We start from the raw sequence: 47,334 nt of genomic DNA on the forward strand, positions 1-47,334 counted from the left end.
GCCCGATGCCGTCATCGGCGACCTGTGGGCCGAGCAGAAGGCGGAGGCCCTGCGCGAGCACGACGCGGGCGTCTACGTCGGCGACCACGTCGGGGACGTCCGCGGCGCCCGGGCCGCCGGGGCCCTCTCGGTCGCGGTGGCCACCGGCCCCTGCCCGCCGGAGGAACTGCGCGCGGCGGGCGCGGACGTCGTCCTCACCGATCTGACCGAATTCCCGCGGTGGCTTTCGGACTACCGTCCCGCACGCGCCTGACGCCGGCCCGCTGCCACGGAACGCAGCACTCCCGCACCGGCCATCAGGAATCCGACGGCCATGAGCATGCTCAATCCGAACATGTACGTCGGAAAGGGAGTCGTCCCGAGCAACAGCGGGGCGACCGTGACCAGTGTGGCCAGGGCGCCGATGAAGAACACGACGGCTCCGGCCCGGACCAGGCGGTCACCGGGAGCGGCGGAATTCGTTTGGGTTTTGTCACGCACCCGACCAGGGTAGTTCCCAGCGCGAAGGAACAACCGGGTGACGTCTTGTCACCGGCTGCCTGAGCATTAGCCTTGGTACCGGCGGGTCCGTACGACCCGCCCGAGTGCTATCAAGAGCCGTTTCCAGAAGCAGTTTTCCGACGAGTACGAGGACGAGGACAGACGTGCCTACCGGCAAGGTCAAGTGGTTCAACAGTGAGAAGGGCTTCGGCTTTCTCTCCCGTGACGACGGCGGCGACGTCTTCGTCCATTCCTCGGTCCTCCCCGCCGGAGTCGAGACGCTCAAGCCGGGCCAGCGAGTGGAGTTCGGCGTCGTCGCCGGACAGCGCGGCGACCAGGCGCTGTCCCTGGCGATCCTGGACCCGACCCCGTCCGTCGCCGCCGCGACCCGCAAGAAGCCGGACGAGCTGGCCTCCATCGTCCAGGACCTGACGACGCTGCTGGAGAACATCACGCCCATGCTGGAGCGGGGCCGCTACCCCGAGAAGACCGCGGGCAAGAAGATCGCCGGCCTGCTGCGCGCGGTCGCCGACCAACTGGACGTCTGAGACCTCTTGGACATCTGAGACCCTTTGGGCGTCTGAGACCCTTTGGGCGTCTGAGACCTCAGGGAAAGCGCAGCGCGTCCGGACCGAGGGGCGGTACGAGTCCCTCGGCCGCCGCGCGGGTCAGCAGTCCGCGTACGGCCGCGTAGCCGTCCTCGCCGAGGCCCGCGGTGAACTCGTTGACGTACAGCCCGATGTGCTGGTCGGCGACGGCCGGGTCCATCTCCTGGGCGTGCTCCATGACGTAGGGCCGGGACGCCTCGGGATCGTCCCAGGCGGCGCGCACGGACGTCCGGATGGAGTCGGCGAGCAGCCGCAGCTTCTGCTCCCCCAGTGACCGCTTGGCGATGATCGCGCCCAGCGGGATCGGCAGCCCGGTGGTGTTCTCCCAGTGCTCGCCCATGTCGGCGAGCTTGTGCAGTCCGTACTGGCCGTAGGTGAAGCGCGCCTCGTGGATCACGAGCCCCGCGTCGACCTTGCCGTCCCGCACGGCCGGCATGATCTCGTGGAACGGCATGACGACGATCTCACCGACCCCGCCGTCCAGCGTGTCCGCGGCCCACAGCCGGAACAGCAGATAGGCGGTCGACTTCTCACTGGGCACCGCGACGGTCCGCCCGGTCAGGTCGACGTCGGCCTCCCGCGTCAGCACCAGCGGCCCGCAACCCCGCCCCAGCGCGCCCCCGCAGGGCAGCAGGGCGTAGTCGTCGAGGACGTACGGCAGCACGGCGTACGACACCTTCAGCACGTCGAACTCGCCGCGCTCGGCCATGCCGTTGGTGATGTCGATGTCGGCGAAGGTCACGTCGAGGGCCGGGGCGCCCGGGACCCGGTCGTGGGCCAGGGCGTCGAAGACGAACGTGTCGTTCGGGCAGGGCGAGTACGCGATCTGCAGCTGCTCAACCGTCATGCCGGTTCCAACCCTCCAGTACGGGCGGGAGCTTCCCGAACCCTTCCGTCAAGGCTGCCAGGGCGTCGCCGATCCGCCACGCGGCGCGGTCGCGGGGGCCGACGGGATTGGAGATCGCCCGGATCTCCAGTACGGGCACGTTGTGCGCGGCGGCGGCCTCGGCGACGCCGAAGCCCTCCATGGCCTCGGCGAGGGCGGTGGGGTGCCGCTCCCGCAGCGTGGCGGCCCGGGCGGCCGTCCCGGTCACGGTCGACACGGTGAGGACGGCCCCGGTGCGGGCCCCGGTGGCCTCGGTGACCCGCCGTACGAGATCGGCGGGCGGCTCATGCCTGACGTTCCCGAACCCGAGCTCGGTGACCGGCACGAACCCGTCCTCGGTCTCGGCCCCCAGATCGGCCGCGACGATCCCGTCGGCGACGACCAGCGACCCCACGGCCGCCTCGGGCTGGAACCCGCCGCCGATCCCGGCGGACACGACGAGGTCGTACGGCTCGCCCTTCAGGGCGGCGGCGGTGAGAGCGGATGCAGTGGAGGCAGCGGCAAGCGCGGGCCCGACACCGACGACGATCACATCGACCTGGCCAGGGCTGCCGGCAGCCGAACTGCTCCCGCCATGGGCAGCCGAACCGCTACCGCCGTGGGCAGTCGTTCCGCCAGAGCGATGGGGGTCCCCCCTGCTCGAGCGAAGCCGAGAGCTTGGGGGAGGGTGGGCACTGCCTGCAGTGCCGAGCACCGCTTCATCGGGCCCCGGGGAAAACGTCCCAAGACCCGCCGCCACCGCGTCCCTCTCCACGGAGACGGCAGTGGCCACGAGTACCCGGCTCAGCCCGGCGGCAGCGATCAGGCGTCCTTCTTGAGCTTGAAGTTCCAGAGCCCGGACGGGTCCTTGTCGCCTTCCTTGATGGACACCAGCGTCGAGTTGCCCTGCGCGCCGTACTGGGCGTTGAAGAACACGCTGCCCGGAATCGTGCGGTAGGTCTTCGTGCTGGAGTCGGTCAGCGGCTGACCGTTCATCAGGATCGTCCAGCCCTCGTCGGCGATCTCGGGGTCGACCCCGAAGCGCACCGTCTCGTCGGGGTCGACGGAGATGCTCTTGATGCCCTTGTCCTTCAGGCACCCGGCGAGATCGGACGGCTTCAGGGCGTCGCCCTCGCCGCCGCAGGTGGCCTCGGAGTTCACCGAGTCGCTGCCCACGGTGACCGTGGCCATCGGCGTCGGCTTGTCACAGGCCGACAGGACGAGCAGTCCGGCGGATACGACGCCGGCGACGGCGACGGCGCGGCGGCGTCGCACAACGGATTGCAACGTGTTCATGGGCGAAGGCTATCGGGCCCGCACAGCGGACCGCCCACGCGGGGTACGGCTCCCTGGCAGATCCATCAGAAGGGCCCTACGCGGCCCCGCGCCGCCCTACGCCACCCGAGCCCGCCCCGTGCTCCCGCGCCGGGCCGAGTCGATCAGCCCCCGCACGGTCGTCAGCCACCCGATGCCGACGATCGCGGCACCCACCGCCAGCCCGGCCGTGCCGTTGAGCGGCATCACGATTCCGACCGCCCCGCCCAGCACCCAGGACATCTGCAGCAGCGTCTCGGAGCGGGCGAAGGCCGACGTACGGACGCTCTCGGGTACGTCCCGCTGGATCAGCGCGTCCAGGGACAGCTTGGCCAGGGCCTGCGCGAACCCGGCGATCGCCGCCAGCGCGGCCACCAGGACCGCGCCGAAGAACACCGCCGCCGTGATCGCCGCGCCCGCCACGCACGCCACGACCGTCACGATGATGATCTCCGGCGCCCGAGACCGCAGCCACGCCCCGACGGCCGTACCGAGCGCGTTGCCCACGCCCGCCGACACGCCCACGATCCCCAGCGACACGGCGGCGCTCTGGCCGGAGACCGGGTGCTCGCGCAGCAGGAACGCCAGGAAGAAGATCAGGAACCCGGTCAGGCAGCGGATGGCGGCGTTCGCGGCGAGCGCGTGGGTGACGGCCGGGCCGACCGTGCGCAGCCCGGGCCGCTTGACCGGCTGCCGGTGCGGCCCGTGCAGGTGCTGCTCGTCGGCCGCCAGCAAGGCGCGGTCCTCGCCCTTGGCGGAGTCGACCTTCGGCGGCAGCGTGAACGACAGGATCGTGCCCGCCACGAAGAGCACGAAGGCGCCGAAGAGCGGCCAGCGCGGCCCGATCTGCTGGAGTCCGGCACCGACGGGCGCGGCGACGCCGGTGGCGAGGAGGCCGCCGAGGGTGACCCGCGAGTTGGCCTTCACGAGGGAGAACCGCGGCGGCAGCAGCCGGGGCACGACGGCACTTCTGACCACGCCGTACGCCTTCGACGAGACGAGGACGCCGAGCGCGGCCGGGTACAGCTCCAGGCCGCCGCTGACGACCGCTCCGGACAGCACGATCGCGAGCAGCGCCCGGGCCAGCATCGCGCCGGCCATGGCGGCGCGGCGGCCGTGCGGGAGACGGTCGAGGAGGGGGCCGATGACGGGGGCGAGGAGGGTGAAGGGCGCCATGGTGATGGCGAGGTAGAGCGCGACGCGCCCGCGCGCCTCGTCGGTGGGCACGGAGAAGAAGACGGTGGAGGCGAGGGCGACCGTGATCATGACGTCGCCGGCGCCGTTCACCCCGTGCAGTTCGATCAACTTGCCGAGGCCGGACTCTCCGGCGCCGTGCGCGTGGGTGGCCTTGCGGATGCCGCGGGCCGTGCCGGTCACCGGGAAGTGCAGGGCACGGCCGACCGAGCGGAAGAAGCCGCCCATACGGCCCGGTCCGCCCGGTCGGATACTTCCCTTGACCCCTTTCGACCCACCGGTCCCGGTGGCGCCCGGGGGTGTCTTCGCGGCTGCCACGACGTCATAGTGCCCCGATAAGGCCGTGGGTAGTGCCATTACCGCTTGTATAGGGCCTGTGGGGTGACTGTCCGGGGCGGCGGCCCGGGGTCCGGTGGGTGGCACAACAGGACCGTCGGTGTACGCGGCGTGGGGCGGAAGGGTAGCGTGCGTATCTCAGCCATCCCGCAAAATGGATGAAGGATGTCGACGCGGTCCCCCGGTCCGCTCCGTCCGCCCCCGCGCCGGGAGTGGCGCACTCGTGAGACGGCGTATGGAGAGAAGCGATACCTGTGAGCGCAGCGACAACGCGAAGCCGCACCCCTGACCGTCTGTGCGCCGAGGCCGTCGACCTCGCACGCGCCGCAGCCGAAGAGGCAGCCGCGCCAGGAATCGTCGGCGAGCATGTGGGACTGGTCTCCGAAGGGGACCGCGTTGTCACGCACTTCTTCGAGTGCCGGGAGCTCGGTTACCGGGGCTGGCGCTGGGCCGTGACGGTGGCCCGGGCCTCCCGGGCGAAGATCGTCACGGTGGACGAGGCGGCGCTGCTGCCCGGACCGGACGCGGTGCTGGCGCCGGAGTGGGTGCCGTGGAGCGAGCGGCTGCGTCCCGGCGACATGGGGCCGGGCGATCTGCTGCCCACCGACGCCGAGGACCTGCGCCTGGAGCCGGGCTACTCGGGCGAGGACGAGCCGGCGCCGAACGTCCCCGTCTCCCACGAGATGGCCGACCTGGTCGAGGCGGAGGACGCGGACCTCACCACGGCCTCGGCGTCCGGCTTCACGCTGGCCCCATCCCGCGGTTCGATCCCGGCGGTCGCCGAGGAACTGGGCATGCGCCGGGCCCGCGTCCTGTCCCGCTACGGCCTGCACAGCGCGGCCGACCGCTGGGAGGAGGCGTTCGGCCCCAAGACCCCCATGGCCCAGTCGGCCCCCGCGGCCTGCGTCAGCTGCGGCTTCCTCGTCCCCATCGGAGGCACCCTCGGCCAGGCCTTCGGCGCCTGCGCCAACGAGTTCTCCCCGGCCGACGGCCGCCTGGTCTCCCTCGCCTACGGCTGCGGTGGCCACTCCGAGGCCGCGGTCATGCCCCGCCCGCCCCAGCCGCCCGCCCCGGTCATCGACGAGACCCGGGTCGACCCGTTCCCGCTGCGCCCGGCCCCGGACTCGGGCTCGGTGACACCGACGGCGGACGCGGACACGGAGGAACTCGGGCACTCATAGCGGCCGGCCGTACACACGTCCTTCACGCCACCGCCCGCACGCCCGGCCGCCCACGTCGGGCAGGCGCACGCCGTCCGCTCCCCAAGCGGTACCTTCTCCTCACGTCCACGAGGAGAAGGAACGGAACGTGAGCAGCAAGTTCGTGCGGCCCGCCGCCGAGGGGGCCGATCCGTTCGGTACCGCCCGTCTGCGGCGCGGTGTCCTCGACGCCTGGGCCACCAGCCCCGCCCGGTTCCGCGAGGACGCCAATGCCGAGGAGGACCTGGTCCTCGGCGGCTACCGGGACCGGCTCGTCGTGGAACTCGCCCAGAACGCGGCCGACGCCGCCGCCCGGGCCGGAGTACCGGGGCGGCTGCGGCTCACCCTGCGTGACGACGTGCTCGTCGCCGCCAACACCGGCGCCCCGCTGGACGCGGCCGGGGTCGAGTCGCTGTCCACATTGCGGGCGTCGGCCAAGCGGGACACCGGGGACACCTCCTCCGTGGGGCGGTTCGGAGTCGGGTTCGCCGCCGTGCTGTCCGTCACCGACGAGCCCGCCGTCGTCGGCCGGCACGGCGGTGTGCGGTGGTCGCTCGCCGAGGCCAGGGCACTGGCCGCCGAGACCGCCCGGCACAGCCCCGGCCTCGGGGACGAGGTCCGGCGGCGGGACGGCCACGTACCCCTGCTGCGGCTGCCGTACGCCGCCGAGGGCACCGCCCCCGCCCCCTACGACACCGCCGTCATCCTGCCGCTGCGGGACGACCCGGCCGCCGATCTCGCCGAGCGTCTGCTGCGCGCCGTCGACGACGCCCTGCTGCTCGCCCTCCCCGGACTCCAAGAGCTGGTCGTCGAGATCAACGGGGAGAGCCCGCGCACCCTCACCCGCCGCACCGACGGTCCCTTCACCGTCGTCGACGACTCCGCCCACGGCGTCACCCACTGGCGCACCGCCGTCGCCCACGGCCCCCTCACCCCCGACCTCCTCGCCGACCGGCCCGTCGAGGAGCGGCTGCGGCCGCACTGGTCCGTCACCTGGGCCGTGCCGGTGGACAGCGACGGCAGCCCGGCCCGGCCCCGCACCAACGCGGTCGTGCACGCCCCCACCCCGAGCGACGAGCCGCTCGGCGTCCCGGCCCTGCTCATCGCCTCGTTCCCGCTGGACTCCACCCGCCGGCACGCCGCCCCCGGCCCGCTGACCGACTTCCTCGTCGAGCGCGCGGCCGACGCCTACGCCGAACTCCTCGGCGACTGGCGGCCGGTGACGTCCGGGATCATCGACCTCGTGCCGGGCCCGCTCGGCAAGGGCGAACTGGACGGCTCCCTGCGCCAGGCGATCCTCCAGCGGCTGCCGCGGACCTCCTTCCTGCCGCCCGCACTCCCGCCCCGCGAGGACGACGAGCTGCCGGAGTCGCTGCGGCCACGGGACGCCGAGGTCGTCGAGAGCGCGGGCGCGGACACCGTGCGGGTGCTCGCCGAGGTGCTCCCCACCCTGCTGCCCGCCGGTCTCGAGCGCCGCGCCGAGCTGCGGACCCTGGGCGTCGCCCGCGTCCCGCTGACCGACGCGATCGACCGGCTGGCCGGCCTGGAGAAGGAGCCCGGCTGGTGGCGGCGGCTCTACGACAGCCTGGCCGGGGTCGACCCGGACCGCCTGTCGGGGCTCCCGGTGCCGCTGGCGGACGGCCGTACGGCCATCGGGCCCCGGCAGATCCTGCTGCCGGGTGCGGAAGCCGCCCGGATCGACCCCGAGGTGCTCGCCCGGCTCGGCCTCAAGGTCGCCCACCCCGACGCCGCCCACCCGATCCTGGAGAAGCTCGGCGCCCTGCCCGCGACACCGCGGGCGATCCTCACCACCCCGCAGGTCCGGGCCGCCGTCGCCGCGTCCCTGGACGACGAGGGCGGCGTGAACTGGGAAGAGGACGTCCTCGACGCCGACGAACTGGCCGACACCGTGCTCGCGCTGGTGCGAGACGCCGGCCTGGAGCCCGGTGACGAGCCCTGGCTCGGCGCGCTCGCCCTGCCCGACGAGGACGGCGAACCCGCCCCGGCCTGCGAACTCGTCTTCCCCGGCGGGCCCTTCGCCCAGGTCATGCGCGAGGGCGAACTCGCCTCCGTGGACGCCGAGCTGGCCGACAAGTGGGGCGAGCAGCCGCTCGCCGCCTGCGGTGTCCTGGTGGACTTCGCGCTCGTCCGCGCCACCGACGTCGTCCTCGACCCGGACGAACTGGAGCCCCGCGAGAGCGACTTCGCCGAGCCGGACGACGCGGGCCTGCTGGACGCCGTCGACGTGTGGTGCGAGGACGTCCTCGACCGCTTCCCGGACAGCCCGGTGCCGCCGGTCGCCACCGAGATCGTCGCCGTACGCGACCTGGACCTCGTGGACGAGGACAAGTGGGCGCAGGCGTTGGCGCTGCTGTCCCGGCCGCCGCTCAGGGACGCGATCGTGCAGCCCGTGCGGATCCTGCTGCCGGACGGGACGCACGAGGTCGTCCGGCCGTACACCGCCTGGTGGCTGCGCGGGAACCCGGTGCTCGACGGCCGCCGCCCGGCCGGCCTCAGGGCCGCCGGGGGCGATCCGCTGCTGCGCGGGCTGTACGACGAGGCCGACGCGACCGGGTTCGAAGACGAGCAGGTGCTGCGGGCGCTGGGGGTGCGGACGTCCGTCGCCGCGCTGCTGGACGAGCCCGGCGGTGCCGCCGAGCTGCTCGACCGGCTCGCCGACCCCGAGCGGGAGGTGACCGGTGCTCAACTGCACGCCCTGTACGGGGCGCTGGCCGATCTGGACCCCGAGCAGGTGACCCTGCCGGACGATTTGCGGGCCGTCGTCGACGGCCGGGTGGAGGTCGTGGACGCGGCCGACGCCGTGGTGTGCGACTCGCCCGACCTGCTGCCGTTCACCGACGGCGTGCCGCTGCTTCCCGTACGCCCGTCACGCGCGGCCGAGCTGGCCGAACTGTTCCAGGTGCGGCGGCTGAGCGAGTCGGTCACCGGGGAGGTCACCTCCGAGGGCACCGAGCACGACGTACCGGAGCCGGTGCGGGTGCTGCTCGGCCGGCAGACCCCGTCCTCCTACGTCGAGCACGAGGAACTCGTCGTCGACGGCGTGGAGATCGACTGGCGGCTCACCGACGACGGTGTCCTGCACGCCGCGACCCTGGAGGGCGTCGCCGCGGGGCTCGCGTGGGCGGCGGGGCAGTGGCCGCGGCGGTTCGAGGTGGCGGCGTTGCTGGAGGACCCGTCCCGCACGGACGAACTGGCGCGGGACCGGTGGTTCGACTGAGCCGGTGCTGAGGTACGGCTGGGGTGGGTACGGCAGTTGGTGAAAACTCCCGCACATTTTTTTCACCTGTCGTACAACCATGCGCATTGCTGAGCTATCTGATCACCTGAGTCAACAGACTCCACGATCACTTGGGCCCCGAGAGCCGACGACGAGCGCCGGGGCCCCTCTCCACCTGGGGAACGCATGCGTATCCGAGCCACCGTGGCCGCCGTCACCGGCGCCCTGGCCCTCTCCGCCCTTGCCATGCCGGCCGCGCAGGCGGACAACCAGACGCCGAACCTGGCGTCGCTGGTCCCGTCCACCTCGAAGGCCACGCCGTTCACCGCCGCCGCTCCGGCGGACGAGTCGCTGGGCGACACCAAGATCACCGGTGTGACCGTCAACGGCGGCAAGAACATCGTGGTCGGCACGACCGTCAAGAAGTCCTTCACCGTCTCCGTGACGGCCACCGACCCGGAAGGCGTCCAGGACGCCTTCGCGATGCTGTGGCACGGCCCGGACACCGAGAGCGCCGACGGCGCGATCGTGCCGGAGAGCCTGGACGACGAGCAGGTCGGCACCTGCACCCACTCCAGCGCGACCACCGCCACCTGCAAGGTCACGCTGATCGCCGACCCGAACGAGAACGTCTACAGCAACATCCTGGCCGGCACCTGGAAGGTGTGGGCCGCTGCCACCGGTAACGACGGCGACTACGTGATCCGCGAGGCCTACAAGACGGCCAAGGTCCAGCGGGCCTCCAAGCTGACGGTCAACGCCTCGCCGGAGCCGGTGAAGAAGGGCAAGACCATCACGGTCACCGGCAAGCTGTCCCGTGCCAACTGGGAGGACAACAAGTACCACGGTTACACCGGCCAGTCGGTGAAGCTGCAGTTCCGCAAGAAGGGCAGCGACACCTACACCACCGTCAAGACCATCAAGTCCAACAGCACGGGCGAGCTGAAGAGCACCGTCACCGCCTCGGCGGACGGCTACTTCCGCTACTCCTTCGCGGGCACCACGACCACCCCGGCGATCAACGCCGCGGGTGACTTCGTCGACGTGCAGTAACACCGCCCCAGCCACGACACCGCCGGTCCCGGAGCCATGCCGGGGCCGGCGGCGCCGTTTCCACGCCGTGCATATGCCACGAGCGCGTCAAACGTTGCGGATGACACGGCAAAACCCGGTCCGCGCCTACAACCCCGCCCGGGGTTCGTGAATCTGATCATCCGAGTCAGTCAGACTCCTAGCTCACTTCTCCTCTTGGGGAACACATGCACATGCGAGCCACCGTGGCCGCCGTCTCCGGCGCCCTGGCCCTTTCCGCCCTCGTCGTTCCGGCCGCGCAGGCCGCCGACGCCCCGTCCGGCAAGCAGGCTTTCAGCTCTGCGTCGGCCGACGCGGGCACGGGCACCACCGCTTCGACCCTCGACGTCACCTTCTCCGACGTGAAGGTCAACAGCGGCAAGAACATCGTCGTCGGCACCACCAACGTGGTGAGCGTGCCGGTCACCTACACCGTGACCCACGCCGCCGACCTCGACACCGGCTCCGACAACTTCGCCACCGGTCCGCTGATCTACCACGGCTCCTCGCTCGACGCCGCGGACAACCTCTTCATCAGCGACGACCCGGCCACCTGCACCGCCGCCTCCTCGACGGTCCTCAACTGCAAGGGCGTCATCAGCCTCCGCCCGGCCGACGGCGACCTGTACAACTCCGACGCCGGCACCTGGGGCGCCGGTGCCCTCGCCGTCACCAGCGACGACGAGGAGAAGATGCAGGGCGGCCTCGGCACCACCAAGGTGCAGCGCTACTCCAAGCTGACCGTCAACGCCGGCCCCGAGCCCGTCACCAAGGGCAAGACCATCACGTCCACCGGCAAGCTGTCCCGCGCCAACTGGGAGGACAACGCCTACCACGGCTACACGGGCCAGCCGGTCAAGCTCCAGTTCCGCAAGGCGGGCAGCAGCACGTACACCACCGTCAAGACGGTGACCTCCGACCAGTACGGCAACGTGAAGGCCACCGCCACCGCCGCCTACGACGGCTACTGGCGCTTCAGCTTCGCCGGCACGACGACCACCCCGGCCGTCAACGCCACGGGCGACTACGTCGACGTGAAGTAGCAGCGCCCCGTCAGGGGCGCGGGGAACTGCGCGACCAGCCGAGACGGCGCCGCAGCGCACCTCGAACCCCGCCCCCTCGGTGCTGTGCGGGAATGCGGCGGTCCACCCACCTCCACAGGAGTTCCAGGGCGGCCGCCGCCACTGCCGCGATGCCGACCGCGATCCACGGCATCGTCATCCCGACCAGCTTCAGCGCGAAGAAGTGCTGCAGCCACGGCACGACCAGCACCAGCAGGAACGCCCCGGCCATGGACGCGACGAGGGCGACACGCCACCAGGTGTAGGGCCGGGCGATGATCGCCAGCACCCACATCGAGATGAGGAACAGCGTGAGCGTCGCCGCGCTGGTCTCCGCGTCCAGCGCCCCCGGCCCCGTGTAGTGCTCCCGGGCGAGCAGATACGTCGCGAAGGTCGCCACCGCCGCCACGACCCCGCCCGGGATCGCGTACCGCATGACCCGCCGCACGAAGTTCGGCTTCGCCCGCTCCTTGTTGGGCGCGAGCGCCAGGAAGAACGCCGGGATGCCGATGGTCAGCGTCGACAGCAGGGTCAGGTGGCGCGGCAGGAACGGGTACTCCACCTGGGAGCACACCACCAGCACGGCCAGCAGCACCGAGTACACCGTCTTGACGAGGAACAGCGTCGCCACCCGCGTGATGTTGCCGATGACCCGGCGCCCCTCGGCCACCACCGACGGCAGCGTCGCGAAGCTGTTGTTCAGCAGCACGATCTGCGCGACCGCCCGGGTCGCCTCCGAGCCGGAGCCCATCGCCACGCCGATGTCGGCGTCCTTCAGGGCGAGCACGTCGTTCACCCCGTCGCCCGTCATCGCGACCGTGTGCCCGCGGGACTGCAACGCGCCCACCATGGTCCGCTTCTGCTGCGGGGTGACCCGCCCGAACACCGTCCCGCCGTCGAGGGCGTCGGCCATCCCCTCCTGCTCGGCGGGCAGCCTCCGCGCGTCCAGGGTGCTGCCCGACAACCCGAGTTTGGCGGCGACCGCGCCGACCGACACCGCGTTGTCGCCGGAGATGACCTTGGCCCTGACGTTCTGCTCGGAGAAGTAGCGCAGGGTGTCGGCGGCGTCCGGCCGCAGCCGCTGCTCCAGCACGACCAGGGCGACGGGCTTCGCGCCCTTCGCCACCTCGGGATCCTCCAGGTCGCGTGCGACCCGGGCGAACAGCAGCACCCTGAGGCCCTGCTCGTTCAGCCGCCCGGTCTCGGCCAGGGCCGGATCGTCCTCCGCCAGCAGCACGTCGGGCGCGCCCAGCAGCCACCGGCCGGACCGCCCGTCGCCCTCGTCGAACGCGGCGCCGCTGTACTGGCGGGCGGAGGAGAACGGCAGGGCCTCGGTGCAGCGCCAGCCCTCCACGGCCGGGTAGGCGTCGATGATCGCCTTCAGGGAGGCGTTCGGCCGCGGGTCCGACGCGCCGAGCGCGCCGAGCACCTTCCGTACGTACGTCTCGTCGGCGCCCTGGAGCGGACGCAGCTCGGTGACGTCCATGCCGCCCTCGGTGAGGGTGCCGGTCTTGTCGAGGCAGACCGTGTCGACCCGGGCCAGCCCCTCGATCGCGGGCAGCTCCTGCACCAGGCACTGCTTGCGGCCGAGCCGGACCACGCCGATGGCGAAGGCGACCGAGGTGAGCAGCACGAGGCCCTCGGGGACCATCGGGACGATGCCGCCGACCGTGCGGGCGACGGAGTCGTCGAAGGCGTTCTCCTTCACGACCAGCTGGCTGACGACCAGGCCGATCGCGGTCGGGACCATCATCCACGTGACGTACTTGAGGATCGTGGAGATGCCCGAGCGCAGCTCGGACTGGACGAGGGTGAAGCGGGAGGCCTCCTCGGCGAGCTGGGCGGCGTAGGCCTCACGGCCGACCTTCGTCGCCTGGAAGGCACCGCCGCCCGCCACCACGAAGCTGCCCGACATGACGTGGTCGCCGGGCTGTTTCACGACCGGGTCGGCCTCGCCCGTGAGCAGCGACTCGTCGATCTCCAGGCCGTCCGCCTCGGCACAGACCCCGTCGACGACGACCTTGTCCCCGGGGCCGATCTCGATCAGGTCGTCCAGCACGATCTCGGACGTGCCGACCTGCCCGGCCGTCCCGTCGCGGCGCACGGTGGGCCTGACCTCGCCGATCAGCGCGAGCGAGTCCAGCGTCTTCTTCGCCCGCCACTCCTGGACGATCCCGATGCCGGTGTTCGCGAGGATCACGAACCCGAACAGGCTGTCCTGGATCGGCGCGACCACCAGCATGATCAGCCACAGCACGCCGATGATCGCGTTGAAGCGGGTGAAGACGTTGGCCCGGACGATGTCGGCGGTGGACCGGCCGCTGCGCACCGGCACGTCGTTGACCTGTCCGCGCTGCACCCGTTCGGCGACCTGAGCACCGGTCAGGCCGGTCTCGCGGGAGGTGACCGTCGCCGGCCGCGCGGAGTCGGGCCGGGCACCCGCGTCGAGATGCGTCATGCATTCGACGGTACGTGCGGTTTTGCCGCTTCACCCGCTGAATGTGGTGAAGATCCGACCTGGGAAGGACGGACTCCGTGCCGTGGTCGTACGGCAGTTGTACACCGCCGGACCACGGTGCCACGCCCCGGTGTCAGCCCGCCCGGCGGGCGGTGAACAGCAGGTACTCCCACTCCAGGACCGTCCCGCCGGGGCCGGGGCCGGGGCCGGGGCCGGGGCCGGGGCCGGGGCCCGTGCCCAGGTCGGCGTCGCGGGCGAGGTCGACGAGTGCGGCGTCCAGGGCGGCGGTGCGCTCGGGGTCGTCGGCGATGAGCTTGTAGACGGTGATCGTCGGTCCGTAGCGCTCCTTGAAGTAGTCGCGGAACGCCTCGGGCGTCTCGAAGCGGTCGACGCGGACCGTGCGGCGCTCGGCGCGGACATCCGTGACCCGGTCGCCGAGGAGGGCGCGGACGTGGTCCTCGTCCCCCCACAGCGGGGGCGGCTGGGCCCCGGGCGGTGGCGGGGGCGCGTACGGCTTCATCACGGCGAACATCCGGCCGATGAAGCCCTGGGGCGTCCAGCTCAGCAGCCCGATGGTGCCGCCGGGACGGCAGACCCGGACGAGTTCGCCGGCGGCCTGCCGGTGGTGCGGGGCGAACATGACGCCGACGCAGGACAGCACGGTGTCGAACTCCGCGTCGCCGAACGGCAGCGCCTCGGCGTCGGCCTCCTGCCAGGTGAGCCGCGCCCCCTGCTTCTCGGCCGCCCGCCGGCCGGCGTCGAACAGCTCCGGCGTCAGGTCGGAGGCCACCACGTCCGCACCGGCCAGGGCCGCCGGGATCGCGGCGTTGCCGGAGCCGGCGCCCACGTCCAGCACCCGCAGACCGGGGCGCACCCCGCACGCCTCGATCAGGACCGCTCCCAACTCGGGGATGACCTCGGCGGCCAGGGACGGGTAGTCGCCCTGGGCCCACATCGCCCGGTGCCTGGACTTCAGGGCACGGTCGGCCTCGGCCACGCTGTTCCGCGTCGTCATCACTGCGCTCCTCACCGGTCGGGCGGCGGTGCGCGCCGACGGTTTTCGAGCGTTTCGCCGCCTGATACGAGCGTAGGGAGGGGGCGGGGGCGTGTCTCGGCGGAGAGCGGACAGACCGGGGACAGACCGGGACCTAGTCGGCCGAGGGTGTCGCCGTGCGGTCCTCGGCCGCCGCGCGCTTGATCGCGGCGTCGCGCTTGCGGACGTACCAGACCCCGATCAGTCCCAGCCCGCCACCGGCCAGGCAGGTCCACACCCACCAGGTGTGACCGTGATCGTCGAACCAGCCGTAGAAGGGGAGCTGGACGAGGAAGAGGACGAACCACAGGATGGTGCCGCCGGTGATGGTGGCGACCACGGGGCCCTCCAGGGGCTCCGGCGCCTCGTGTCTGGGGGTCCACTTCGCCATGGGGACAGCTTACGAGGCGATCAGGTCTACGCGCGGAGATGGCCGATCAGGGTTTTATATGTTCATACTGAAACGGTTTATGTCTGACCACTTCTCTTCGTAGGAAACACCAAACACATGTCCTCCTCGGCTCCTGCCAAGGTCCCCGCCCCTGAACAGCCGGGAGCCGGGCGCACGTACGGCGCACTCGACCGCTTCTTTCGGATCTCCGAGCGGGGCAGCACCGTGCCCCGCGAGGTCCGGGGCGGTCTCGCCACCTTCTTCGCGATGGCCTACATCATCGTGCTGAACCCGATCATCCTCGGCAGCGCCAAGGACATGTACGGTCACCAGCTCGACAACGGGCAGCTGGTCACCGCGACGGCCCTCACCGCCGCGCTCACCACCCTCCTCATGGGCGTCATCGGCAATGTCCCGATCGCGCTGGCCGCCGGTCTCGGCGTGAACTCCGTCGTCGCCCTCCAGCTCGCCCCGCGCATGTCCTGGCCGGACGCGATGGGCATGGTGGTCCTCGCCGGGTTCGTGGTCATGCTGCTGGTGGCCACGGGGCTGCGCGAGCGCGTCATGAACGCCGTGCCGTACGGGCTGCGCAAGGCCATCTCCATCGGTATCGGCCTGTTCATCATGCTGATCGGGCTCGTCGACGCGGGCTTCGTCTCGCGGATCCCGGACGCCGCCCAGACCACCGTCCCGCTCCAGCTGGGCGGCGACGGTCACCTGAACGGCTGGCCGGTCCTCGTCTTCGTGCTCGGCGTCCTGCTGACCCTCGCGCTGATCGTGCGCAAGGTCTCCGGCGCGATCCTGATCTCCATCGTCGCCATGACGGTCCTGGCGGTCGTCATCAACGCGGTGGCCAAGGTGCCGAGCTGGGGCCTGACCACGCCCAAGTGGCCCGGCAACCCGGTCGCGAGCCCCGACTTCGGGCTGATCGGGCAGGTCAGCCTGTTCGGCGGCTTCGGCAAGGTCGGCATGCTGACCGGCGTGCTCTTCGTCTTCACCGTGCTGCTGTCGTGCTTCTTCGACGCGATGGGCACGATCATGGGCGTCTCCGACGAGGCGAAGCTGACCGACGGCGAGGGGCAGATGCCCGGCATCAACCGGGTGCTGTTCGTCGACGGCCTCGCGGTCGCCGCCGGCGGCGCCAGCTCCTCCTCCGCGACGACCGCGTTCGTCGAGTCCACGGCGGGTGTCGGCGAGGGGGCCCGGACCGGGCTCGCGAACGTCGTCACCGGCGGTCTCTTCGCCGTCGCCCTCTTCCTGACGCCGGTCGCCACGATGGTCCCGTCCCAGGCGGCCACGCCCGCCCTGGTCGCGGTCGGCTTCCTGATCCTGGCCGGATCGGTGAAGGAGATCGACTGGGCGGACTACACCATCGCCGTCCCGGCCTTCGTGACGATGCTGATGATGCCGTTCACCTACTCGATCACCAACGGCATCGGCATGGGCTTCATCACCTTCGCGGTGCTGCGCCTGGCCGCCGGGCGGGGCCGGGAGGTGCCCCCGGCGATGTACGCGGTGGCGGCGGTGTTCGCGTTCTACTACCTGATGCCGGCGCTGGGTCTGACCTGATCCTCGTCGCCGGAGTCGGGGGCGCCGGGGGAGTCGGGGGCGCCGTAGAACCGCTCCGTCTCCTCGACGGCGGCCTGGAAGCGCTGGTCGAAGTCATCTCGAATGAGCGTCCGGACGACATAGTCCTGGACGCTCATTCCCCTTTTCGCTGCGTGGTGCCTGAGCCGTTCGAGCAGGTCGTGGTCTATTCGCAGGCTGAGCACACTGGTCCCCATGAGCATGAGGGTCGCGGCACCGTTCGGTCCGGCGGGGCACGTTCCGCCGCCTTGTCACCCATATGAGTGATGTCACGGTTCAGTGGCGGGCGTCACGGACGACTGGCGCGTTCCGGTTGGTCTTTAGCGAGAGTAATGAGTTACGCTAAAGAACATGCCGGACCTCAACCATGGCGACGACGTAGCCGCCGTGAACTCCCTCCGATCCGCAGTGATGCGGCTGTCCCGTCGGCTCAAGCACCAGCGGGTCGACGAATCGCTCAGCCCCACCGAGATGTCGGTGCTCGGCACCCTCTCGCTGTGCGGCAGGGCCACACCGGGTGAGCTCGCCCGCAAGGAGCACGTCCAGCCGCCGTCGATGACCCGCATCGTGGCACTGCTGGAGGCCAAGGGGCTGGTCCGGCTGGAGCCGCACCCCGAGGACCGGCGCCAGAAGGTCGTCACACGCACCGAGCAGGCCGAGGCCATGCTCGCGGAGAGCCGCGCCAAGCGGAACGCGTTCCTGGCGACGCTGGTGGAGAACCTCGACGAGGACGAGTGGGCGAAACTCCGCGCCGCCGCCCCCGTACTGGAGAAGCTCGCGCATCTGTAAGAAGGCCGTTGCAAGGAGGCGACACATTTGAGTTCGGGACCCGGAGCAGCTTCCGCCCCCGCACCTGACCCCCACGATTCCCCGCCCGCCTCCGATCCGCTGCCGCGCAAGTCCTCGATGTTCTCCTCCCTGAAGGTCAGGAACTACCGCCTGTTCTTCATGGGCCAGGTCGTCTCCAACATCGGCACCTGGATGCAGCGCATCGCCCAGGACTGGCTGGTGCTCAGCCTCACCGGCTCCTCCGCCGCCGTCGGCATCACCACCGCGCTGCAGTTCCTGCCGATGCTGCTCTTCGGCCTCTACGGCGGTGTCCTCGTCGACCGGCTGCGCAAGCGGCCCGCGCTGCTCGTGACGCAGTCCTCGATGGCGCTCACGGCGATCGCCCTGGCCGTCCTCACCCTCACCGGGCACGTCCAGGTGTGGCACGTGTACGTCGCCGCGTTCGCGGTCGGTCTGGCCACCGTCGTGGACAACCCGGCCCGGCAGTCCTTCGTCTCCGAGCTGGTCGGCCCGGGACAGCTGCAGAACGCGGTCAGCCTGAATTCGGCGAACTTCCAGTCGGCCCGCCTGGTCGGCCCCGCCGTCGCGGGCCTGCTCATCACCGGCGTCGGCACCGGCTACGCGTTCCTCTTCAACGGCCTGTCCTTCATCGCGCCGCTCACCGGCCTGCTGCTGATGCGCGCCCGCGAGCTGCACGTCGTGGAGCGGGCCCCGCGCGGCAAGGGGCAGCTGCGGGAGGGCGTGCGCTACGTCACCGGCCGGCCGGAGCTGATCTGGCCGATCGTCCTGGTCGGCTTCGTCGGGACGTTCGCCTTCAACTTCCCCGTCTACCTCTCGGCCTTCGCGGACGACGTGTTCCACGCGGGGGCGGGCGCGTACAGCATGTTCAACACGCTGATGGCGGTCGGCTCGGTCGTGGGCGCACTGCTCGCGGCGCGGCGGGGGACGGCCCGGCTGCGGCTGCTGATCGTGGCAGCCATGGCCTTCGGCGCGCTGGAGATCCTGGCCGCGACGACCCCCACGCTGTGGATGTTCGCCCTGCTCATGATCCCGCTGGGCCTGTTCGGCATGACGGTCAACGTCACGACCAACACCAGCATCCAGATGTCCACGGACCCGGCCATGCGCGGCCGTGTCATGGCCCTCTACATGATGATCTTCCTCGGTGGCTCGCCGGTCGGCGCCCCGATCGTCGGCTGGATCACCGACACGTACGGCGCCCGGATCGGCCTCGCGGCCGGCGGCGCGGTGGCGGCCCTCGCCGCGGCGGTGATCGGCCTGATCCTGGCCCGCGTCGGCAACCTCCGCCTGTCGGTCGGCTGGCACGGCGGCCACCCACGGGTGCGGTTCGTCCCCCGCGAACAGGAGGCGCTGGCCCCGGCGGCGTAGTACGGCGTCAGTCCCTCGGGAACTCGCCGGTTTCGAGGACGAGTCCGACCACGGTCCCCGTCAGGTCGATCTCGTCCCCGAAGTCCAGGCTCAGCTCGCCCCGGTACTCGCCGTCCTTGGGCTTGGTGTGCAGATGCCAGCGGCCGGTGTACGGATCCACGATCAGGTACACCGGCACACCGGCGGCGGCGTACGCGTCCTTCTTGGGGCCGTAGTCGTTCGCCCCGGTCTTCCGGGAGATCACTTCGGCGACGAACTCGACGTCCTGGTAGCGCCACAGTCCCTTGGCGTTCTTGGCCGCTCCCTCCGCCATCACGGTGATGTCGGAGGCGAAGCCGTTGAGGTGGCCCGGATAGTCGACACGGACGTCGGACTTCACGCGCTTGCGCGGGTACTTGCTGCGCAACTGGTCGTAGATGTCCGCGATGATGTCCCAGTGGGTGTCCCGCTGAGGCGCCATGAAGATGTTCCCCCCGACGATCTCGACCTTGTAGCCCTCGGGGACCGGCATCGACTCCACCCACTCGAACATCATGTCGAGGGTGAGTTCACCGCTGCTGTCGGCCATCTCGATCCTGTCTGCAAGGACGGTCATCGTGGCGCTCCTCCCCGGCCGCACTCGCGGATGGAGCCGGCCGCGCAGTACAACGATACGTACGGTGACCGGGACACGCCCGGCCCCGGAGACCGCCTACACCCTCCGGGCCAGCAACTGCCCCGGCCAGTCGTTCTCGCCGACCGTGAAGGCCTCGGTGCGGGTGAAGCCGTTGGCCTCGTAGTAGCGGACGAGCTTGCCGTCGTCCCCGGCGTAGCAGTCGACGCGGAGCAGGGAGATCCCGGCGCGGCGGGTCTCCTCGGCCGCGTGGGCCAGCAGGGCGCTGCCCACGCCGTGGCCCTTGAAGCGGCGGTCGGAGGCGAGCCAGTGGATGTAGCGCTCGGGTTCGCCGGGCTGGGGGAGGTGGGACAGGTAGGCGCCCGCCGAGTCGGTGAGGGTGAGGGTGCCGGCGGGGACGCCGTCGGCGTCGGCCATGAACACGCTGCCCTCCGCCATGTACCGGCGGACCGACTCCACCGTCTTGGGGCTCTGCGACAGGGGCCGCGTCCCCCACTGCCCCGTGCGCCCCTGGGAGACCAGCCACTCCACACAGCTGTCGAGCATGCCGAGTATCGCGGGAATGTCGTCGGGCCCGCCGTCCCGGATGGTGATCCGCATGGCGTCATGGTGCCACCCTGGGTCCATGAGACTCTTCGCGGCCGTGCTGCCCCCGGACGAGGTGTGTCGTGAACTCGCTGCCGTGGTGGACGAGTTGCGCGGGCTGCCGGGCGCCGACGGCATGCGCTGGACCGGCCGTCCCGGCTGGCACTTCACTCTCGCGTTCTACGGAGAGGTCGACGACGACCTCGTCCCAGGGCTGTCGGAGCGGCTGGAGCGGGCCGCGCGCCGTACCGAGCCGTTTTCGCTGGCCGTGCGGGGTGGGGGTCAGTTCGGGCACGGGAGAGCGTTGTGGGCCGGGGCCGAGGGGGAACTGGCCGACCTCCGGCTGCTGGCCGAGCGCGCCGAGGCGGCGGCGCGGAAAGCAGGGGTGCCGATGGGGGAGCACCGGCGGTACAAGGCCCATCTGACCGTGGCGCGGAGCCGGGCGGCGGGCAACGTGCGGCCCTTTCTGAACGCCCTCGCGGGATTCACGGGCCGGACCTGGACCGTGCGGGAGCTCTGCCTGGTGCGCAGCAATCTGCCGACCTCGGGCGTACCGGGGGAGCAGCCCCGGTACGAGGCGGTCGGGCGCTGGGCACTCGGGGGCGCCGGTTAGGCTCGATGCCGTGGACCCGAAAACCCGCAACCGGATCATGGCCGGTGTGCTCGTGCTGATGTTCCTCGTCGTCGCCCTCGCTTCCGTGATCGGGAGGTAGGGCAGGGGCGGCGGGGGAACTGCGGGCGGTCGTTTTCCGGCCGCAGGCCGGTGGGGGCTCGTCGCGCAGTTCCCCGCGCCCCTACAGGGGCGACCTACCAGGCGAAGGCCTCCGGGGACGGCCCCGGGCCCGGGAAGATCTCGTCCAGGCCGGTCAGGAGCTCCTCGGAGAGCTCCAGCTCCGCGGCGCGGACCGCGGAGGCGAGCTGCTCGGCGGTGCGCGGGCCGACGATCGGGCCGGTCACCCCAGGGCGGGTGAGCAGCCAGGCCAGGGCGGCCTCGCCGGGCTCCATGCCGTGCTTGTCGAGCAGGTCCTCGTAGGACTGGATCTGCGCCCGGGTGGCGGGGTCGCCCAGCGCGTCGGCCGCTCGGCCGGAGGCGCGGCGACCGCCCTCGACCTCCTTCTTGAGGACACCGCCCAGCAGACCGCCGTGCAGCGGCGACCACGGGATGACGCCGAGTCCGTACTCCTGGGCGGCCGGGACGACCTCCATCTCGGCACGCCGCTCGGCGAGGTTGTACAGGCACTGCTCGCTGACCAGGCCGATGGTCCCGCCGCGCCGGGAGGCGATCTCGTTGGCCTGGGCGATCTTGTAGCCGGGGAAGTTCGACGACCCGACGTAGAGGATCTTGCCCTGCTGGACCAGGACGTCGATCGCCTGCCAGATCTCCTCGAAGGGGGTGTTCCGGTCGACGTGGTGGAACTGGTAGACGTCGATGTGGTCCGTCTGGAGCCGCTTGAGGCTGGCGTCCACGGCCCGTCGGATGTTGACCGCGGAGAGCTTGTCGTGGTTGGGCCAGGCCGGGCCGTCGGCGCCCATGTTGCCGTACACCTTCGTGGCGAGGACGACCTTGTCGCGCCGTCCCTCGCCCTTGGCGAACCAGTTCCCGATGATGGACTCGGTACGGCCCTTGTTCTCGCCCCAGCCGTAGACGTTGGCGGTGTCGAAGAAGTTGATGCCCGCGTCCAGCGCCGCGTCCATGATCGCGTGGCTGTCGGCCTCGTCGGTCTGCGGGCCGAAGTTCATGGTGCCGAGGACGAGCCGGCTGACCTTGAGTCCCGTGCGTCCGAGCTGCGTGTACTCCATGGGTCCAAGCCAACGTCTTGAAGTGCACTCCAGGCAAGCACGAAATGCGGGCCCGCCCCTCAGACCCGTGGGCAGCCGCGCGGTGCAACGATACGCACGGTGACCACGACACGGGGGCGAGCGCAGATGCCGGAACAGCCGCACACCGACCACCTGGTCCAGCTCCTCCGGACCACCTTCGGCGCCACCCTCCTCGGCGTCTACGCGCACGGCTCCGCCACCCTCGGCGGCCTGCGCCCGCACAGTGACGTGGACGTCCTGGCCGTCGTGCGGGAGCCGACCGGTCATGAGCAACGTCGTGTGCTGGTGGAGGAGTTACTCGGGATCTCCGGGGTCGGAGAGGGGCTGCGGCCGGTCGAGCTGACGGTTGTCGTTCACAGCGAGGTACGACCCTGGCGGTACCCGCCCACCTGCGAGTTCCTGTACGGGGAGTGGCTGCGGGAGGACTTCGGACGCGGGGTGACCCCGGCCCCCGGACCCAACCCCGACCTCGCCCCGGTCCTCACGATGGTGCTGCTCGCCGACGCCCCGCTGCTCGGGCCCCGGCCCGCCGAACTGCTGGATCCCGTGCCGGCTGCCGATCTGCGCCGGGCGATCGTCGCCGGGGTGCCGGAGCTGATGGAGGAGCTGGCTACGGACACACGGAACGTACTGCTCACGCTGGCCCGGGTGTGGACCACGCTCGCGACCGGAAGCATCCGGTCCAAGGACGCCGCCGCCGAGTGGGCCGTCGCCCGGCTGCCCGTCGCGCACCGGCCGGTCCTGGCCCGTGCCCGGGCGGTCTACCTCGGGGACGAGGACGAGCGGTGGGACGACCTCGATGTCCGGCCCTGTGCCGAGCACCTGGTCCGGGTGATCGAGGAGAGCTACACCTCGTAGGGACCGGCCAGGCCCCAGCCCTGGTGCATGGCTTTCGCGAAAGCCGCCGCGATCTTGTGCTCGCCGCTCGCGTTGGGGTGGGTGCCGTCGTAGGTGTCGGTGGCGACGTCGTACGAGGGCGGGGGTGAGGCCAGGAGGACGGGGGAGCCGGGCTCGTCGAGGTCGGCGGCCGTCTTGGCGAGCAGTTCGTTGAAGCGGGTGACCTCGCCGGCGAAGGCCGTGTCCGACTGGGCGCGCACGTTCGGGGTGACCGGCAGCCACACCATGCCCACGCGCCGGTTCGCCGCCCGTGCCTCGGCCGTGAAGGCCCGGACGTTCTCGGCGGTCTGCTCGGCGTTCGTGTAGAAGCCCAGGTCGATCAGGCCCAGGGAGACCAGGAGCACGTCGGCGCGGCACGAGCGCACCGCGTCGCCGATCAGCGGCGCCATGTGCTGCCAGCCCTCGCCCCAGCCGGCCAGGTGAGCACGCGGGAAGTCGGGTTCGGCGTACCCGTACGACACCGGGGCCTCGGCCTGCTTGTCGTAGAGCGTCTCGCGGGGGCCGACGAGGGTGAAGGGGCTGCCGTAGGAACGGCACAGGTGCTGCCACAGCCGGTAGCGCCACGTGTGTTCGCCCGTGCTTCCGATCGTCATGGAGTCACCGACGGGCATGAACCTGAGCATCCGCTCATGATGAACGATCTCGACGACCGACGGGGTGTGACTCGGGCCACGCCCCGCGTACGGCCCTCGGGCTGTGATCCGTTACGCCGGTGAACCGCCGGGCCGGATGGCAGGCTTGGGGCATGCGCAGACCCTTCGCCCTGCTCGCCGCGGCCCTCCTCACGGGCGCCCTCGCCGTGCCCGCCTCCGCCGCCGACGGTGACGAGAAGTTCACGATCAAGGACCCGCGCATCACCGAGTCCAGCGGCCTGGCCGCCTCGCGGCAGCACCCCGGCATCTACTGGACGCACAACGACAGCGACGACGGGGCGTACCTGTACGCCGTGGACAGCGCGACGGGCGAGACGGTCGCCACCATCACCATGTCCGGCGTGGGCAGCCCGCGCGACGTCGAGGCCATCTCCATCGGGCCCGACGACCAGATCTACGTCGGCGACATCGGCGACAACCTCGGCGGCACCTGGCCGTACGTCTGGATCTACCGGCTGCCCGAGCCGAAGAAGCTGCGCGACGAGACGATCAAGGCGACGCAGTACGTCGTGAAGTACTCCGACGGCGCGCGGGACGCCGAGTCCCTCGTGGTGTACCCGAAGACCGGCCGCGTCTACATCGTCGACAAGAACGACAAGGGCGGGCACCTGTACGAGGGCCCGGCGCAGCTCTCCCCGTCCGGGGCGAACGTCTTCCGTCCGATCGCCGCGGTCCCCGACCTGGAGGCCACCGACGCCGCGCTCTCCCCGGACGGCGAACACCTCGTCGTCCGCAGCTACTTCGGCGCGATCGCCTACGACTGGAACGGCGGGAAGATCAAGAAGAAGGAACGGCTCGGCGTGCCGTTCCTGGGGCAGGGGGAGTCCGTCACCTACACCGCCGACGGCACGAAGCTGATGTACGGCGCCGAGGGCGCGGACAGCCCGGTGGAGCCGCAGGACGCGCCCGGGAGCGGCGGGTCCGACTCGTCGTCCGGGAGCGGGAGTTCCACGGCGTCCGAGGGCGGGGGAGACGGGTTGAGCGGCAACCTGAAGACCGGGGCGATCGCCGCGGGTGCGGTTCTGGTGGCGGTGCTGGCCCTGCGGGGGCTGAGGAGGCGCCGGCGCTAGGCCGTGCCCGAAAGCCGAAGGGAGGGCGGGACTTCGCGGGCACGGTCGTTTCCCGGCGCGCGGTCAGCGAGCGTTTCTGCGGCTCTCCACCAGCACCTCCAGCCCGTCCAGGATCCGCTGCAGCCCGAACTCGAAGTGGTCGAAGTCCGGCCCGAAGGCGTCCTCGGAGAGCGATGCCGTCACCGGGTAGTGGCCGGAGGCCATGGCCTTCTCCAGGACCGGCACCTGCGCCTGCCAGAACTCGGCGTCCGTCAGGCCCGTCCGGCGCTCCGCCTCCAGCTGGTAGAGCTGCGTGCGCGCGGCCCCGACGACGTACCCGTCGATCATGATGATCGCGGAGACCAGCTCGGGGTCGCTCAGCCCCATCGGGCGGATCAGGGCCAGCACCTTCTCCATGCCGTCGAGGGCGCTCGGGCCGAGGATCGGGCGGGACTGGTTCACCTGGAGCAGCCAGGGGTGGCGGCGGTAGAGGGCGAGGGTGGCGCGGCCCAGTGCCTCCAGGGCGGCCCGCCAGCCGCCGTCGCCGAGGTCGGCCGGGTTCCCGGAGGGGCGCTGCACCCGGTCCAGCATCAGGTCGAGCAGCTCGCCCTTGCCGGGCACGTACCGGTAGAGCGACATGGTTCCGGTGCCGAGCTCGGCGGCGACGCGGCGCATGGAGAGGCCCTCCAGCCCCTCGGTGTCCGCCACCTGGATCGCCGCTTCCACGATCCGCTCCAGCGTCAGGGTCGGTTTGGGGCCCCGGCTGGGGCGGCGGCCGGTGTCCCACAGCAGTTCGAGCGTGCGGGCGATGTCACCGCTGCCGCTGGTCTCCGTACCGCCCGTGCCACTCGTACCGCTCGTCATGGAGCCCAGCTTAGGTCCCCCCGGAATAACTGGGTACGGCGTACGCGTAATCGGGTACGGTGTACTCAGTTCGGTGCCGACGGGGCACCGGGCGTGCGGGAGGGGGCGGCATGGACGGATACGCGGTGCGGGCCGAGGCGCTGGAGAAGAGGTACGGCGAGAAGCGCGCTCTCGACAGCTTCGACCTGGAGGTGCGCGAGGGCACGGTGCACGGACTGCTCGGACCGAACGGGGCCGGCAAGACCACCGCCGTCCGCATCCTGTCCACGCTGATCCGCCTGGACGGGGGCAGCGCGACGGTCGCGGGTCTGGACGTCGTCCGGCAGGCGCGCGAGGTCCGGGCCCGGATCGGTCTCACCGGCCAGTACGCGGCGGTCGACGAGGTGCTCACCGGCCGGCAGAACCTGGAGATGTTCGGCCGCCTGTTCCACCTGGGCGGCAGGCGGGCCCGGCTCCGGGCGGCCGAGCTGCTGGAGCAGTTCGACCTGACCGACGCCGCCGACAAGGGCGTGGGCAAGTACAGCGGCGGCATGCGGCGCCGCCTCGACCTCGCCGCGTCGATGATCCTCGCCCCGGCCGTCCTCTTCCTCGACGAGCCGACGACCGGTCTCGACCCGCGCAGCCGGGGCGAAGTCTGGCAATCCGTACGGGCGTTGGTCGCGGGCGGCACGACCGTGCTGCTCACCACGCAGTACCTGGAGGAGGCCGACAGACTGGCCTCCCGCATCACCGTCATCGACCAGGGGCGGGCCATCGCCGACGACACCCCGGACGGGCTGAAGAACCTGGTCGGCGGTGACCGCATCGAGGTCGTGGTCGCCGAGCGGTCCGACATCCCGCAGGTGGTGAAGGTCGTCGCCCGGGTCACGGACGGCGAACCCGAGGCGGACGAGACGGAGTTGCGGGTGCACGCCCCGGTCACCGACCGGGTCACCGCGCTCACCGAGGTCGCACGGACCCTCCAGGACGAGGGCGTCCGCGTCGAGGACATCGGGCTGCGCAGGCCGAGCCTCGACGACGTGTTCCTGCGCCTGACCGGACACCGCACCGAGAAGGAGGCCGCGGCGTGAGTGCCACCGACCTGAGCACGCCGAGCAGCCGGAGCGGCACGTACTGGCTGCTCGCCGACTGCTGGAACATCGTCCGCCGCGGCCTGACCCACTACCAGCGCCAGCCGGTCAACATCGCCTGGCAGCTGGGCTTCCCGATCCTGTCCGTGCTGCTCTACGGCTATGTCTTCGGCAGCGCGATGACGGTGCCGGGCGGCGGGGATTACAAGGACTTCCTGATGCCGGGCATGTTCGTGATGACCATGGCGTTCGGCTTCATCAACACGGCGACCGTCGTGGTCCACGACTCCACCAAGGGCGTCATCGACCGCTTCCGCTCCATGCCGATGGCCTCCTCGGCCGTGGTGGCCGGGCGCGGCGTCACCGATCTGATCGTGGCCTGCGCCGAGTTGGCGATCATGATGCTGACGGCCCTCGCCATGGGCTGGCGCCCGGACGGCGGCTTCGGCTTCCTCGCCGCCTTCGGGCTGCTGCTCTGGCTGCGTTTCGCGCTGATCTGGATCGGCGTGTGGCTCGGCCTGCTGGTGCCCAACCCGGAGGCCGCGGGTGGCCTGTTCGCGGTCGCCTTCCCGCTGACGATGATCTCCAGCATCTTCGTCGCGCCGCAGCTGATGCCCGACTGGCTGGGCTGGGTGGCGGCCTGGAACCCGATCTCCTCCACGGCGGCGGCGAGCCGGGAGCTGTTCGGGACGCCGGTCGGGGGCGGTGACTCCTGGGTCGAGCAGCACGCCCTGCTGATGGCCGGGGTGTGGCCGGTGGTCCTGACGGCGATCTTCCTGCCGCTGGCCGTACGGCGGTTCAGGAAGCTGAGCCGATAGCGGCCGGAGCGGTCGCACATCTCCCGGACGGTTCGGCCGCGCACCTCCCGGACGGTTCGGTCGCACATCTCCCGGACGGTTCGGTCGCACATCTCCCGGACGGTTCGGTCGCACATCTCCCGGACGGTTCGGCCGCGCACCTCCCGGACGGTTCGATCGCGCACCTCCCAGAGTCTTGACGTGCTCATGTTCTGTCAGTTCTCTGGGAGGTGCGCGGTGCTATGGGAGCGCTCCCAACCAGTTCCGGGTGCCGTGCCTCCCGCTCCCCCGAGGAACCCGAGAGGAAGCAGCCACATGTTCCGCAGTCTGCGCAGAGCGCTGTGTGTTGCCGCGGCGCTCCTGTTACCGCTGGCCGGCGTGCAGTCGGCACGAGCCGATGTCGCCGCCGAGGCCGCCGGTGCCGGTTACTGGCACACCAGCGGCCGGCAGATCCTGGACGCGGCCGGGCAGCCGGTCCGTATCGCCGGCATCAACTGGTTCGGCTTCGAGACCGCCAACCGCGTCGCCCACGGCCTGTGGACGCGCGACTACAAGAGCATGATCGACCAGATCAGGTCGCTGGGCTACAACACCCTCCGCGTGCCCTACAGCGACGACATCCTCAAGCCCGGCGCCATGCCCGAGGGCATCAACTTCGACGGCAAGAACACGGACCTGCGCGGGCTGACGTCCCTCCAGGTCCTGGACAGGATCGTGGCCTACGCGGGCCAGTCCGGCCTCAAGGTCGTCCTGGACCGCCACCGCCCGGACGCGGCGGGACAGTCGGCGCTCTGGTACACGGCGTCGGTCCCCGAGTCGACATGGATCACCAACCTCAAGGCCCTGGCCGCGCGCTACAAGGGCAACTCCACGGTCATCGGCATCGACCTGCACAACGAGCCCCACGACCCGGCCTGCTGGGGTTGTGGTGACACCACCCGCGACTGGCGCCTGGCCGCGGAGCGCGCGGGCAACGCGGTGCTGTCGGCCAACCCCGAGCTGCTGATCATGGTCGAGGGCGTGCAGTCGTTCAACGGCAACAGCATCTGGTGGGGCGGCAACCTCATGGGCGCGGCCCAGTACCCGGTCCGGCTGGACGTCCCGAACCGGCTGGTGTACTCGGCGCACGACTACGCGACATCGGTGGCCGAGCAGTCCTGGTTCACGGACCCGTCCTTCCCCGCCAACATGCCGGGGATCTGGGACAAGTACTGGGGCTACATCTTCAAGCAGAACATCGCCCCGGTGTGGCTCGGCGAGTTCGGTACGACACTGAGGCCCTCGGTGGACCAGAAGTGGCTGGCCGAGCTGGTGAAGTACCTGCGCTCGACGTCGACGTACGGCACCGACAGCTTCCACTGGACGTTCTGGTCCTGGAACCCCAACTCCGGTGACACGGGAGGCATCCTGAAGGACGACTGGCAGACGGTCGACACGGTGAAGGACGCGTACCTGGGGCCCATCAAGGCCCCGGGCTTCGGAGGTGGCGGCACGGGGCCCGGCCCGGGCGGGCCGGGTGACCCCTCGCCCACCTGCACCGCCGCATACACCGTCAGCAGCGACTGGGGCGGCGGCTTCAACGCCGAGGTGAAGGTGACCAACACGGGCACCGTCGCGCTGAAGTCCTGGCAGGTGACCTGGACATGGAGCGGCTCCCAGAAGGTCACGAGCATGTGGAACGCATCGCACACCCAGAGCGGGGCGACCGTCACGGCGGTCAACGCCGCGCACAACGGGAGCGTGCCGGTGGCGGGTTCTGCGAGCTTCGGCCTGGGCGGTGCGCCCGGGGGCGGGAGCGTGCCGAGCGTTCGGTGCACGGCGGCGTGATCACGGCCTGAGGTGGTACGCCCGGTGCTCGCCGGGCGTACCCGGGGCAGGGCGACCCGCCCGGAATGGTCAGAACTCCCCCTTTTCTGAGGGGTGTCTGAGAACAGGCTATGACTCGATTCGGTCAAGTCTTCGTCGAATGCGCACGTGAGGTGTGCTCTTCCGAAACGATGCGGCACGGCCCGTGTCACTCACGGGCCCGACCCCCCTCACCGTTGCGAGAGACTCCATGAGAAGAAGCGCAGCCCTCCTGTGCGGCGCCACGGTCGTCCTGACCGGGACACTCACCGCCGCCCCCGCCAACGCCGGTCCGTCGCACTCCGCGAACACCGCGGTGACGACCGCCGCGGCGAAGGTCACGTGGAAGAAGTGCGGGACCGACGACTCCCCGACGCTCCAGTGCGGGTCCGTGAAGGTGCCGCTCGACTACGCGAAGCCGCGGGGGAAGCAGATCACGCTGGCGCTGTCCCGCGTGCCGCACACCGCGCCGAAGTCCCAGGGCCCGCTGCTCGTCAACCCCGGCGGCCCCGGTGGCAGCGGTCTGTCGCTGGCCTCGTTCGTCGCGTCCTCCCTGCCCAAGGAGGTCGCCGCCCAGTACGACGTGATCGGCTTCGACCCGCGCGGAGTGGGCGAGAGCCAGCCCGCCCTGGACTGCAAGCCGGGCCACTTCGACCCGGTCCGCCCCGACTCCGTACCCAGCACACCGGCGCTCGAGAAGGCCAACCTCGCGCGCGCCAAGTCCTTCGCCCAGGCCTGCGGCAGGAAGTACAAGGACGTCCTGCCGTACATCGACACGGTCAGCGCCGTGAAGGACATGGACTCGATCCGCAAGGCCCTCGGCGCACCGAAGATCAACTACTTCGGCTACTCGTACGGCACCTACCTGGGCGCGGTCTACGCCAAGCTGTTCCCCGAGCGGGTGCGGCGCCTGGTGCTGGACTCGATCGTCGACCCGACCGGCGTCTGGTACGACGACAACATCCAGCAGGACTACGCCTTCGACAAGCGTCACAAGGCGCTCATGGCGTGGATAGCGAAGTACGACTCCACCTACAAGCTCGGCACCGACCCGAAGAAGATCGAGGCCAAGTGGTACGCCATGCGGGCGGCCCTGGCCAAGAAGCCCGCGGGCGGCAAGGTGGGCGCCTCCGAGCTGGAGGACATCTTCATACCCGGCGGCTACAACAACGCCTACTGGCCCACGCTCGCCCAGACCTTCGCGGCCTACGTCAACAAGCACGACACCGCCGCGCTGGTCAAGGCCTACGACGACATCGCGGCGATCGACGCCTCCGGTGACAACGGCTACAGCGTCTACACCGCGGTGCAGTGCCGTGACGCGTCCTGGCCGCGCGACTGGAAGCAGTGGCGCAAGGACAACTGGGCCGTGTACGAGAAGGCCCCGTTCATGGCGTGGAACAACGCCTGGTACAACGCACCGTGCGCGTTCTGGCCGACGAAGACGCTGAAGCCGGTGAACGTCGCCAACAGCAAGCTTCCGCCGGTGCTGCTGTTCCAGGCGACGGACGACGCGGCCACCCCCTACGAGGGCGGCGTCACCATGCACCGGCTGCTGAAGGGCTCCAGCCTGGTGGTGGAGCAGGGCGGCGGCAACCACGGCATCACGCTGAGCGGCAACGCCTGCCTCGACAAGCACCTCGCCACGTACCTGACCAACGGCAAGCTTCCGCACGGCAACGGTGTGGCGGACGCGGTCTGCAAGAAGACCGCCGACCCGAAGCCGCAGCCGGCGGCGCAGAAGTCGCCGAGCACGTTGCAGCCGGCCGTCGCGGCGGTCGGTGACAGCCTGCGGGGGATCATGGGGTTCGGACGCTGAGTGCCCCGGTGACCCAGGACTGACAGGACGACACGGGGGCGCCCGGCGATACTCGCCGGGCGCCCCTGGGTCGTGTCCGCAAAAGTCCCGTCGTTCGCCCGGAGGGCGGGCCCCGCGGCGTCCGGTGCGGCGAGAGTGCGTGCCGGGCGTCGCGGGGCAGGCGGGACTTTGCTGACACGGCCTTAGGGTGTCCGGTCATGGGGGAGTACATGAACCACGACATGGTGCCCGTCCCGGCGGGCACCGTCACGCTGTCCGACCGGCGGACCGAGCGCAGTTGGACGGTCGAGGTCGCGTCGTTCCGGATCTCGGCGGTTCCGGTCACCCAGGCCTGGTACGCCGAGGTCACCGGCGAGCGCCCGAGCACGGCCCGCGGTGACCGGTTGCCCGTGGAGGGCGTGTCCTGGTGGGACGCGATCCGGTTCTGCAACGCCCTGTCCGTACGCGAGGGCCTGACCCCCGCGTACGAGGTGCGGCCCGGGGACGGGGAGGCCGGCTGGGACACCTCGGCCGACGGCTACCGGCTGCCCACCGAGGCCGAGTGGGAACACGCCTGCCGCGCCGGCAGCACCGGCCCCCGCTACGGCCCGCTCGACGAGATCGCCTGGTACCGCGGCAACGCGGACGACCGCGTCCACCCCGTGGGCGGCAGGCAGCCCAACGCCTGGGGCCTGTACGACATGCTGGGCAACACCTGGGACTGGTGCTGGGACCTCTACGACGCCGAGGTCTACGGCACCTACCGGGTGCTGCGGGGCGGCGGCTGGTCCGACGAGCACTGGAGCTGCCGCGCCTCGGTACGCCGCCGGAGCCATCCGACGTTCCGGATCGACGACGTGGGGTTCCGGGTGGCGCGCTCGATGCCGACAGCCATGGACGCACGGCCGGCCTGAGCCCGGAAGACCTTGAGTACGAGAGAGCCTGAGCGCGAGAAAACCTGAGCGCGAGCGGGCCTGAGCGCGAGAGAGGGCGCCCCGCACGAGCGGGACGCCCTCGACACTCACCTACGCGCGAAGGTCAGAGCTTCTCGATCACGTAGTCGACGCACTTCGTGAGCGCCTCGATGTCCGCCGGGTCGATCGCCGGGAACATCGCGACGCGCAGCTGGTTGCGGCCGAGCTTGCGGTAGGGCTCGGTGTCGACGATGCCGTTGGCGCGCAGCACCTTGGCGACGGCGGCCGCGTCGACCTCGTCCGTGAAGTCGATCGTGCCGATGACCTGCGAGCGCTTGGCCGGGTCGGTGACGAACGGGTTGGCGTACTTGATGTCCTCGGCCCAGCCGTAGAGCGTGCGGGCGGAGGTGGCGGTGCGCCGGACCGACCAGTCCAGGCCGCCCTGGCCGTTGATCCACTCCAGCTGCTGGTTCAGCAGGAAGAGGGTGGCCAGCGCCGGGGTGTTGTACGTCTGGTTCTTGCGGGAGTTGTCGATCGCCGTCGGCAGCGAGAAGAACTCCGGGACGTGGCGGCCGGAGGCGTGGACGCGCTCCGCGCGCTCGATCGCGGCCGGGGAGAAGACGCCGATCCACAGGCCGCCGTCGGAGGCGAAGGACTTCTGCGGGGCGAAGTAGTAGACGTCGGTCTCGCTGACGTCGACGGGCAGGCCGCCGGCGCCGGAGGTGGCGTCCACCAGGACCAGCGAGCCCTCGTCGGCACCGGCCACGCGCTTGATCGGCATGGCGACACCGGTCGAGGTCTCGTTGTGGGTGAACGCGTAGACGTCCACGCCCGCCTCGGCGACCGCCTCGGGGTGGGTGCCCGGGTCGGCGGAGATGACGTCCGGCTCGGCCAGCCAGGGCGCGAGCTTCGCGGCCTTGGCGAACTTGGAGGAGAACTCGCCGAAGGTGAGGTGCTGCGACCTGTTCTCGATCAGGCCGTGCGTCGCGATGTCCCAGAACGCGGTCGAGCCGCCGTTGCCGAGGACCACCTCGTAGCCGTCGGGGAGCTGGAACAGCTCGCTGATGCCCTCGCGCACCTGGCCGACCAGGTTCTTGACGGGGGCCTGGCGGTGGGAGGTGCCGAGCAGGGACGTGCCGGTGGCGGCCAGGGCGTCCAGCGCCTCCACCCGCACCTTGGAGGGGCCCGCGCCGAATCGACCGTCGGCGGGCTTGATGTCAGCAGGAATCTGGATCTCAGCCACGAAGGGGAGCGTAGCCGTTTCCAGAAACCTGGGCGAAACGTCGTCCGTCGGGTGAGACGGCGAGTGGACAGGTCAGTGCGGGGGCGGGCCGGGCCAGACGGCCGAGGCGTCGTCTCGGTGCGGGTCCGGCAGCCGCAGGGGGCGGACGGCGACGGGGCGGACCCCGCCCTCGGTCGTGGCCGTCCAGGGGGCGGGGCGGCCCGAGTAGCACAGGGTGGTGAGGACGAAGACGCCGTCGGCGTAGACCTCGACGTACTCACCGACGGTGAGGATGCGCAGCGAGGCGGCGGGTTCCGGCAGGAGGGTCTCGCCGAGCGGGGTGCCGTCGGGGCCGGTGACCCAGAGGTTCTTGCCGTCGCAGCCGACCGTGAGCGCGGGCCGGTCCGGGCCGGAGGCCTGCGTGCGCAGGGTGATCTCGGTGCGACCGCCGAGGCCGACGTCGCCGACCGCGTGCAGGAGGGCGTCGTACGTCTCCTCGCCGAGCCAGGGGTCCAGGCCCGGCCACCACTCCAGGCGGGGTGCCGAATCGGCGGGTACGGCGAGGGACTTGGGCTGGGCGAGCATGCCGCGGCAGCGCTCGCCGGTGTCGCTGAGGCCGACGCGGCGCGGGGTGGTGTGGAGCACGACGCGCGAGCCGTCGGGGGCGGCGACGACGCGCGGGGCGTACGCGCCGGTAGGGCCGAGCGGGCCGCGGCGGGTCCACGGGCCGCGCAGGCGCGGAGCGGTCCACGCCTCGAAGCCCCGGGTGGCGCCGATGGAGCCGAGGAGCAGCCAGCTGCCGTCGTCGAGGCGTTCGAGGACCGGGCACTCGAACTCGTCGACGTCGCCGGGGGAGACCAGCGGCGGGTGGACGGTCCAGTGCTCCAGGTCGTCGGAGGTCGCCCAGGCGACACACCCGCCGACCTCGACGGGCAGGGAGGCGTCGGCGGCGCAGACCAGCATCACCCAGCCGTCGGACTCGTCGTCGCGTACGACGAAGGGATCGCGCCAGCCCATGTGTTCACCCGTGCGGTACCAGCGCCCGTCCGCCTCGGCGACCGGCCCCGTGCCGTGGCGGCGCCAGCCGGTGCCGTCGGTGCGCTCGGAGCGGGCCAGGCCGATCGACTGCAGGGGCCAGCCGCCCGGGGTGAGACCGGAGACGGCGGTGTAGAGCATCGCCATGCCGGGGCCGTGCGGGAAGGCGTGCATGGTCCACACCGCCTGCTGGTCGAAGCGGCCCGGCAGCCCGTTGCCGAAGGCCGTGCCCTGCGGCTCCCAGCGGACCAGGTCGGCGGAGGTGGCCCTGCCGTACGAGGTCTCCATGCGCAGGTGGTCGAACTCCGCCGTCCAGGGGCCCTGGAGGTGCAGCACGGTGTAGGTGCCGTCCGCGTGGCGCAGCAGGTCGAAGTCGTTCACGCAGAGGCCGGGCGGCGCGTATCGCATGGACAGGTCCTGTCTGCCGACAGCGGCACTCAAACGTGTGCGCTGTGATCTTGCTGGGGGGAGTTCCTCTGAGAGTCAGCCGAAGTAAATCTGAACGCAAACGCTTGCGCAACCAGGTGGGCGGGTTTACGGTCTCGTCACTCCCCCTCCCGCCGACGTGATCCGGACCCCCGCCACGCGGCGTCGTGCCCCCCGATCAAGGAGCGTCCCGTGACGGTCAGCATCACCGATGTCGCCGAGGCCACCGGCGTCTCGGCGTCCACCGTGTCCCGCGCCCTGCGCGGCCGTTCGGGAGTGTCGGAGGAGATGCGGGCCCGGATCGTCGCGGCCGCCGCCGAACTCGGCTACACCGCCTCGCGCTCGGCCTCCAGCCTGGCCAGCGGACGCACCTACACCATCGGCGTCGTCGTCCCCTACGTCGGCCGCTGGTTCTTCGGCACGGTGCTGGACGCGGCCGAGAAGGTCTTCAGCGCCGCCGGGTACGACGTCCTGCTGTACAACCTCGGCTCACCGGAGGCGCGCAAGCGTTTCTTCACCAAACTGCCGATCCGCAAGCGGGTCGACGCCGTGCTGTCCCTGCTGATCCCGGACCCGGAAGAAGCCGCCGCCCTGTGCTCCCTCGGCGTGCCGCTGGCGACCACGGTCGGCGGAGCCCGGCCCGGTTTCACCGTGGTCGGCATCGACGACCGGGGCGGAGCGGAGAGCGCCGTACGGCACCTGGTGAACCTCGGCCACCGGCGGATCGGCATGATCTCCGGCGCCAGCGAGCCGCTGCACTGGACCACGCCCCTCGACCGCCGGCAGGGCTACCTGGACGTGCTGGCCGACGCCGGGATCGAGCTCGACCCCGCCCTGGAGGCGGACGGCGGCTACACGGTCGAGGGCGGCGAGCAGGCCATGACCGAGCTGCTGGCGCTGCGCCATCCGCCGACCGCCGTGTTCGCCCAGTCCGACGAGATGGCGATGGGTGCGCTGCGCGCCCTGCGCCGGCACCGGCTGAGGGTTCCCGAGGACGTGTCCGTGGTCGGCTTCGACGATCACGAGCTGTCCGAGGTGGTCGGGCTGACCACCGTGGCCCAGCCGGTCGCGGCCCAGGGCCGGGAGGCGGCCCGGCTGCTGCTCGCGCAGCTCGACGAGCCGGACGCCGGGGCGCCGCAGCCCGTCGAGATGCCCATCCGCTTCATCCTCCGCGAGACCACCGCTCCGCCGCACAGCGGCCGGCAGCCGTAGCCCCGCTCCCTCGACCGTCCGCCCCCGGAGGGCTGTTCCCGCCCCCCGGCCCACCGTCCGCGCACCGGCCCCTCCGGTCTCGCACCCACCGAGCACCCACCGCACACCCGCCCTCGGAGGCACCACCATGATCACCGGCCACGGAAAGAACCGCCGTACGGGCCTCACGGCCCTCGCCCTGCTGCCCCTGGCCGCGCTGGCCGCCTGCGGCGGCGGGGGCGGCGGCAGCGACACGTCCGCCGAACAGGGCAGCGGCAAGGGCACCATCAGCGTCTGGGCCCACCAGGGCCAGGCGAGCGAGGCGACCGCACTGCAGAACGCGGTGAAGTCCTTCAACTCCTCGCAGAACGCCGTCAAGGCCGAGCTGAAGCTGATCCCCGAGAACGACTACACCAAGACCATCACCGCCACCGACGCCTCCGAACTGCCGGACGTGCTGGAGTTCGACGGCCCGACGATGGCGAACTTCGTCTACAACAGAAAGCTCGCCCCGGTCGACGGCCACGTCTCCGCCAAGACCCTCGGCAACGCCACGGACGCGATCAAGGCACAGGGCGAGATCGACGGCAAGCACTACGGCCTCGGCATGTTCGACGCCGGGCTCGGCATGTACGCCGACAAGAAGCTGCTGGACGCGGCCGGTGTGAAGTACCCGACGAGCCTGGACGACGCCTGGACGGCCGAGGAGTTCGGCAAGGCCCTCAAGGCGCTGAAGGGCAAGGACGCCGACGGCAAGGTCCTCGACATATCGGAGCAGTACGGCCTGGCCTCCGAGTGGGGCACCTTCGGCTTCTCCCCGATCGTCTTCTCGGCCGGCGGCGGTCTGCTGAAGGACGGCAAGGCGGAGGGCGCCCTCGACAGCCCGAAGGTCGTCTCGGCGATGAAGACCTTCCAGTCCTGGAAGACCTACGTCGACCCCAACACCGACGGCAACGCCTTCGCCAAGGGCAAGGTGGCGCTGAGCTGGGTCGGCCACTGGAACTACCCCGCCTACAGCAAGGCCCTCGGTGACGACCTCGTCGTCCTGCCGCTGCCGGACTTCGGCAACGGCCCCAAGACCGGGCAGGGCTCCTGGGCCTGGGGCATCGGCGCCGACAGCAAGAACGGCAAGGCCGCCGGCACCTTCCTGGACTACCTGCTGAACGACACCAACGTCGGCGCGATGACGAAGGCCAACGGCGCCGTGCCCGCCACCAAGACGGCGCTGGCCAAGAGTGACCTCTACAAGAAGGGCGGCCCGCTCCAGCTCTTCGCCGACCAGCTGAACAAGCCGTGCGGCGACAGCGACATCACCTCCTCCTGCGTCGCCGTCACCCGCCCGGTGACCGCCGGATACCCCACCGTCACCGCCAAGTTCGGCACGGCCCTCAACTCGATCTACGGCGGCGCCGACCCCGAGGAAGCCCTGCGGAAGGCCGCCCGCGCCATCGACCGGGACTTCACCGACAACGCCGGCTACGAGATCCCGTAACCCGCAGGACGCATCGGCCCGGGCGGGCCGTCGGTGACATGGCTGCGCGAAGACGCGGCGACGTACCGACCGCGCCCGCCCCCGCCGGGAAGAGGACACCTCCCGTGAAAACCGTGGAACCCGCGCACGCCGCGGCACCAGGCCGGGCGCAGGCAGTCTCGTCCGCACCCCCCGCGAAGCCCCCGCGTCCCGCACGCGGCAACCGTGACCGGCTGCACGGGCTGCTGATGGCCGCCCCGGCCGTCGGCGGGCTGATCGCCTTCGTCGGCATCCCGTTCGGCTACGCCGTGGTGCTCTCCTTCTACAACGTCCGCCTCGGCTCGCCGCTGGAGCCCACCTTCTTCGGCGTGGAGCACTACCGGCGGCTGTTCACCGACCCCGACCTGTCCGGCCCGTTCCTGCGGGCGCTGCTGAACAACCTGACCTTCGCCGCGGTCGTCGTACCGCTCCAGACGGGGCTGGCGCTGACGCTGGCGATCCTGCTCAACCGCAAGCTGAAGGCCATCGGCCTGTTCCGGTCCCTCTTCTTCATGCCGGTGGTCTTCCCGATGGCGCTGGTCGCCGTGATCTGGCGGCTGATCCTCGCCCGCAGCGAGCAGGGCATGCTCAACTCCCTGCTGGACGTGATCACCTTCGGCAACTGGGGTGCCTTCGACTGGCTCGGTGACGGCCTCACCGCGATGGGCTCGGTCATCGTGCTGTCGGTGTGGCAGGGCGTCGGCTTCCAGATGGTCATCCTGCTGGCCGGTCTCCAGCAGATCCCGGGCGAGCTCTACGAGGCCTCCGAGCTGGACCGGGCCTCGCGCTGGCAGCAGTTCCGGCACGTCACCCTGCCCGGCATCCGCGGCACCCTCGTGTTCGTCGCGATGCTCACCTCGGTGCTGTCCTTCCGGGTCTTCGACCAGGTGTACATCCTCATCCGCGGCGGCGGCCTGGACGAGGACGCCACCCGCACGGTGATGTACCAGGCGGTCACCACCGCCTTCGACCAGAACGACATCGGACAGGCCTCGGCCGTCACGGTGGTGTTCTTCCTGATCGTCGTCGCCCTGACCATCGTCCAGCGCCGCGTCGTCCGGCCCGACAACGAGGACTGACCGACCCATGGCCATGACCCGCACGCCCGTACGCCGCGTCCTCGACTACACCGTCCTGAGCGTCCTGGCGTTCGTCTTCGCCCTCCCCGCGCTCTCCCTCTTCCTCGGCAGCCTCAAGCCCTCGGACGAGGTCCTGAACGGCCTGTCCGGCTTCCTGCCCACCCACCTCTCCTTCGACAACTACACAGCCGTCCTCGACAGCCTGAACTCCGACAGCACCGGCTACTTCTGGCAGTTCATGGGCGTGTCGGTGCTGCTGTCGTTCGTGGTGGTGACGGGCGGGCTGATCGTCAACTCGATGGCGGCCTACGGGCTGACGCGGCTGAAGTGGCGGGGGCAGAACGCGGTGTTCACCCTCGTCCTGCTGCTGATGCTGATCCCGTTCGAGTCGGTGGCGGTTCCCCTGTTCTACATGTTCAACGGCCAGCGCAACACGCTGTTCGTCCAGGCGCTGCCGTTCGTCGCCAACGCCTTCGCGATCTACCAGTTCCACACCTTCTTCAAGAAGATCCCGCCGAGCATCGAGGAGGCGGCCCGGCTGGACGGCGCGGGTCCCTGGCGCACCTTCTTCGCGATCATCGTGCCGATGTCCCGGCCGGTGTTCGCCTCGGTCGCGATCCTCACCTTCCTCATCCAGTGGGGCTCCTTCCTGTGGCCGGTGCTGATGGTGTCCGACCCGTCCGTGCGCCCCCTGCCGCTGGAGATGAGCGTCTTCCAGGGCCAGCAGCCCCCGGACTGGGGCCAGATCCTGGCCTTCGGCGTGCTGCTGGTGCTGCCCGTGCTGATCGTCTTCGCGTTCTTCCAGCGCTGGTTCGTCGAGGGTGTGGCGAGCTCCGCGGTCAAGGGCTGAACCACCGGGGCGCCCCGCCCGTCACTGTCGGTGGCCGGATGCATCCTGGACGCATGACGGAACTCGAAGCACGGCTGCGTGCCGTCGTCCGGGGCGACGTCGGGTTCGACGTCACGTCCCGGGCGCTGACGACCATGGACGCGTCCAACTACCGGCGGGTCCCGGTCGGCGTGGTCGCTCCGCGTGACGCCGACGACGTGGCGGCGGTGCTCGCGGTGTGCCGGGAGCGAGGGGTGCCCGTGGTCGCCCGCGGCGGAGGCACCTCCATCGCCGGGCAGGCCACCGGCACCGGTGTCGTCCTGGACTTCACCCGGCACATGAACCGGCTCGTGTCGCTGGATGCCGAGGGGCGCACGGCCGTCGTGCAGCCGGGTCTGGTGCTCGACCGGCTCCAGGAGGCCGCCGCCCCGCACGGCCTGCGGTTCGGGCCGGATCCGTCGACGCACAGCCGCTGCACGCTCGGCGGCATGATCGGCAACAACTCGTGCGGCTCCCACTCCGTGGCGTGGGGGACGACCGCTGACAGTGTGCGGGAACTGGACGTCGTCACCGCGCGCGGCGAGCGGCTGCGACTCGGGCAGGACTGGGCCGGCGCGCCGGACGGCCTGCGCGCCCTGGCCGAGGGAGAACTGGCGCGCCTGCGCACCGGCTTCCCGGAACTGCCCCGCCGCATCTCCGGATACGCGCTGGACGCCCTGCTGCCCGAGCGCGGCGCCGACGTGGCCCGCTCCTTCTGCGGTTCCGAGGGCACCCTCGGCGTCCTGACGGAGGCCGTCGTACGCCTGGTCGAGGCGCCACGCGCGCGTGCACTGGCCGTGCTGGGCTACGCCGACGAGAGCGCGGCGGCGGAGGCGGCGGCCGGGCTGCTGCCGTTCGGACCGCTGACGGTGGAGGGCATGGCTGCGGACCTGGTGCCGTCCCCGCAGGCGCTGCCGCGGGGCGGGGCCTGGCTGTTCGTGGAGACGGGCGGGGAGTCGGCGGGCGAGGCACGCGCGCGGGCGGAGGCGATCGTGCGGGCCGCCGACGTCCTGGACGCGCTCGTGGTCACCGACCCGGCGGGGCAGCGCGCCCTGTGGCGGATGCGGGAGGACGCGAGCGGGACGGCGACGCGCATGCCGGACGGCACCGAGGCGTGGCCGGGCTGGGAGGACTGCGCGGTACCGCCCGCCCGGCTCGGCGCGTACCTGCGGGACTTCCGGGCGCTGATGGCGGCGCACGGACTGCGCGGCACACCCTACGGGCACTTCGGGGACGGCTGCATCCACGTCCGGATCGACTTCGACCTGCTGACGCGGCCCGGCGTCGCCCGGTTCCGCCGCTTCTCGGAGGAGCTCGCGGAGCTGGTGGTGGCGCACGGCGGGTCGCTGTCCGGGGAGCACGGCGACGGGCAGGCGCGGGCGGAGCTGCTGCCGAGGATGTACGGGGCCGAGATGGTGGGCCTGTTCGAGCGGGCCAAGGGCGTGTGGGACCCGGACGACCTGCTCAACCCCGGGATGCTCGTGCGCCCCGCGCCCCTCGACGCCGGCCTGCGCTTCTCCGTCCTGCCCCGCGAACCGGTCGACGTCGCCTTCGGCTATCCCACCGACGGCGGTGACTTCTCGGCGGCGGTGCGGCGCTGCGTGGGCGTCGCCAAGTGCCGTACGACGTCGGTGTCCGGCTCGGGCGTCATGTGCCCGTCCTTCCGGGCGACGGGTGCCGAGGAGCACTCCACGCGCGGGCGGGCCCGGCTGCTGCACGAGATGCTCGCCGGTGAGGTGGTGACGGACGGCTGGCGCTCGGTCGAGGTCCGGGACGCGCTGGACCTGTGCCTGTCCTGCAAGGGCTGCCGGTCGGACTGCCCGGTCGGGGTCGACATGGCCACGTACAAGGCGGAGTTCCTGCATCAGCACTACGCCGGGCGGCGCCGGCCCGCCGCGCACCACTCGATGGGGCGGCTGCCGGTGTGGCTCCGCGCGGTCTCCCGCACGCGCACGGCATGGCTGGTCAACGCGCTGTCCTCGGTACGGCCGTTCGCCCGGGCGGCGAAGCGGCTGGGCGGGATCGCGCCCGAGCGGGACATCCCGAGGGTGGCCCGGCGGACGTTCAGCCGGTGGTGGGAGCGGCGGAGGGCGGGCGGCGGCGTCGGCGATGTGGCCGGCGGGGGTGAGCCTGCTCGTCGTGGCTCGGGCGGGGCCGGGCAGGGGCGGCTGGTCGTGCTGTGGCCCGACACCTTCACCGAGCACCTCTCGCCGGCCGTGGGACAGGCTGCCGTACGGGTCCTGGAGGCGGCCGGGCTGCGGGTGGCGCTGCCGCCGACCGTGCGGCTGGCGAAACCGCCCGTCGGGGACGGCAGGACCGTCGCCCTCGACCCGCTGACCCTGCTGCGCGGCCGGGGCCGGGTCTGCTGCGGGCTGACGTACGTGTCGACGGGCCAGCTGGACCGGGCCCGGGCCGTCATGCGCCGCACGCTCGACCTGATGGAACCGGTGCTGGAGACCGACGCGCCGGTCGTGGTCCTGGAGCCGAGCTGTGCCGCGGCCCTGCGCACCGATGTCCCCGAACTGCTGCACGACGACCCGCGCGCGGCCCGCCTCGCCGCCAGGGTCCTCACCTTCGCCGAGACGCTGGAGCGCCACGCCCCCGGCTGGACGCCGCCGCGCGTGGACCGTCCGGTGGCCGGGCAGACCCACTGCCACCAGCACGCGGTGCTCGGCGACGCCGCCGACCGCCGGCTGCGGGAAGCGGCCCTGCTCACCGGCGAACTGAGCGGCGGCTGCTGCGGCCTCGCTGGGAACTTCGGCTTCGAGGAGGGCCACTGGGAGGTGTCCACCGCCTGCGCGGAGGACCGACTCCTGCCTTCGGTGCGGGACGCCCAGGACGGCACGGTGATCCTGGCGGACGGCTTCTCCTGCCGCACCCAGCTGGAGCAGCTGGCGGGCGTGAGGGGCAGGCACCTGGCGGAGGTACTGGCGGAGGCGCTGGACGAGGACCCCGCGCGCGACGGGGCGGAGGGGGACCCCGTGCGCGACGGGGCGGAGGGGGACCCCGTGCGCGACGGGGCGGACGGGGACCCCGTGCGCGACGGGGCGGACGGGGACCCCGCGCGCGACGGGGCGGACGGGGACCCCGCGCTCGACGAGGCGGACGGGGACCCCGCGCTCGACGAGGCTGACGGAAACCCCACGCGCGACGGAGCGGGCGGGGACCCCACGCGTGACGGGGCGTGAGCCGTTCGGGGCACGGGAGGCGGGCCTGGGGGCCGGGGTGTTCCGGGCCGCGGGACGGGTGGCTTGCCGGTGAGGCGTTCGGGCCACGGGGCCGTCGGACCGAGTGTCTGAGCCGGGGGAGGGCCGGCGCCGCTCCTAGGCTCGCGGAACCAGTCACTGCCCGTCGAGGGCCGCCACTCGAAGGAGCCCGCGCATGAGCGTCCGCGTCAAGCCGATCACCCGGGACGAGCACCTCGCGTTCGTCACGGCCCGCCCCTCCGCCAGCCACACCCAGGTCCCCTCCTGGGGCGAGGTGAAGCCCGACTGGGAGGCGGAGAGCCTCGGCTGGTTCGACGAGGGCGGGCAGCTCGTCGGCGCGGGACTGGTGCTGCTGCGCCCCCTGCCCGGCCCGCGGCTGCCCGGGCTGCCGCGCCACCTCGCGTATCTGCCCGAGGGCCCGCTCCTCAACTGGTACGAGCCCGACCTCGACCGCCTGCTGGAGCCGATGCTCGCGCACCTGAGACGACGGGGTGCCTTCGCGGTGCGCATGGGCCCGCCGCTCGTGGTGCGCCGCTGGAGCGCCGACGCGGTCAAGGCGGCGATCGCCGACCCGGCCGCCCGGCGGCTGCGCGACGTGCGGGCGACGTCGTACGAACCGCGGGCCGGCCAGGTCGCGGACGGTCTGCGCCGCATGGGCTGGCGGCGGTCCGAGGCCTCCGGCGAGGGCGGCTTCGCCGCGGGACAGCCCCGCTACGTCTTCCAGGTGCCGTTCGCCGGCCGGTCGCTGGAGGACATCCACAACGGCCTGAACCAGCAGTGGCGCCGCAACATCAAGAAGGCGGAGAAGGCCGGCGTGAAGGTCGTGCGCGGCGACCTGGAGGACCTGCCGGCCTTCCACGAGCTGTACTGCGAGACGGCCGAGCGGGACCGCTTCATCCCGCGCCCCCTGCCGTACTTCCAGCGCATGTGGAGCGCGCTCACCGCCGAGCACCCCGACCGGATGCGGCTCTACCTCGCCCACCACGACGGCGAGGTGCTCGCCGCGGCCACGATGCTTACCGTCGGCGACCACGTCTGGTACTCCTACGGCGCCTCCACGAGCCGCCGCCGCGAGGTCCAGCCGAGCAGCGCCGTGCAGTGGCGCATGATGACCGACGCGCACGGACTGGGCGCCGCCGTCTACGACCTGCGCGGCATCACCGACACCCTGGAGGAGTCCAGCCACCTGCTGGGCCTGCTCCGCTTCAAGGTGGGCACCGGCGGCGAGGCCGTGGAGTACCTCGGCGAATGGGACTACCCGCTCAACCGGCTGCTCTACAAGGCGTTCGACCTTTACCTTTCGCGCCGCTGAGGAAACTCCCAGCTTTTCCCAGGGAGTTCACAGCGCGGCTTTGCCTTCTCTAGTGCTTCCCTTGGTTCGGGACGTGTACGTTCATTGGTGTCGGGAAAACGCGAACCGCTTCCCGGAATACGTGAACGGAAATGACCCAAGGAGTTGGAATGAGCTTCAAGAAGCTTGCCCCGCTGCCCCCGAAGCCCAAGTCGAAGCAGCTCCCGCCCCCGCCGAAGCCCAGGCCGAAGAAGCACCACGCCCCGAAGCCGATTCCCGGGCGCGGCCACGGCAACTGACGCGGCGCCGAAAAAAGGGACCGATGGTGCACCATCGGTCCCTTTCGCTTGCCGATTCCATTGCCGATTCCATTGGGTGGCCGACGGGAATGTGAAATGACTGAGAAAACCTGTGAATCCGAAGAACTCGAATACGAGACCCCCGCGCTTCCCGCCCACATCGCATTCCGCCGCTTCTGGCCCCTGACCCGGGGGCTGCGCCGGCCCCTGCTGATCGTCTGGCTGTGCACGGTCCTGGCCGCGGTCGCGGAGACCGCGGCCGTCCTGCTGTTCGGCGACCTCACCGACCACGCGCTGCGGGAGGGGTCGCTGTCCGCGTTCTGGGAACCGGCCGCGCAGTGGCTGGCGGTCGCGGTGGCAGGGGCGGTCGTCGGGTACGCCGGGAACTCCCTGGCCGCCTGGATCACGGAGCGCTTCGTGATGCGGCTGCGCGAGCACGTCTTCGACCATGTCCAGCAGTTGCCGCCGCACTTCTTCCAGCGGCACCGCCAGGGCGATCTTCTGTCCCGGTTGACCGCCGACGTCGAGGCGATCGAGACCATGGTCGTGTCCGGCCTGGTGGGAGCGGCCTCGGCGGCCTTCAGCGCGCTGTTCTACGCGGCCGCGGCCCTCTGGCTGCGCTGGGAGCTCGCCGTCGCCACCTTCGTCCTCGCGCCCCTGTTCTGGCTGGCCGCCCGCCGCTTCTCCGGCTCCATCAAGTCCGTCGCACGTGAGGGCCGGGTCGCCGACGGGGCGATCACCTCCGTCGTCGAGGAGTCGCTCGGCACCGTCGTCCTCACCCAGGCCTACGACCGCCGGGACGCCGAGCGGCGCCGGTTGCGGGAGCAGGCGAACGCCTGGTTCCGTGCCTCCGTGCGCTCGACCCGGCTGAACGAGGCGTACGAGCAACTGGTGCAGGTCATCGAGACGGTGTGTGTGCTCGCGGTGATCGGCATCGGCGCCCGGGAGATCTCCACGGGCCGGATGACGCTCGGGCAGCTGCTCGCCTTCGCGGCCTTCCTCGGCTACCTGTACCCGCCGGTGCGGGGTCTGGCGCAGCTGGGTCTGACGGTCACCGCGGCGACCGCGGGCGCCGAGCGGCTGATCGAGATCCTGGACGTGCGTCCCTCGGTCACCGACCCCCGGCACGCCACCCGGGCGGGCCGCCCCGACGGCCACCTCGAGGTGCGGGACGTCTCCTTCCGCTACCCCGGCGCCGACCGGCCGGCCCTGGCGGGCGTGTCCCTCGCGGTCCATCCCGGCGAGCTGGTGATCGTCACGGGCCCGAGCGGTGCGGGCAAGTCGACGGTGTCGAAACTGCTGCTCCGCTTCTACGACCCCGACGTGGGCGACGTCCTGCTGGACGGGGTACCGCTGCGCGACTTCCCGCTCGCCCGGCTGCGCGAGTACGTCACGCTGCTGCCGCAGGAGACCCTCGTCCTGCACGACACCGTCCGCGCCAACATCGCCTGCGGCCGCCCGGGCGCGAGCGAACAGGCCCTGGTGGAAGCGGCCCGGGCGGCCGACGCGCACGACTTCGTCGTGCGGTTGCCAGACGGGTACGACACGAGGATCGACGCGGCCTCCGCCCGGTTGTCCGGAGGGCAGCTCCAGCGTCTGGCGATCGCCCGGGCGATCCTGCGCGACTCCCCGGTGCTGGTCCTCGACGAGCCGACGACCGGCCTGGACGCGATGGCCGCCCGCCGGATCGTGAAGCCGCTGCGGCGCCTGATGGCCGGTCGCACCACCCTCATGATCACCCACGACCTCAACCTCGCCCCGGACGCCGACCGCATCCTCGTGGTCGACCGCGGCCACGTCGTGGAGACCGGCCGCCACGACGAGTTGCTGGCCAGGGGAGGGGCGTACGCGAGACTGCACCGCTCGCAGAACAGTGCGGTCATGGACACGGGCGAACTGCGGATGCCGATGTTCACGGAGTACCCGGCGCATCCGGCTTCCCACTGACCGCGATCCACTCCGTGTCTCATTGGCCGGGACAGCGGCAAAGTGTGTTTACGCACCTGACCTAGTCCATTACTCTGGACTGGCAAGTGCATCAAGATGTACACGGAGTGCATACGATTGCACGCACAGCCCCCGAACCAGCGCCGACGAGCACAGGACCGCCCGTGACCCCCGACAGCGTCACCACGCCCCAGCCCGCGACCACCGCCAGCCCCGACGGCACCGCGCCGGCCACCGGATCGGGCCGGCTCGGCTCGCTCGGGCCCGTGGGCCTGGTGCTCGCCGGAGGCATCTCAGTGCAGTTCGGCGGCGCCCTGGCGGTGACGCTGATGCCCAGGGCGGGAGCCCTCGGGGTCGTGGCGCTGCGCCTGCTGGTCGCGGCCGTCGTGCTGCTCCTGGTCTGCCGTCCGCGGCTGCGCGGCCACTCGCGCGCCGACTGGGGCACGGTGGTCGTCTTCGGCATCACCATGGCCGCGATGAACGGCCTCTTCTACCAGGCCGTCGCGCGCATTCCGCTGGGCCCCGCGGTCACGCTGGAGGTCCTCGGGCCGCTCGCCCTCTCGGTGTTCGCGTCCCGCCGCGCGATCAACGTCGTCTGGGCGGCCCTCGCCCTCGCCGGTGTCTTCCTCCTCGGCGGCGGAGGCTTCAGCGGTCTCGACCCCACGGGTGCGGCCTTCGCCCTGGGGGCCGGCGCCATGTGGGCGGCCTACATCGTCTTCAGCGCCCGTACGGGCCGCCGCTTCCCGCAGGCGGACGGGCTGGCCCTGGCGATGGCGGTGGGGGCGGTGCTGTTCCTGCCCCTGGGCATCGCCGAGTCGGGGACGAAGCTGCTCGACCCGGTCACACTGGGCCTGGGCGCGGCGGTCGCCCTGCTCTCCTCGGTCCTGCCCTACACCCTCGAACTCCTCGCCCTGCGCCGCCTGCCCGCCTCCACCTTCGCGATCCTGATGAGCCTCGAACCGGCCATCGCCGCGACGGCCGGCTTCCTCATCCTCGACCAGGCCCTCAGCGCCGGCGAGGCCGCCGCGATCGCCCTCGTCGTCGCGGCGAGCATGGGGGCGGTGCGCACCCAGGTGGGGCCGAGGCGGCGGAAGAAGGCGGCGCTGGAGAGCACGGGCCTGGAGGGGTAGGCCCGGGGCAGGGCTGCCCTGTCCCGGCCCCGCCCGCCGCGGCGGGCGGGGCCGGGCGGCAGCGAGAGCTGACGCACCGGCACCCGGCGCCGAGCCGGCCGAGCGGGCCGGGGGTGGCGGCGGCTAGTGACCTGGTTTTGAGATCCTGTCGCAGTAGCGGCAGATACGGTCGAGGATCTGGTCGGCGGTCTTGGTCCATTTGAATGGCCTG

General features: G+C 71.5%; 41 protein-coding genes and 1 pseudogene (1 of these 42 cut by a window edge). 26 read left to right on the forward strand and 16 right to left on the reverse strand.

The genetic code is table 11. The features are described 5' to 3' along the window. Nucleotides 1–253, forward strand: partial view of an HAD family hydrolase gene (locus FDO69_RS34140; protein WP_104786081.1) — the final stretch only. The gene continues 371 nt to the left of window position 1, outside the view; only the last 253 of its 624 coding nucleotides appear in the window; the start codon falls outside the window, past its left edge; the stop codon is at nucleotides 251–253. Here FDO69_RS34140 and FDO69_RS34145 read toward each other — a convergent pair. Beyond that, nucleotides 232–480, reverse strand: a complete 249-nt coding sequence (locus tag FDO69_RS34145; protein WP_053672617.1) for a hypothetical protein — start codon at nucleotides 478–480, stop codon at nucleotides 232–234. The two genes, FDO69_RS34140 and FDO69_RS34145, sit on opposite strands and share 22 nt — an antisense overlap. A 164-nt stretch (nucleotides 481–644) precedes the next feature. On the opposite strand from FDO69_RS34145, the gene FDO69_RS42785 reads away from it, so the two are divergent. Then, entirely contained in the window at nucleotides 645–1,028 is a 384-nt protein-coding gene (locus FDO69_RS42785; protein WP_003991106.1) for a cold-shock protein, read from the forward strand. A 58-nt stretch (nucleotides 1,029–1,086) separates the two neighbouring features. On the opposite strand, the gene FDO69_RS34155 is transcribed toward FDO69_RS42785, so the two are convergent. From FDO69_RS34155 to FDO69_RS34170, 4 genes are all read right to left on the reverse strand, one after another. Continuing rightward, complete coding sequence (locus tag FDO69_RS34155) at nucleotides 1,087–1,935, reverse strand: 1,4-dihydroxy-6-naphtoate synthase (RefSeq protein ID WP_104786084.1); 849 nt, start codon at nucleotides 1,933–1,935, stop codon at nucleotides 1,087–1,089. Beyond that, entirely contained in the window at nucleotides 1,925–2,806 is an 882-nt protein-coding gene (locus FDO69_RS34160) for a futalosine hydrolase (protein ID WP_420878566.1), read from the reverse strand. Before FDO69_RS34160 ends, FDO69_RS34155 begins: the two co-directional genes overlap by 11 nt. Then, the gene (locus FDO69_RS34165; RefSeq protein ID WP_170320984.1) at nucleotides 2,776–3,249 is read right to left on the reverse strand and encodes a DUF2771 domain-containing protein; all 474 of its coding nucleotides are present in this window, start codon (nucleotides 3,247–3,249) and stop codon (nucleotides 2,776–2,778) included. Before FDO69_RS34165 ends, FDO69_RS34160 begins: the two co-directional genes overlap by 31 nt. 96 nt (nucleotides 3,250–3,345) lie before the next feature. Continuing rightward, nucleotides 3,346–4,779, reverse strand: a complete 1,434-nt coding sequence (locus FDO69_RS34170) for an MFS transporter (RefSeq protein WP_104786093.1) — start codon at nucleotides 4,777–4,779, stop codon at nucleotides 3,346–3,348. Nucleotides 4,780–5,051: 272 nt separating this feature from the next. Between FDO69_RS34170 and FDO69_RS34175 the strand changes: the two genes are divergently transcribed. The 4 genes from FDO69_RS34175 (at nucleotide 5,052) to FDO69_RS34190 (ending at nucleotide 11,348) form a co-directional block, all read left to right on the forward strand. Continuing rightward, on the forward strand, nucleotides 5,052–5,978 hold the full coding sequence (locus FDO69_RS34175) for a DUF3027 domain-containing protein (RefSeq protein WP_104786096.1): 927 nt from the start codon (nucleotides 5,052–5,054) through the stop codon (nucleotides 5,976–5,978). 127 nt (nucleotides 5,979–6,105) lie between these two features. Continuing rightward, a complete protein-coding gene (locus FDO69_RS34180) occupies nucleotides 6,106–9,234 on the forward strand; it encodes a sacsin N-terminal ATP-binding-like domain-containing protein (RefSeq protein WP_104786099.1) in 3,129 nt (1,042 codons plus the stop codon). Nucleotides 9,235–9,420: 186 nt separating this feature from the next. Next, nucleotides 9,421–10,287, forward strand: a complete 867-nt coding sequence (locus FDO69_RS34185; RefSeq protein ID WP_104786102.1) for a DUF5707 domain-containing protein — start codon at nucleotides 9,421–9,423, stop codon at nucleotides 10,285–10,287. Between the two features lie 206 nt (nucleotides 10,288–10,493). Beyond that, nucleotides 10,494–11,348, forward strand: a complete 855-nt coding sequence (locus tag FDO69_RS34190; RefSeq protein WP_104786105.1) for a hypothetical protein — start codon at nucleotides 10,494–10,496, stop codon at nucleotides 11,346–11,348. 85 nt (nucleotides 11,349–11,433) lie between these two features. Here the strand turns inward: FDO69_RS34190 and FDO69_RS34195 are convergent. The 3 genes and pseudogenes from FDO69_RS34195 to FDO69_RS34205 form a co-directional block, all read right to left on the reverse strand. Continuing rightward, nucleotides 11,434–13,824, reverse strand: a pseudogene (locus FDO69_RS34195) (HAD-IC family P-type ATPase); the annotation flags it as partial. A gap of 133 nt (nucleotides 13,825–13,957) precedes the next feature. After that, nucleotides 13,958–14,839, reverse strand: a complete 882-nt coding sequence (locus FDO69_RS34200) for a class I SAM-dependent methyltransferase (RefSeq protein ID WP_104786108.1) — start codon at nucleotides 14,837–14,839, stop codon at nucleotides 13,958–13,960. A 133-nt stretch (nucleotides 14,840–14,972) separates the two neighbouring features. Further along, nucleotides 14,973–15,248, reverse strand: a complete 276-nt coding sequence (locus FDO69_RS34205; protein WP_104786111.1) for a DUF2530 domain-containing protein — start codon at nucleotides 15,246–15,248, stop codon at nucleotides 14,973–14,975. A gap of 117 nt (nucleotides 15,249–15,365) precedes the next feature. On the opposite strand from FDO69_RS34205, the gene FDO69_RS34210 reads away from it, so the two are divergent. Then, nucleotides 15,366–16,817: an NCS2 family permease gene (locus FDO69_RS34210; RefSeq protein ID WP_104786113.1), complete on the forward strand. Its 1,452-nt coding sequence runs from the start codon at nucleotides 15,366–15,368 to the stop codon at nucleotides 16,815–16,817. Here FDO69_RS34210 and FDO69_RS34215 read toward each other — a convergent pair. Beyond that, nucleotides 16,787–17,032 (reverse strand): ribbon-helix-helix protein, CopG family, encoded by a 246-nt coding sequence (locus FDO69_RS34215; RefSeq protein ID WP_167526733.1) that lies wholly within the window; start codon nucleotides 17,030–17,032, stop codon nucleotides 16,787–16,789. The genes FDO69_RS34210 and FDO69_RS34215 overlap by 31 nt on opposite strands. 154 nt (nucleotides 17,033–17,186) lie before the next feature. On the opposite strand from FDO69_RS34215, the gene FDO69_RS34220 reads away from it, so the two are divergent. Beyond that, entirely contained in the window at nucleotides 17,187–17,624 is a 438-nt protein-coding gene (locus FDO69_RS34220) for a MarR family winged helix-turn-helix transcriptional regulator (protein WP_104786119.1), read from the forward strand. Between the two features lie 27 nt (nucleotides 17,625–17,651). Beyond that, nucleotides 17,652–19,013 carry an MFS transporter gene (locus tag FDO69_RS34225; protein ID WP_104786121.1) on the forward strand — a complete coding sequence of 454 codons (1,362 nt, stop codon included), beginning with the start codon at nucleotides 17,652–17,654 and terminating at the stop codon, nucleotides 19,011–19,013. A gap of 7 nt (nucleotides 19,014–19,020) precedes the next feature. Here FDO69_RS34225 and FDO69_RS34230 read toward each other — a convergent pair whose 3' ends face one another. After that, nucleotides 19,021–19,608: a Uma2 family endonuclease gene (locus FDO69_RS34230; protein WP_104786124.1), complete on the reverse strand. Its 588-nt coding sequence runs from the start codon at nucleotides 19,606–19,608 to the stop codon at nucleotides 19,021–19,023. A gap of 96 nt (nucleotides 19,609–19,704) precedes the next feature. Next, nucleotides 19,705–20,226, reverse strand: a complete 522-nt coding sequence (locus FDO69_RS34235) for a GNAT family N-acetyltransferase (RefSeq protein ID WP_104786126.1) — start codon at nucleotides 20,224–20,226, stop codon at nucleotides 19,705–19,707. A gap of 25 nt (nucleotides 20,227–20,251) precedes the next feature. On the opposite strand from FDO69_RS34235, the gene thpR reads away from it, so the two are divergent. Further along, the gene (gene thpR / locus FDO69_RS34240) at nucleotides 20,252–20,824 is read left to right on the forward strand and encodes an RNA 2',3'-cyclic phosphodiesterase (RefSeq protein ID WP_104786129.1); all 573 of its coding nucleotides are present in this window, start codon (nucleotides 20,252–20,254) and stop codon (nucleotides 20,822–20,824) included. A gap of 194 nt (nucleotides 20,825–21,018) precedes the next feature. Here thpR and FDO69_RS34245 read toward each other — a convergent pair whose 3' ends face one another. Then, nucleotides 21,019–22,011 carry an aldo/keto reductase gene (locus FDO69_RS34245; protein WP_104786132.1) on the reverse strand — a complete coding sequence of 331 codons (993 nt, stop codon included), beginning with the start codon at nucleotides 22,009–22,011 and terminating at the stop codon, nucleotides 21,019–21,021. Nucleotides 22,012–22,137: 126 nt separating this feature from the next. Between FDO69_RS34245 and FDO69_RS34250 the strand changes: the two genes are divergently transcribed. Beyond that, nucleotides 22,138–22,890 (forward strand): aminoglycoside adenylyltransferase family protein, encoded by a 753-nt coding sequence (locus FDO69_RS34250; RefSeq protein WP_104786135.1) that lies wholly within the window; start codon nucleotides 22,138–22,140, stop codon nucleotides 22,888–22,890. Here the strand turns inward: FDO69_RS34250 and FDO69_RS34255 are convergent. Beyond that, complete coding sequence (locus tag FDO69_RS34255) at nucleotides 22,878–23,552, reverse strand: SGNH/GDSL hydrolase family protein (protein ID WP_104786137.1); 675 nt, start codon at nucleotides 23,550–23,552, stop codon at nucleotides 22,878–22,880. The genes FDO69_RS34250 and FDO69_RS34255 overlap by 13 nt on opposite strands. A 122-nt stretch (nucleotides 23,553–23,674) precedes the next feature. On the opposite strand from FDO69_RS34255, the gene FDO69_RS34260 reads away from it, so the two are divergent. After that, nucleotides 23,675–24,652, forward strand: coding sequence for a thiol-disulfide oxidoreductase DCC family protein (locus FDO69_RS34260; protein ID WP_104786140.1), 978 nt, complete (start codon nucleotides 23,675–23,677; stop codon nucleotides 24,650–24,652). 63 nt (nucleotides 24,653–24,715) lie between these two features. Here FDO69_RS34260 and FDO69_RS34265 read toward each other — a convergent pair whose 3' ends face one another. Further along, on the reverse strand, nucleotides 24,716–25,495 hold the full coding sequence (locus FDO69_RS34265; RefSeq protein ID WP_104786143.1) for a TetR/AcrR family transcriptional regulator: 780 nt from the start codon (nucleotides 25,493–25,495) through the stop codon (nucleotides 24,716–24,718). A 110-nt stretch (nucleotides 25,496–25,605) separates the two neighbouring features. Here FDO69_RS34265 and FDO69_RS34270 point away from each other — a divergent pair, with 110 nt between their 5' ends. The 5 genes from FDO69_RS34270 (at nucleotide 25,606) to FDO69_RS34290 (ending at nucleotide 31,919) form a co-directional block, all read left to right on the forward strand. Beyond that, nucleotides 25,606–26,565 carry an ATP-binding cassette domain-containing protein gene (locus tag FDO69_RS34270; RefSeq protein WP_104786146.1) on the forward strand — a complete coding sequence of 320 codons (960 nt, stop codon included), beginning with the start codon at nucleotides 25,606–25,608 and terminating at the stop codon, nucleotides 26,563–26,565. Further along, nucleotides 26,562–27,383: an ABC transporter permease gene (locus FDO69_RS34275; RefSeq protein ID WP_104786148.1), complete on the forward strand. Its 822-nt coding sequence runs from the start codon at nucleotides 26,562–26,564 to the stop codon at nucleotides 27,381–27,383. The genes FDO69_RS34270 and FDO69_RS34275 overlap by 4 nt, the downstream gene beginning before the upstream one ends. A 294-nt stretch (nucleotides 27,384–27,677) precedes the next feature. After that, a complete protein-coding gene (locus FDO69_RS34280; protein WP_104786151.1) occupies nucleotides 27,678–29,189 on the forward strand; it encodes a cellulase family glycosylhydrolase in 1,512 nt (503 codons plus the stop codon). 229 nt (nucleotides 29,190–29,418) lie between these two features. Next, entirely contained in the window at nucleotides 29,419–31,026 is a 1,608-nt protein-coding gene (locus FDO69_RS34285; RefSeq protein WP_104786154.1) for an alpha/beta hydrolase, read from the forward strand. A gap of 197 nt (nucleotides 31,027–31,223) precedes the next feature. Beyond that, nucleotides 31,224–31,919, forward strand: coding sequence for a formylglycine-generating enzyme family protein (locus FDO69_RS34290; protein WP_234388217.1), 696 nt, complete (start codon nucleotides 31,224–31,226; stop codon nucleotides 31,917–31,919). 124 nt (nucleotides 31,920–32,043) lie between these two features. Here the strand turns inward: FDO69_RS34290 and serC are convergent, their stop codons facing one another. Beyond that, nucleotides 32,044–33,162: a phosphoserine transaminase gene (serC, locus tag FDO69_RS34295; RefSeq protein WP_104786157.1), complete on the reverse strand. Its 1,119-nt coding sequence runs from the start codon at nucleotides 33,160–33,162 to the stop codon at nucleotides 32,044–32,046. A gap of 72 nt (nucleotides 33,163–33,234) precedes the next feature. Then, nucleotides 33,235–34,584, reverse strand: coding sequence for a glycoside hydrolase family protein (locus FDO69_RS34300; protein ID WP_104786160.1), 1,350 nt, complete (start codon nucleotides 34,582–34,584; stop codon nucleotides 33,235–33,237). A 210-nt stretch (nucleotides 34,585–34,794) separates the two neighbouring features. Here FDO69_RS34300 and FDO69_RS34305 point away from each other — a divergent pair, with 210 nt between their 5' ends. The 9 genes from FDO69_RS34305 (at nucleotide 34,795) to FDO69_RS34340 (ending at nucleotide 47,123) form a co-directional block, all read left to right on the forward strand. Next, nucleotides 34,795–35,814 carry a LacI family DNA-binding transcriptional regulator gene (locus tag FDO69_RS34305; protein ID WP_104786163.1) on the forward strand — a complete coding sequence of 340 codons (1,020 nt, stop codon included), beginning with the start codon at nucleotides 34,795–34,797 and terminating at the stop codon, nucleotides 35,812–35,814. Nucleotides 35,815–35,941: 127 nt separating this feature from the next. After that, nucleotides 35,942–37,285, forward strand: coding sequence for an ABC transporter substrate-binding protein (locus tag FDO69_RS34310; protein WP_167526734.1), 1,344 nt, complete (start codon nucleotides 35,942–35,944; stop codon nucleotides 37,283–37,285). A gap of 104 nt (nucleotides 37,286–37,389) precedes the next feature. After that, a complete protein-coding gene (locus tag FDO69_RS34315) occupies nucleotides 37,390–38,382 on the forward strand; it encodes a carbohydrate ABC transporter permease (RefSeq protein ID WP_104786165.1) in 993 nt (330 codons plus the stop codon). Nucleotides 38,383–38,389: 7 nt separating this feature from the next. Next, a complete protein-coding gene (locus FDO69_RS34320) occupies nucleotides 38,390–39,232 on the forward strand; it encodes a carbohydrate ABC transporter permease (protein WP_104786168.1) in 843 nt (280 codons plus the stop codon). A gap of 53 nt (nucleotides 39,233–39,285) precedes the next feature. Then, complete coding sequence (locus tag FDO69_RS34325; protein WP_104786171.1) at nucleotides 39,286–42,438, forward strand: FAD-binding and (Fe-S)-binding domain-containing protein; 3,153 nt, start codon at nucleotides 39,286–39,288, stop codon at nucleotides 42,436–42,438. A 193-nt stretch (nucleotides 42,439–42,631) separates the two neighbouring features. Next, nucleotides 42,632–43,768: a lipid II:glycine glycyltransferase FemX gene (locus FDO69_RS34330; protein ID WP_104786174.1), complete on the forward strand. Its 1,137-nt coding sequence runs from the start codon at nucleotides 42,632–42,634 to the stop codon at nucleotides 43,766–43,768. 149 nt (nucleotides 43,769–43,917) lie between these two features. Next, nucleotides 43,918–44,046: a hypothetical protein gene (locus FDO69_RS42790; protein WP_257027806.1), complete on the forward strand. Its 129-nt coding sequence runs from the start codon at nucleotides 43,918–43,920 to the stop codon at nucleotides 44,044–44,046. Nucleotides 44,047–44,142: 96 nt separating this feature from the next. Further along, nucleotides 44,143–45,993 carry an ABC transporter ATP-binding protein gene (locus FDO69_RS34335; protein WP_104786176.1) on the forward strand — a complete coding sequence of 617 codons (1,851 nt, stop codon included), beginning with the start codon at nucleotides 44,143–44,145 and terminating at the stop codon, nucleotides 45,991–45,993. Nucleotides 45,994–46,157: 164 nt separating this feature from the next. Next, complete coding sequence (locus FDO69_RS34340; protein ID WP_104786178.1) at nucleotides 46,158–47,123, forward strand: EamA family transporter; 966 nt, start codon at nucleotides 46,158–46,160, stop codon at nucleotides 47,121–47,123. Nucleotides 47,124–47,334 lie beyond the last annotated feature (211 nt).

This window comes from Streptomyces tibetensis (assembly GCF_007655005.1).
GTDB classification, from domain to species: domain Bacteria; phylum Actinomycetota; class Actinomycetes; order Streptomycetales; family Streptomycetaceae; genus Streptomyces; species Streptomyces tibetensis.

Excerpts from the sequence above, each read along its gene's own strand:
- FDO69_RS34155 (WP_104786084.1), bottom strand. The coding sequence starts at position 1,935 with ATGACGGTTGAGCAGCTGCAGATCGCGTACTCGCCCTGCCCGAACGAC.
- FDO69_RS34165 (WP_170320984.1), bottom strand. The coding sequence starts at position 3,249 with ATGAACACGTTGCAATCCGTTGTGCGACGCCGCCGCGCCGTCGCCGTC.
- FDO69_RS34185 (WP_104786102.1), top strand. The coding sequence starts at position 9,421 with ATGCGTATCCGAGCCACCGTGGCCGCCGTCACCGGCGCCCTGGCCCTC.
- FDO69_RS34190 (WP_104786105.1), top strand. The coding sequence starts at position 10,494 with ATGCACATGCGAGCCACCGTGGCCGCCGTCTCCGGCGCCCTGGCCCTT.
- FDO69_RS34200 (WP_104786108.1), bottom strand. The coding sequence starts at position 14,839 with ATGACGACGCGGAACAGCGTGGCCGAGGCCGACCGTGCCCTGAAGTCC.
- FDO69_RS34205 (WP_104786111.1), bottom strand. The coding sequence starts at position 15,248 with ATGGCGAAGTGGACCCCCAGACACGAGGCGCCGGAGCCCCTGGAGGGC.
- FDO69_RS34210 (WP_104786113.1), top strand. The coding sequence starts at position 15,366 with ATGTCCTCCTCGGCTCCTGCCAAGGTCCCCGCCCCTGAACAGCCGGGA.
- FDO69_RS34215 (WP_167526733.1), bottom strand. The coding sequence starts at position 17,032 with ATGGGGACCAGTGTGCTCAGCCTGCGAATAGACCACGACCTGCTCGAA.
- FDO69_RS34220 (WP_104786119.1), top strand. The coding sequence starts at position 17,187 with ATGCCGGACCTCAACCATGGCGACGACGTAGCCGCCGTGAACTCCCTC.
- FDO69_RS34230 (WP_104786124.1), bottom strand. The coding sequence starts at position 19,608 with ATGACCGTCCTTGCAGACAGGATCGAGATGGCCGACAGCAGCGGTGAA.
- FDO69_RS34235 (WP_104786126.1), bottom strand. The coding sequence starts at position 20,226 with ATGCGGATCACCATCCGGGACGGCGGGCCCGACGACATTCCCGCGATA.
- thpR (WP_104786129.1), top strand. The coding sequence starts at position 20,252 with ATGAGACTCTTCGCGGCCGTGCTGCCCCCGGACGAGGTGTGTCGTGAA.
- FDO69_RS34245 (WP_104786132.1), bottom strand. The coding sequence starts at position 22,011 with ATGGAGTACACGCAGCTCGGACGCACGGGACTCAAGGTCAGCCGGCTC.
- FDO69_RS34250 (WP_104786135.1), top strand. The coding sequence starts at position 22,138 with ATGCCGGAACAGCCGCACACCGACCACCTGGTCCAGCTCCTCCGGACC.
- FDO69_RS34255 (WP_104786137.1), bottom strand. The coding sequence starts at position 23,552 with ATGCTCAGGTTCATGCCCGTCGGTGACTCCATGACGATCGGAAGCACG.
- FDO69_RS34260 (WP_104786140.1), top strand. The coding sequence starts at position 23,675 with ATGCGCAGACCCTTCGCCCTGCTCGCCGCGGCCCTCCTCACGGGCGCC.
- FDO69_RS34265 (WP_104786143.1), bottom strand. The coding sequence starts at position 25,495 with ATGACGAGCGGTACGAGTGGCACGGGCGGTACGGAGACCAGCGGCAGC.
- FDO69_RS34270 (WP_104786146.1), top strand. The coding sequence starts at position 25,606 with ATGGACGGATACGCGGTGCGGGCCGAGGCGCTGGAGAAGAGGTACGGC.
- FDO69_RS34280 (WP_104786151.1), top strand. The coding sequence starts at position 27,678 with ATGTTCCGCAGTCTGCGCAGAGCGCTGTGTGTTGCCGCGGCGCTCCTG.
- FDO69_RS34285 (WP_104786154.1), top strand. The coding sequence starts at position 29,419 with ATGAGAAGAAGCGCAGCCCTCCTGTGCGGCGCCACGGTCGTCCTGACC.
- FDO69_RS34290 (WP_234388217.1), top strand. The coding sequence starts at position 31,224 with ATGGGGGAGTACATGAACCACGACATGGTGCCCGTCCCGGCGGGCACC.
- FDO69_RS34300 (WP_104786160.1), bottom strand. The coding sequence starts at position 34,584 with ATGCGATACGCGCCGCCCGGCCTCTGCGTGAACGACTTCGACCTGCTG.
- FDO69_RS34310 (WP_167526734.1), top strand. The coding sequence starts at position 35,942 with ATGATCACCGGCCACGGAAAGAACCGCCGTACGGGCCTCACGGCCCTC.
- FDO69_RS34320 (WP_104786168.1), top strand. The coding sequence starts at position 38,390 with ATGGCCATGACCCGCACGCCCGTACGCCGCGTCCTCGACTACACCGTC.
- FDO69_RS34325 (WP_104786171.1), top strand. The coding sequence starts at position 39,286 with ATGACGGAACTCGAAGCACGGCTGCGTGCCGTCGTCCGGGGCGACGTC.
- FDO69_RS34330 (WP_104786174.1), top strand. The coding sequence starts at position 42,632 with ATGAGCGTCCGCGTCAAGCCGATCACCCGGGACGAGCACCTCGCGTTC.
- FDO69_RS42790 (WP_257027806.1), top strand. The coding sequence starts at position 43,918 with ATGAGCTTCAAGAAGCTTGCCCCGCTGCCCCCGAAGCCCAAGTCGAAG.
- FDO69_RS34335 (WP_104786176.1), top strand. The coding sequence starts at position 44,143 with ATGACTGAGAAAACCTGTGAATCCGAAGAACTCGAATACGAGACCCCC.